Annotated in this window: 36 protein-coding genes (2 of these 36 cut by a window edge); 23 read left to right on the forward strand and 13 right to left on the reverse strand. The window is 70.1% G+C overall.

What is annotated here, in order from left to right:
* The 4 genes from drmB to BC793_RS37705 all read left to right on the forward strand — a co-directional run.
* A protein-coding gene (gene drmB / locus BC793_RS37690; protein WP_109601376.1) for a DUF1998 domain-containing protein crosses the window boundary here: on the forward strand, positions 1–1,493 show its 3' portion. It extends 298 nt beyond the left edge of the window; only the last 1,493 of its 1,791 coding nucleotides appear in the window; the start codon falls outside the window, past its left edge; the stop codon is at positions 1,491–1,493.
* Positions 1,494–1,664: 171 nt separating this feature from the next.
* The gene (locus tag BC793_RS37695; protein ID WP_146246638.1) at positions 1,665–3,602 is read left to right on the forward strand and encodes a hypothetical protein; all 1,938 of its coding nucleotides are present in this window, start codon (positions 1,665–1,667) and stop codon (positions 3,600–3,602) included.
* Positions 3,602–4,552 carry a hypothetical protein gene (locus tag BC793_RS37700; RefSeq protein ID WP_146246639.1) on the forward strand — a complete coding sequence of 317 codons (951 nt, stop codon included), beginning with the start codon at positions 3,602–3,604 and terminating at the stop codon, positions 4,550–4,552. The genes BC793_RS37695 and BC793_RS37700 overlap by 1 nt, the downstream gene beginning before the upstream one ends.
* Entirely contained in the window at positions 4,545–5,381 is an 837-nt protein-coding gene (locus tag BC793_RS37705) for a DUF6339 family protein (RefSeq protein WP_109601382.1), read from the forward strand. The genes BC793_RS37700 and BC793_RS37705 overlap by 8 nt, the downstream gene beginning before the upstream one ends.
* A gap of 6 nt (positions 5,382–5,387) precedes the next feature.
* On the opposite strand, the gene BC793_RS37710 is transcribed toward BC793_RS37705, so the two are convergent.
* A complete protein-coding gene (locus BC793_RS37710; protein WP_109601451.1) occupies positions 5,388–5,837 on the reverse strand; it encodes a very short patch repair endonuclease in 450 nt (149 codons plus the stop codon).
* 53 nt (positions 5,838–5,890) lie between these two features.
* On the opposite strand from BC793_RS37710, the gene BC793_RS37715 reads away from it, so the two are divergent.
* Positions 5,891–6,997 (forward strand): DNA cytosine methyltransferase, encoded by a 1,107-nt coding sequence (locus BC793_RS37715; RefSeq protein ID WP_109601384.1) that lies wholly within the window; start codon positions 5,891–5,893, stop codon positions 6,995–6,997.
* A gap of 73 nt (positions 6,998–7,070) precedes the next feature.
* Positions 7,071–8,156, forward strand: coding sequence for a NaeI family type II restriction endonuclease (locus BC793_RS37720; protein ID WP_239170506.1), 1,086 nt, complete (start codon positions 7,071–7,073; stop codon positions 8,154–8,156).
* A 13-nt stretch (positions 8,157–8,169) separates the two neighbouring features.
* Here BC793_RS37720 and BC793_RS37725 read toward each other — a convergent pair whose 3' ends face one another.
* The 3 genes from BC793_RS37725 to BC793_RS37735 form a co-directional block, all read right to left on the reverse strand.
* On the reverse strand, positions 8,170–12,813 hold the full coding sequence (locus tag BC793_RS37725) for a DEAD/DEAH box helicase family protein (protein WP_109601388.1): 4,644 nt from the start codon (positions 12,811–12,813) through the stop codon (positions 8,170–8,172).
* A gap of 4 nt (positions 12,814–12,817) precedes the next feature.
* Positions 12,818–13,459: a hypothetical protein gene (locus tag BC793_RS37730; protein WP_109601389.1), complete on the reverse strand. Its 642-nt coding sequence runs from the start codon at positions 13,457–13,459 to the stop codon at positions 12,818–12,820.
* A gap of 298 nt (positions 13,460–13,757) precedes the next feature.
* Positions 13,758–14,171, reverse strand: coding sequence for a DUF7144 family membrane protein (locus BC793_RS37735; protein WP_146246640.1), 414 nt, complete (start codon positions 14,169–14,171; stop codon positions 13,758–13,760).
* Between BC793_RS37735 and BC793_RS49195 the strand changes: the two genes are divergently transcribed.
* The 5 genes from BC793_RS49195 (at position 14,161) to BC793_RS37755 (ending at position 23,170) form a co-directional block, all read left to right on the forward strand.
* Complete coding sequence (locus tag BC793_RS49195) at positions 14,161–14,736, forward strand: hypothetical protein (RefSeq protein ID WP_146246641.1); 576 nt, start codon at positions 14,161–14,163, stop codon at positions 14,734–14,736. The two genes, BC793_RS37735 and BC793_RS49195, sit on opposite strands and share 11 nt — an antisense overlap.
* 170 nt (positions 14,737–14,906) lie before the next feature.
* Positions 14,907–16,409 (forward strand): TIGR02677 family protein, encoded by a 1,503-nt coding sequence (locus tag BC793_RS37740; RefSeq protein WP_158319501.1) that lies wholly within the window; start codon positions 14,907–14,909, stop codon positions 16,407–16,409.
* Positions 16,410–16,438: 29 nt separating this feature from the next.
* Entirely contained in the window at positions 16,439–17,665 is a 1,227-nt protein-coding gene (locus tag BC793_RS37745) for a TIGR02678 family protein (RefSeq protein ID WP_109601395.1), read from the forward strand.
* On the forward strand, positions 17,665–21,816 hold the full coding sequence (locus BC793_RS37750; protein ID WP_109601397.1) for a TIGR02680 family protein: 4,152 nt from the start codon (positions 17,665–17,667) through the stop codon (positions 21,814–21,816). Before BC793_RS37745 ends, BC793_RS37750 begins: the two co-directional genes overlap by 1 nt.
* Before the next feature lie 40 nt (positions 21,817–21,856).
* A complete protein-coding gene (locus BC793_RS37755; protein ID WP_109601399.1) occupies positions 21,857–23,170 on the forward strand; it encodes a TIGR02679 family protein in 1,314 nt (437 codons plus the stop codon).
* 291 nt (positions 23,171–23,461) lie between these two features.
* On the opposite strand, the gene BC793_RS49200 is transcribed toward BC793_RS37755, so the two are convergent.
* From BC793_RS49200 to BC793_RS37770, 3 genes are all read right to left on the reverse strand, one after another.
* Entirely contained in the window at positions 23,462–24,706 is a 1,245-nt protein-coding gene (locus BC793_RS49200; protein WP_146246643.1) for a hypothetical protein, read from the reverse strand.
* A gap of 575 nt (positions 24,707–25,281) precedes the next feature.
* Positions 25,282–26,601: a helicase-associated domain-containing protein gene (locus BC793_RS37765; RefSeq protein WP_109601402.1), complete on the reverse strand. Its 1,320-nt coding sequence runs from the start codon at positions 26,599–26,601 to the stop codon at positions 25,282–25,284.
* A 193-nt stretch (positions 26,602–26,794) separates the two neighbouring features.
* On the reverse strand, positions 26,795–28,999 hold the full coding sequence (locus BC793_RS37770; protein WP_109601403.1) for a ricin-type beta-trefoil lectin domain protein: 2,205 nt from the start codon (positions 28,997–28,999) through the stop codon (positions 26,795–26,797).
* A 193-nt stretch (positions 29,000–29,192) separates the two neighbouring features.
* On the opposite strand from BC793_RS37770, the gene BC793_RS37775 reads away from it, so the two are divergent.
* The 11 genes from BC793_RS37775 to BC793_RS37825 all read left to right on the forward strand — a co-directional run bounded on the left by BC793_RS37775 (position 29,193) and on the right by BC793_RS37825 (position 43,523).
* The gene (locus BC793_RS37775; RefSeq protein WP_239170503.1) at positions 29,193–30,206 is read left to right on the forward strand and encodes a LacI family DNA-binding transcriptional regulator; all 1,014 of its coding nucleotides are present in this window, start codon (positions 29,193–29,195) and stop codon (positions 30,204–30,206) included.
* 49 nt (positions 30,207–30,255) lie between these two features.
* Positions 30,256–31,725 (forward strand): AAA family ATPase, encoded by a 1,470-nt coding sequence (locus BC793_RS37780; protein WP_109601405.1) that lies wholly within the window; start codon positions 30,256–30,258, stop codon positions 31,723–31,725.
* 187 nt (positions 31,726–31,912) lie between these two features.
* Positions 31,913–32,326 carry a YbaB/EbfC family nucleoid-associated protein gene (locus BC793_RS37785; RefSeq protein ID WP_109601406.1) on the forward strand — a complete coding sequence of 138 codons (414 nt, stop codon included), beginning with the start codon at positions 31,913–31,915 and terminating at the stop codon, positions 32,324–32,326.
* Complete coding sequence (locus tag BC793_RS37790; protein WP_109601407.1) at positions 32,323–32,649, forward strand: type VII secretion target; 327 nt, start codon at positions 32,323–32,325, stop codon at positions 32,647–32,649. The genes BC793_RS37785 and BC793_RS37790 overlap by 4 nt, the downstream gene beginning before the upstream one ends.
* Positions 32,646–33,839: a WXG100 family type VII secretion target gene (locus BC793_RS37795; protein ID WP_109601408.1), complete on the forward strand. Its 1,194-nt coding sequence runs from the start codon at positions 32,646–32,648 to the stop codon at positions 33,837–33,839. Before BC793_RS37790 ends, BC793_RS37795 begins: the two co-directional genes overlap by 4 nt.
* Entirely contained in the window at positions 33,836–34,084 is a 249-nt protein-coding gene (locus BC793_RS37800) for a hypothetical protein (protein ID WP_109601452.1), read from the forward strand. Before BC793_RS37795 ends, BC793_RS37800 begins: the two co-directional genes overlap by 4 nt.
* Before the next feature lie 87 nt (positions 34,085–34,171).
* On the forward strand, positions 34,172–36,508 hold the full coding sequence (locus BC793_RS37805; protein ID WP_109601409.1) for an ATP-binding protein: 2,337 nt from the start codon (positions 34,172–34,174) through the stop codon (positions 36,506–36,508).
* 84 nt (positions 36,509–36,592) lie between these two features.
* Positions 36,593–38,071 (forward strand): aldehyde dehydrogenase family protein, encoded by a 1,479-nt coding sequence (locus BC793_RS37810; protein WP_109601410.1) that lies wholly within the window; start codon positions 36,593–36,595, stop codon positions 38,069–38,071.
* A gap of 27 nt (positions 38,072–38,098) precedes the next feature.
* Positions 38,099–39,208, forward strand: a complete 1,110-nt coding sequence (locus BC793_RS37815; RefSeq protein WP_109601411.1) for an NAD(P)-dependent alcohol dehydrogenase — start codon at positions 38,099–38,101, stop codon at positions 39,206–39,208.
* Position 39,209: 1 nt separating this feature from the next.
* Positions 39,210–40,130 (forward strand): alpha/beta hydrolase, encoded by a 921-nt coding sequence (locus BC793_RS37820; RefSeq protein ID WP_109601412.1) that lies wholly within the window; start codon positions 39,210–39,212, stop codon positions 40,128–40,130.
* Positions 40,131–40,277: 147 nt separating this feature from the next.
* On the forward strand, positions 40,278–43,523 hold the full coding sequence (locus BC793_RS37825) for a DEAD/DEAH box helicase (RefSeq protein WP_109601413.1): 3,246 nt from the start codon (positions 40,278–40,280) through the stop codon (positions 43,521–43,523).
* 95 nt (positions 43,524–43,618) lie between these two features.
* Here BC793_RS37825 and BC793_RS37830 read toward each other — a convergent pair whose 3' ends face one another.
* From BC793_RS37830 to BC793_RS37850, 6 genes are all read right to left on the reverse strand, one after another.
* Positions 43,619–49,807: a S8 family serine peptidase gene (locus BC793_RS37830; RefSeq protein ID WP_109601414.1), complete on the reverse strand. Its 6,189-nt coding sequence runs from the start codon at positions 49,805–49,807 to the stop codon at positions 43,619–43,621.
* A 14-nt stretch (positions 49,808–49,821) separates the two neighbouring features.
* Entirely contained in the window at positions 49,822–49,974 is a 153-nt protein-coding gene (locus tag BC793_RS49945; RefSeq protein ID WP_158319502.1) for a hypothetical protein, read from the reverse strand.
* Between the two features lie 81 nt (positions 49,975–50,055).
* Positions 50,056–53,010 (reverse strand): helix-turn-helix transcriptional regulator, encoded by a 2,955-nt coding sequence (locus BC793_RS37835; protein ID WP_109601415.1) that lies wholly within the window; start codon positions 53,008–53,010, stop codon positions 50,056–50,058.
* A gap of 151 nt (positions 53,011–53,161) precedes the next feature.
* Complete coding sequence (locus BC793_RS37840; RefSeq protein ID WP_109601416.1) at positions 53,162–54,007, reverse strand: S1 family peptidase; 846 nt, start codon at positions 54,005–54,007, stop codon at positions 53,162–53,164.
* 174 nt (positions 54,008–54,181) lie between these two features.
* Positions 54,182–55,033: a pyridoxal kinase PdxY gene (gene pdxY / locus BC793_RS37845; RefSeq protein ID WP_109601417.1), complete on the reverse strand. Its 852-nt coding sequence runs from the start codon at positions 55,031–55,033 to the stop codon at positions 54,182–54,184.
* Between the two features lie 77 nt (positions 55,034–55,110).
* Complete coding sequence (locus tag BC793_RS37850; protein ID WP_170167322.1) at positions 55,111–56,391, reverse strand: CE1 family esterase; 1,281 nt, start codon at positions 56,389–56,391, stop codon at positions 55,111–55,113.
* A gap of 455 nt (positions 56,392–56,846) precedes the next feature.
* On the opposite strand from BC793_RS37850, the gene BC793_RS37855 reads away from it, so the two are divergent.
* On the forward strand, positions 56,847–57,671 hold the 5' portion of the coding sequence (locus tag BC793_RS37855; RefSeq protein WP_109601418.1) for an RNA polymerase sigma factor. 36 nt of this gene lie beyond the right edge of the window; the window shows 825 of its 861 coding nt (coding positions 1–825); the start codon lies at positions 56,847–56,849; its stop codon lies off the right edge, out of view.

Consider the following 57,671-nt stretch of genomic DNA (forward strand, 5'->3'; position numbering starts at 1 on the left):
GTCAGGGATCAGGCAACTGCAACCTGCTGCAGCCCTATTGGAAGTTCCGGGCCACCGGTTCGGACTGTCCGTGCGGCGAGGGCACCCTCATCCCGTCGCGTTTCGTCGTCGCCTGCGACGACGGCCACCTCAACGACTTCCCCTACCGGGCCTGGATCCACCGCGGCGCCAAGAGCGGACCGTGTGACGGCGACATGCGGATGATCACCACCGGACGTACCGCCTCACTGCGGTCGATCCAGCTGGTCTGCGGTTGTGGAGCCAAGGGGTCGATGGAGGGGGCGTTCCGTCGCAGCGAGCTGCGGCAGCTGGGCATCAGGTGCTACGGCGGCCGGCCGTGGCTGCGTGGCGCTCCGAAGATCACCGGCTGTGAGCGGCTTCCTCGGACTCTGCAGCGTGGTTCTTCGGCGGCCTGGTTCGGCATCGTCCGGTCCTCGCTGGCCATCCCGCCCTGGTCCACGGGTCTGCAGCGGATCATCGAGTCGCGTTTCGAGATGTGGCGGGGCGAGGACGACGCCACGATCGAGCGGCAGGCGGAGAAGGCCAAACTCGTCAAGGGGTCGGTGACCGCGCAGCACATCATCGATGCGGTCCGCCGTCGCGAGGCCCTGGAGAAGGGCAATCCGCTGCCCGATCAGGATCTCGATCTCTCGCTGAAGCGTGAGGAGTACGAGCAGCTCTGTTCGCCGACGGTCGAGGAGGAGACCGACGAGAAGCCGGACTTCGAATGTCGGCCCGCCGATGCGGTGCCGGTCCCACAGCTGGATCAGGTCATGCTCGTCACCCGGCTGCGAGAGGTGCGGGTGTTGCAGTCCTTCACCCGGGTGGAGCCGCCGGGTCCGGCGGACTCCGAGTCCCGGCGTGCCGCCCTGTCGGCCGAGGAGACGGACTGGCTGCCGGCGATGGAGGTGGTCGGCGAGGGTGTGTTCCTGCGGCTGTCGGAGAGCCGCCTCGCCGAGTGGGAGGCACGCCCGGAGGTGCAGAAGCGGGCGAACGGCATCATCGGCAACCACCAGAGGCTGCTCGATCGCCGTGCCGAGGCCGCCGGCAAGACCGCACCGGTCTCCTCCGTCACGGCGCGCTCGATCATGATCCACACGCTGGCGCACCTGCTGGTCAACGAGTGGAGTCTGGACTCCGGCTATCCGGCGTCGGCCATGCGCGAGCGGCTCTACACCTCCCCGGACATGGCGGGCATCCTGATCTACACCGCCACCAGCGACTCCGCCGGCAGCCTCGGCGGCATCGTGCGGCAGGGTGAACCACAACGGCTGGAACGGACCCTGGCGGCCGCGTTGCAACGGGCGGAGTGGTGCTCGACCGACCCCCTCTGCATGGAGGCGGACGCCGCCGGTGCCGACAGCCTCAACCTGGCGGCCTGTCACGCCTGCAGTCTGCTGCCGGAGACCAGCTGCGAGCACAACAACACGCTGCTGGACCGCGGACTGGTCCTCGGCTGGCCCGCCGAACCCGACTCGGGCTTCTTCTCCTGACGAAACCGCACCGGAGGGCACGGACCGTTGACCGGCGCCGTGCCCTCGGGCACCGTAGACCGGTGCCGGTTCGGTGCAACTTCGTCACTTCCACCGGCGGGACTCAACACCGCCCGGCGACCGACCGAACCGGCACGAGCACCCGTCGTCGTCCTTCGGTTGAGGAGTCCTGTGACGCAGTCTGCGGCATGGCAGTGGAATAGGCAGAGCCCCGCATACGGCAACTTCGGCAACGCCAATCAGTGGACGGTCAACGCGGGTCTGGTGTCGTTGGCCCGCGAGAGCGCGCAGAACACCAACGACGCGCGCGCCGGTTCGGAGGCCGCCGAACTCGTCTACAGCTTCATCCGCCTCACCGGTGCCGCACGTGACGCCTTCCTGGCGACGCTCGGCTGGTCCGACCTCAAGGCGCACCTGCAGGCCATGGGTGAGGCGGCTCGCGGCGCGGTGACGGCCGGTCAGATCCGGGCCGGGCTGGAGGCCTCCGAGCAGACGGACTCGTTGGTCCTGCTGCGCATCGCCGACTACGGGTGTCGGGGCCTCACCGGACCCGAGTTCGCCGAAGACGGCCTCTCCCCCGACGACTTCGGCAACTTCATCAAGTTGTGCAGGCTCGACCTGTTCAGCGGCAAGGACAAGGCCGCGGGCGGCTCGTTCGGTCTCGGCAAGGCCGTCTACTGGCGGTTCTCCCGGTTGCAGACCGTGCTGTTCAACTCGGTGCTGGCCCCGTCCGACGCGGTCGACGGCTTCACCCAGAACCGGGTGTTCGGCGTCAACCAGGGCGTGCTGCACCAATACCGCGACATGGGTTACGAGGGCCGGGGTTACTTCGGCCGGGCCTATCCCAACGGTCACGTCGGCTCGGTCTGGAACGATTTCGAGCTGGTCGACGCACTGCACCTGAACCGTGCCGACGCCCGGCCGGGGACCACCGCGCTGCTGTTGGGCTTCTACGACCCGGATCAGCCGCAGCGGGGTCTGAACGGTCCGGAGGAGCTGACCGAGCTGGCCCATGATCTGCGCGAGGGCGTCGAGGAGAACTTCTGGCCGCTGCTGACCCGCGGTGGCCTACGGGTACGCATTGAGGTGATCGACAACGACACGGTCCTGTCCGAGAAGGCGGTCGATCCGGAGGAGACGTACACCGAACTCGTCCGGGCCCTGCGCCGTTTCGACGCCGGCAAGATCGACGACGAGCTCAGCGGTCCGGACACGGTGGTGGTCCGGGATGTGCCGGTCACGGTGCCGCGGCGCCGCACGGGTGATCGGCACCAGTCGTTCGTCCATCAGGCGAAGCTCGTGGTGACCCTGTCCGACGATCAGAAGGACACTCTGGAGAACCGCGTCTGCCTGCTGCGCCGGCCCGAGATGATCGTGCAGACCCTCGATCGACCCTTCGACGGCCACACCTACCACGCGTTCCTGCTCGCCGGTGCGGCGATCCACCCGGCCGCGCCCACCGCCGAGCAGCTGTGGGCCGACGACTTCCTGCGGTTCGCCGAGCCGCCCGCACACGACCGCTGGCTGCCCGGCATCGGACGCCGACAGGCCTCACAGGCGAACCTGACCGCGCACTATCTCGCCCCGTGGGTGCCCAATCTGCAAGGCATCGAGAAGGGTGTCGCCGCGGCCCTGCACGGTCTGTTCGGGGCACCACCGGCACGGACCGGCGCGCCGCCGGAGTCGCTGCTGCGTCATCTGCGTTTCCTGCGGTCGGAGAGCGGCTCCGGTGGAGCCGGTGGCGCCCCGCACAAGCCGGAGGTCGACCTCACCGAGTGGCGGGTCGAGGACGGGCGGTGGAACGTGCGCTTCACCGTCCGCGCCAAGAACCGTCCACAAGGCTGGCACCTGCGGCCGGTCCTCGCGTTCGTCGGCCTCGACGGCAGACGTGCGGTGGTCGACTGGGATTCGTTGCTCGTCGAGGACGGTGCCGGCCGGTTGGTCGACGGCGGGCTGCGTATCGAGGCGACGCCGCGCGGCCGATTCGCCAAGGTGACACTCCATGGTCGATCGACCGGTGACCTGCCGATCCCGGCGGAGGAGGCGGCCGTCGAGGTGATCCTTCAGAAGCCCGGCCCGCTGCTCACCCCGAACGACGAGGACGCCTGATGACCGTTCGCTACCCGTGGCCGACCTTCACGGCCCCGCTCAGATGTCGATTGACCGACGTCCGGCTCGACGGCCGGCCGCTGCCGGCGGATCTCATCGACGACGGCCACTACCGGGTCCGGTTGGACGGCATGTCGACGTGGGAGTCGTTCGAGTGCGAGGTCGTCGTCACGACGGACGAGTCGATGCCGGCCGGTGTCGACCGGGTGACCGGCTACGTCATGGTCGCCTCGTCGGCGACCAACACACGACTCCCGTTCCCGTTGCGGGCCGAGGGGAACTCGCTGATCGGCCGGATCATCGTCGCCCGCGGTGCCGTGGCCGGTGGCTTCACCGTCGCGGCGGAGGTCGGTGGCGAGGTGGCCGGGCGTCGACGGGTCGTGGGCGCGAGCGATCCCTGGACCGTCGTCCTGGATCGCCGGGACGCGCCGGTGCCGCCCGGTGCTCCGCCGTTCGTGATGTCGTGGGAGGACTTCACCTCGCCGGGCGCACCCGCAGCGGCTCGGCAGACCCCGGACGCCCTCGCGTTCATGGACGTCACTGGTGAGCCGCGGTTGTGGCTGAACTCGGGTGTGCCCGGTCTACAGGCGCTCCTGGACAACAACCACGCCAAGCTGGAACGCCGGCGGCTGCGTGACATCCTCAGCACGACGATCGCCCGTAACGCCACCTCGGCGCTGTTCCGGGCCGCCGCCGCCGAGGTGGTCGCATACGGCGACGAGCCACCCCAGCCACCGACCACCGCGCTGTACCGGCAGGTGTGCCAGGCCGTCGCGGACCAGATGATCGGCATCGGCGGCGTCGAGGAACTCTACGAACAGTTGGTCGCCCAGCGTGACGACCCGCTCGGCAACGCCGACCTCTGGCGCCGCATCGACGCGGCCGTCGACACACTGACCGGTTCCCTCGATGCGCTGACCACCGCGTCCCAGGAGGTGTCCCATGGCTGAACCGATCCTGTGCCGGTTCAAGCACCGGATCTCGGTGGATCTCCGCGACCGGCTCGTCCGGCGGGTCGAGCAGCCGGACGAGCATCACGAACCGATCCGCCGCCCGGACGGATCGACCATCGATCTGACCGTCGTCGATGTGCTGATGGGACGGTTCAGCGACCGGTTCGCCGATCTCGACCAGCGCGGCGACCGGGCGGCCAGCGACCGGTGGTTGGCGCCGCGATTGCACTACGCCCTGCGCCTGACCCGCGCCGAGGCCGCCGACCGTGATCTGTGGGCCTGGCTCGCGGTCCGCTACAGCGATTACGTGGCGTGGCGGTGGGCCGGCGCCGGAGAGAAGCCGACCGAGGACCGCTGGAACGGCCAGATCAACAAGCAGGCGCTGATGCGGCTGTGGTGGGGTGCCGAACTGTTCCGCAACGGACCCGACTACTCACCGGTCGAACGTGCCTTCTCCCGCCAGGACGTGCCGCATAACCTGCTGCACCGCACGCTCGTCCGGTGCCGTTCGCTGGCGGTGGCCCTCGTCGACGACCTCGTACCGGCTGATCAGGAGGTCGTCGGCAGCTCCCGGGAGATCCGCGACCTGGCTCGGGTGTTGAACCTGGTGATGGCCGGGAGTCCTCCGGAACTGGAGACCGATCTGCAGCAGGACGACCACCGGGCCTACGACGCGTGGGTCCGGGAGTTCGTCCTCGTACCGGCCGACTGGGATCTGATCCCGCGAGGCCCGGTGGCCGACGACACGACCCCGTCGTCGTTGGCCGGCGGGCGGGCGATCACCGAACGCGGCCGGCGGTACGCCGCCGTGAGCACCGAGACGTAGCGCGTCTCAGCCGGAGGAGTCCCGTGGTGACGGGGGACGACGCAGGTCGGCGACCGACTCGACGATGCGGTCGGCGGCCTGCTCGACCGCCTCGTGCTCCCAGATCCGCAAGACGGTCCACCCGGCCTCGGTGAGCTTGATGTTGGTCTCGAGATCCCGGCGCCGGTTCGTGGCCACCTTCTCGGCCCAGAAGCCGGCGTTGGTCTTGGCGACGGTGTGATGAGTCGGACAGCCGTGCCAGAAGCAGCCGTCGAGGAAGACGGCCAGCCTGATCCGGGGGAACACCAGATCGGCGGTCCGGCGGACGACCTTGATCGGACGTCGGTTCACGAAATACCGCAGGCCCCGGGAGTGCACCGCGCGACGCAGCGCGAGTTCCGGCTTGGTGTCACGGCCGGTGTTCGCCTGCATCGACTTCCGGACACCGGCCGACGAGGCCCAAGAGCTTTCGGACATGCGTTCCATCTCACCCGTGTGGCGGCCTTGCTCAAAGACCAGGGGGGACTAACATGTCGCGGGTGAGTGACCGCCTGAGCATGATCGACCTGTTCGCCGGATGCGGCGGTATGACCGTCGGATTCCGCCGTGAGGACTTTCGCCCGGTGATGTCCGTGGAGTGGGATCTCGCTGCCGCCGCTACGTATGCGGCGAATTTCGGTGAGTCACACACTCATTGGGGTGACATCACGCTCATCCCCGACGACCAGATCCCGCAGGCGCAGGTGATCATCGGCGGTCCGCCGTGCCAGGGCTTCTCGAACCTGGGCAGCAAGGACGTCGACGATCCGCGTAACAAGCTGTGGAAGGAGTATCTGCGGTTCGTCGTGCACGCGCGTCCGCAGGTGTTCGTCATCGAGAACGTCGAGCGGTTCTCCCGGGCCTCGGAGTTCCAGCTGCTGCTGGAGGAGGCCGACCACGGGATGCTCAAGGACTACACGCTCTCGCACGGCGTGCTGCTGGCCGCCGACTACGGTGTGGCCCAACGCCGGCCGCGGACGATCGTGATCGGTTCCCGCATCGGCGAGATCCCCCTGCCGAAGCCGACGCACGCCAAGGTGCCGACCGGTGACCTGTTGCCGTGGGAGACCGTTCGCAGCAGGATCTCCTGGGTCGACCCGCATCCCACCACGACCGAACTGCCGGAATCCATGACGGAGTATTTCGGCCAGCGGATCCGCGGCGAGTTCAAGGCGAACGACATCCATTTCGGCAGGCAGCCGACCGCGATGTCGTTGGAACGGTATGACCACATTCCGCCCGGTGGGGGGCGATTCAATCTGCCGGACCACCTGCTGTCGCGCTGCTGGCGGGAGAAGAAGACCGGGACGACCGACGTCATGGGCCGGATGCGGTGGGACGCGCCGTCGTTGACCATCCGTACCGAGTTCTTCAAGCCGGAGAAGGGCCAGTATCTGCATCCGCAGTGGGAGGCCGACCACCCCGATCGACGGATCAACCGGGTCATCACCCACTACGAGGCCTCCCTGCTGCAGGACTTCCCGAAGGACTACCTGTGGTGTGGTTCCAAGACGGAGATCGCCAAGCAGATCGGCAACGCCGTCCCGTCCGGTCTCGCGGCGGCCATCGCCAAGCACCTCAAGGGTTATCTGAACTGACCGTGTCGGCCGTCCGCATCTGATCGGGCGGCTCGACAGCACTCGCGCGCTCTGCCAGGCTGCCGACGTGTCGATGGTGCAGGGTGATCTGTTCGGCGAGGGCGCGGACTGGGCGTGGGTGCCCCGAACGCTGCGGGTGAACCGGACCAGGGTGTTGCCCGTCCGTCCGTCGCAGGCGGCGATGCCCAGGCCGGCCACCGGCCCCTGGAATTCGTATACCGGCGCCGAGCCGCCGTCCCGCGAGGCGGACCCCGAGGTCTGGGCGGTTCGCGACGCGATCCTGGCGGAGGATCCCGACGGCGTGCGGATGGGTTACGCCATCAGGGAGGCCCTCGACCAGATCTACGACGGTCAGCGGACCGGGCGGTGGGATTACACCCAGCTGTTGAAGACGGAGAAGACACACGTCGGCACGCTCGTCGAGATCTGGTTGCAACGCGAGTTCGGCTTCCAGGACGGCGAGGAACTCGACTACCGGATCGCCGGGGTCGACGTCGACTGCAGATGGTCGTTGAACCTCTACGACTGGGAGATCCCCCAGGAGATGTACAGCCGGGGCGACAAGATCGCCCTCGTCGTCTGGGCCAACGAGTACACCGCCCGGTGGGCCGCGGGCCTCGTCCGGATCGGCGAGGCGGTGTTGCGACCTCTCGGTAGGCAGCGTGACGGCAAGCGCCGGCTGAACGACCACGGGCGCGATCGGATCCTCTGGATGCATCCCGGTGTCGACCTGGTCAAGAACACCCTTCTGCACATCGGCGACCCGAGGAAGCTCGAACTCATCGCCTACGCCGCTCGCGGCCAGACGGCGGTGACCCACCTGTTCCGGGAACTGACCGGCGAGTTGATCAATCGGGCCACCGTGCTCACCGCCGCCCAGCAGGTCGACAGCGCCAAACGGGTCCGCGACGCACGACGGCGACTACAGCCGGAGGGCATCGTGATCTTCGGCCACTACGCCCCACACCCCCGGATGGCGCAGCAACTCGGACTTCCCGCCCCGACGCTGGGCCGGTTCGTGAGTATCCGACTGCATCCCTGGCATCCCGACGACCCGGAGCCGCACACCGAGATCGAGGGGACGCGATGGCGCCGCGCCCGCGACGGTGACCCGCTCGTCGCGGCTCCCACTCTGCCCAGTCAGGGCAACGACGGCTGATGCGAGCCGCCGGCTAACGACTTCCCGGCCGCCACAGGTACTCGAAGTCGCGGAAGGCGGGCTCCGCCCCGAAGTGGGTGATGTTGTCGGCGACGTCGAGTACGAGGCACTCCTGTTTGCCGCGGTTGCGAGGGCCGCGCAGTCCGCGTCCGATCATCTGCTGGTACACGTTCGCGCTGTAGGTGGGTCGGGCCACCACGATGGCGCGGGTGGCCGGTGCGTCGAATCCCTGGGTCAGCACGTTGTAGTTGGTCAGGACCCGGATCTCGCCGTCCCGGAAGCGACGCACGCTCCGGCGCCGCAGTCCGGGGTCGGTCGAACCGGTGACCGTCGCCGACCGGACCCCGCGCCTGTTCAACAGCGCCGACAGGACGTGGGCGTGCTCGACGGAGGTCGCGAAGACCAGTACGGGCCAGTCCTCCGGAAGCGCGACGATCTCCTTCACGAGCATGGCGGTACGGTCACGGTCAGCGGCCAGTCGCATCTCGGCGCTGTCGGGCAGTCGTCGATAGACACTGGCGTCGGCGTGTTCCCGTTCGGAGAGGTGCAGTGTCGCCCCGGGCAACTCGCGATGTTCGACGCGGGCGAGGATGCCGTCGTTCTGGAGCGTCAGGTACGGGCGTTCGCCCAGGATCTCGCGTCCGTCCGCGGTGAAATCGAGCCGGTTCTTCTGGTACCTGTTGGTGAGGCGCTCGGTCTCGGCGGCGTTGGAGCCGATGAACGGGGTGGCGGTCAATCCGATCATCGGGCACCGGGTGCGGTGCGCGGTGATGCCCAGAGACGCCAGGACCGCGGTGTATCTGCTGCTCAGCGAGGTATGTGCCTCATCGATGACGACGCATTGACTCTCCCGTAGCCACGCGTAGTCGTCATCGTCGACGCTCAGGGCGAGTTTGGCGTCGGTCGCCACGACGAGATGGAAGCCGGTGGCGACGGGATCGGCTTCGTTTCGTGACCACAGTCTGCTGATGGTCAGCGTGGTGTTGCCGCCCAGACCGCGCCAGGCCGACTGCCAGCTCTGCACCGCCTGCTCGCACAGTTCCTCGGATTGCGCGATCCACAGGACGGGTGTGGATTGCCGCAGTTCGCCGGCCCGCATCGATTCGATCAGCGCCTGGAGTGCGGTACGGGTCTTTCCGGCGCCGGTCGGCAGGCACAGCATGCCGCGTCGAGGGGGTCGGGCGGCGACGACCGACCGGATGCGCCGGACCATCCGCTCTTGGTAGTCGTGCAGCGGCGGAAAGTCGGCCGGCCCCTCCACCACGACCGACGCCTCGAGTGTGGGCTGTCGTTCTCCGGCGAAGGTGGCGGGGAATCCGAGGTCGGTGACGAACTGTCGGGCGCGGTGGCTGCCGGCCCAGTGGTCGGGGACGTCGAAACCGAGTCGTTGCAGGTCGCTGCGGTATTCCCGCAGGGTGGTGGTGCCGAAGACGTCGAGGGCGAGGGCGGCGATCGTACGGTCGGTCAGTGGCCCCTCGGAGGAGGCCACGGCGTCCAGGACGGGTTCCGGCAGGCGTGTCCGCAGGGTGGCGGCACCGAGCAGCGCCACCAGCCGGTCGGTGTCGTCGGCCTGGTCCCGGACCCGGGACAGGCGCGAGTCACGGCGCGCCTGTTCGCGGTGGGCGACGATCTGTCGGCACTGCTCGTCGGTGAGCTCGAGGGTGAACTGCGTGCGGAGTCGGTGCAGCAGGCCGAGTTCATCGAACGGTTCCCGGCTGTAGAGGACGTCACCGGCGCGAAGCGTCTGCGCGGGTTGGGCCCGGCGGCCGTTCGGGCCGCTGACCAGTTCCTCGAGTTCGCGGCAGACGACCAGGTCGACGCCTTGCAGCGGCCGGCCGGGGAGGAAGCGTAGGCGGGGGAACATCTCCTCCAGCGATGCCGGTTCGCCCACGGCGACCGCCCGCACCTCGGTGGTCAGCACGTCGTCGAGAACGGACAGTCCCCACGCCGTTCTCAACTGTCGGGCGGCGTCCTCCGAGGCCGGTAGGACGGGGACGCCCTGAGCGGTGAGGCGTCTCAGTTGGGCGGCGCCGACCGCGACGGCCACCTCGTCCGGTGCGGCGAAGGCCGTGTCGCCGTTGCGCAGACAACGGACGGTGGCGGGTGGCGGCAGGTGTGCACTGGCGGCCGCGTACACCTCGGCGAGTGGTTCGGGGTCGAGGTCGGCCTCGGCGTGGCCGAGGATGCGTCTCCATCCGGCGGCGCCGATCTGCTCGGTGTCGGTGGGCAGGCGCAGTGCCGTGGCCAGGGCCGGGTCGATCTCGGCCACCGGCAGGTTCGCGGGACCGATGGGGAACGCCGGGCTCAGGCAGTCGTCGATCGGCAGTGGTCCCCACGTCGTCGGCACGTAGCCGTGCCGGCGGATCGCCCACACCAGCGGCGAGGGGATGTCCACGCTGCGGTCGACGCGGGTCACGGCCCAGGCCCGCCAGGTCGTGACGACGCCCTCGAGGGGCAGGTGCCGCAGGAAGAGGGCCGCCTGCCGGGGTGTGAGGTCGCCGAGGACCCCCAGTGGCCCGGCGGGCGGCGGACCGGTGACCTTGATGCCGCGCTCGTTGGGTCGGCTCATCTGGACCGGGAGGCCGGCGTAGTAGTCGTTGATCATGTCGCGTCGGTATCGCGCGAACCAGGCGTCGCGGACCGGATCGACCGCGGCCGTCGGCACGTCGGAGGCTCCGAGCAGGCTCAGCAGCGCGAGGTCGTCGCGATGGAAGTCCATGTCGACGGCCACCGGCGCATCGGCCGGCACCACGCGGCCGGGAAGCATGCACTGGTGGACGGCGGCGTACCGGCCGCCGCCGGTACGCACGCGCACGTCGGCCGTGGCGTTCTCGGCCGCGAGGACGTCACGTACCACCGTCGGGATGATCCGGCGGGTGAGCGACCAGAACGACTGCCAGCCGGTGTCGTCCAGCCGGTCGAGGCCGCTCTGCAACAGCGACATCAGTCGACCGGTGGCGTCGGCCTCGTGCACGCCCAGTTCGGTCAGGATCTCATCCAGCTCGGGATCGTCGTCGAGTCGACGGTCGAGGTAGGTGAGGTCCGCGGCCTCGGGCTCGCCCGGTGTACGGCGGAACACCGGATCGTCAAGAGCTGCCAAGCGGTTGTCGGCGGTGAGCACGATGTGAGCCGTACGCGCCTCCGTCAGGGCCGGATGGGCGGCGGCGAGCATACCGGCGACGATCTGCAATGCCGTCGCCGATCCCGGCGCGGACCGTCCGGAGACGTTGCTCTCCAGCCAGACCCGCACCTTCGTGGCACCTCGGCCCGCACCCGCGAGAATGAGCTCGGCCCGCGATCGGCGGGTGGTCTCCTCGACGCTGTGATGACACCATTCGTTGCGGCGATCCGGCACCGACCGCCAGAGTTCCAGCCACGCCGGATCCATCTTGGGCGGATGCAGCCGCACCTCGGTGGGCAGACGCAGCCGGCCGGTCTGATCGGGCAGGCTCGGCCGGATCGCGGCCAGTCGATACACGGCCGCGCTGAGTTCCTTGTCCGCCCAGTTACGCGCCTCCCGGCCACGGGCGGTGAGGTACAGCAGGTGTCTGGCGGGGTCGTCCGCCGAGCTCAGTCGCGGCAGCGAGTCGACGATCAGCTCGGCCGCCGCATTCATGATCTCGTCGTTGAACCGGTTGTCCTTGAGCAGGTTCTGCCGGTCCTCGTTGGTCTTCCACGGCGCGTTGAGCACGCCGCTCAAGGTCGTCTCGTAGGTGGTCGGGAAGAACGCCCAGAATGCGCCGTTCCCGTGCGCGCTCGACAGCGGTACCGCCCACGACACGGGGATCCGGTCACGGTCGTGGAACTCGCCGGCGTCACGGCGGGCCTCCGAGCTCGGCGTGTGGATCCGCTCGAAGACCTTCCACACGACGGTCCGCTGTGCGTCGTCGCTCTGTTCGGTGACGGTGCGGTCCTCTCCCCGGCCGCTGACGGTGACGATCCGCCGGTGGCGTTCCGGTCCGCTGCGGTCGTCGAGTTCCAACCGGCCGATGTGCGGAGAGAAGATCACGAAGTCGCCGGGGAACGTGCGGACGTCCTGAGCGAGTCGTTCGACGTGCCCGTCGAGCAACGGCAGCCGGATCACCGTCGTCGCCCAGGACATCAGGTCATCGAGTACGGCGTCGGCGGAGCGCTCGGCGTCGGCGTCGAGCAGCCGGGCGACCCGGAGCACCGGGGTGGGTGCGGTCGTCGCCGTACGCGCCCGGATGGTCTGTTCGGCGTAGCGGCGATCCCAGCCGAAGGAGCCACTCCGGCTGAACAGGGAGGGGCTGTCGGAGATCGACAACACGGATTTGAAGCCCAGGCCGAACCGGCCGATCTCCGTGCCCCGTTTACGGGACAGGTGCGAGGCGAGGATCGTCTCGGCACCCTCGGCGGTGATCGCCGTACCCCGGTTCGCGCAGTACAGCGCAGTCGGCGTCAACACGACGTGGATACCGCCGCCCGGTTCGCGCTGCAACTCGTCAGCGCCATTCTGGATCAGCTCGTACAGCTGGCGCCGTCCGTACCCGCCCTGGGTGATCGATCGCTCGATGTTGGCGTGTTCCTCGACCAGGCCGGGATGCGCGACGTAGGCCTGTAGGCACTGCTCCGACAGGCCGGTGACCCGGCGGGCCACAAGGCCGTCGGAGCCCTGCCAGGCGGTGGGTGCCGGCATCGACTCAGTCCTCCAGGCGGGCGAGACGATAGAAGCCGGGTGGGATGTCCGCGTCGTCCTCGTGGGTCTGGATCAGCCAGCCCTCGTCGATCAGCTCCTGAAGGTCACGCTGCCAGGTGGCGGTCCGCGCCACGCGTTCCAGTCGGACGGCGGCCACCGGCCACGGCGCCACGTTGAAGAGGTACTCGATGAGCCGGTCCTTGGGCCTGCCGCCTGTGATCTTTGCGATCAACGTGTCGTCGTCGACGACGGACTCGTCGAGTCGGTCGGCGCGCAGTCGGTACGAACGGGCCGGGCCGCTGCCCAGCGCCTCGATCTCCCAGCCGAGTCCACGCAGCTCACGGACCCGGCGGGTCCACTCCTCGATGCCGGAGACGCCCTCCAGGGCCCCCGGCGTCACCGGTTGCCCCACTCGCTGACGCAGGTACGCGAGCACGGCGGTCCGGGCGCCGCCCAGGATTTCCTGCCGCACTCCGCTGAGCGCGTCACGACCGGCGGCGAGGCAGGTGCCGATCTCGGCCGAGGTCCCCATCCACCGGGTCGCGGTCTGTTCGGCCCGTTTCGCGTCGCGTACCAGGTCGAGTGCCTCCTGCAACCGGCGTTCCAGCACGTCGAGATGCTCGGTGGTGTTCGTCTTCCTCGGCAAGGCGGTCCTCTCACTCGGCGTGGCGGGTCGACGCGGTCCGACGCCGCCACCTCGTCGCCCGCACGATCCGCCGACCGGGCCATTCACGGCGCGATGGGGCATCGCGTCGAGGTGTCGCCACAAGGGCCGTCGTCCTGCGTCGGGCGAGGTCGCCGACGGGTGGTCGTCCACCTCTCGCGGCCGTATCCGGGCACCGAGACGAGTCGGTACCGTAGTCGGCCGACACCACACCGTGGATGCTATCGCGGCTCCGCCTAGATGATCGGCCGGTACCGGTGCGTCCGGTTGGAGGCACCCGTCAGCTGATGCGGGTCCCGTGGGAGCGTGCCTCGTGCGGGAACTCCCCCGGTGGGAGCCCGGCCGGGCCGGCCCGTTCGTTCTGCAGGCGCAGTTCCTCGGCGGCCTCCGGCCAGCGGGTGATGAGGGCGAAGAGCACCACCGTGTCCAGGGCGATCATCAGCAGTGACCACCCCGGGTAGGCGCCGAGCGAGACCACCTGCGCGACGGCGTGCAGACCGATCACGACGACCGCGGCGATCCTTGCCCAGTTCTTCCCGGCGAGAAGGAACCCGCCGACGGTCAGCATGACCGCGCCGAAGATCACCAGCGCCCATCCCCAGGACGTGATGTCCACCAGGACGAAGGCGTCAGGGGTGGCGATCACCCGTTCGTCGTCGAGGAGCGCCACCATCCCCTGCAGAATGTTGATCAAGCTGTTCACGATCATGATCACGGCGGCGAAGGCGATCCATCCCGCCCATGCCCTGCTGCGTTCCTCTACCATCACGGGCCTCCCGTCCGGCCTCATGGTGGCCCGGTCACCTCGGCCGGCGGACCATCCCGGGCGGATGACCGACGCGCCCGTGGAAAGGGGGCCGCGATGGGAGAGCCGGTACGTGATCCGGGGGACGGACGGGCTCGCGCTTCGCGCAGCGCTGGGCTCCTGTGGGTCCGTTGAGATCGGCGTAATCACGCCAGGCCATCGTGTAGTCATCGGCGAGTTCACGCTGGTTGGCGTCGAAGAAGCTACCTTCGACACCCCAACGCAGGGTGCCCTTCAGTACCCGAGCGAGGTCAGCGGCGGCATGCCCGCGCAGATGAAACTCCTCCCCGGTGGCCGGGTCGGTGCCCTCCCAGCGTGCGGTGAAGTACTTGAACTACACCGCGGTCCGGCCCTCACGCCGGAACACACCATGTCGACATGGTCGCTTGTTCCCAGCCGAACCTCGAGGCGAATGTCGAGTGACGGCGCGATCTCGTGCAGCACCCCGCGATGAGCGACATCCCGCCATCCTTGCGGACCAGGCCGTGGTGACGGTACGGCTGAAGCTCTTGGTCGTCGCGGCCAAAGGCGGCAACGTCCACTTCAAGTACTCCGGTCCCTCGAACGGCGTGGTCCACGAAGGCACCGCTGACCGATCCGACGGCCGTCGCCTATCCTCGGTCCGTGGACGAGCCGGACGCGGATCTGGGCCGGCTGGAGGCCTACACCTACCTGACCGTCCCCGAGCGCGCCTCCTACCTGGCGATCATGCGCCTGTTCACCGCCTCCCTGATGACCGACCTGTCCGCACAGCAGGTCGTCGAGGAACTGGCTACAGAAGGCCACGAGATCACCCTCGACGTCGCGGTGGCCCGCCTGAACCGGCTCGTCGGCTGGGGCAACCTGCTGCCGAGTTCACACACGGTCCGGGTGAAGAGCATCGAGGAGTACCAGCGCACCCGGTCCCGCTACCAGCTGTCGGCGCTGGGTGAGCGGGTGCAGCGGCAGGCCGACGAGGTGCTGTCCAGCGCCGACGCCGCCCGGGAGATCAGCCGGGAGCTGCTCGGCCTGATCAGCCAGGGCCTCGCCGACCTGGCCGACCGGCTCGAACGACCCGGCGGTGCCGACGCCGGGGCCGCCCGGGAGACCGTCGCGACGGTGTTCGCCCAGTTCTGGACCTTCCGCGATTCGGTGCGCGACTTCTACGCCTTCCTCGGTCAGGTGCTGGCCCGCTACGACCTGGACAGCGCCGAGTACACCGGCTTCAAGGAACTTCTGCTGGACTATGTGGAGTCGATCACCGAGGAGATCGTGCTGCTGTCACCGCGTATCGAACGCCACCTGGACCGGCTGTGGCCGCGCCTCCCGGCGCTGGTGACGATGCTGCGCGAGGGCGGGCTCGCCGGGGCCGCCGCCGGGCTCGGTGTCACCGTGCAGCACAGCCGGGGCCACGACCTCGCCGACTGGGCCGGGCTGCGGGCGTGGTTCAGTGACGTCGACGGCCGGCGCAGCGAGGTCGGTCAGCTGCGCGACGCCACCATGCGGGCCCTGCAGTCGCTGCTGGCCAATGCCAAACGGATGATCCGCTCCGGCGGTCAGGGCACCTCCCGGCGGCGGGAGCTGCTGCGGCTGGCCGCCTGGCTGGACGCGGCCGACGAGGACACCGCCGCCGATCTGTTCACCGCGGCGTACGGCCTCTATCCGGCCCGGCATCTCGGGATCGCCGCCGACGCACAGCTGGTGGTTCCGGCGACCACGAGCTGGTGGCCGGAGCCCGCCGTCGACGTGCCGGTCTCGTTGCGGGAGCGGGGTGTGCGCGCGGCGCGGGGCCGGGTGTCCGGGATCGCCGATCGCAGCGCCCAGCAGCGGGCACTGATCGACCGGGCCGCCGCCGTGCAGGCGGCTCGGGCGGCGGCCGCCGCCGAACTGCTGTCCGCGGCGGCGGATCTGGGTGCGGTGCGGCTGTCGGAGCCGGCGATCCAGCTGCTGCTGGAGTTGATGGCGCAGGCGCTCGGGTCCGGGGATCCGGCGCTGGGCGATGCGGTCACCTCGAACGTCGACCTCGGGGTGCGCTGTGAGCTGATCGGCAAGCCGGGCCGGGAGACGACGGTACGTTCGGCGACCGGCGACTTCACCGCCCGCGATCTCGGCATCGCGATCACCCGCCTGGAGCCGGCCGATGGCTGACCAGCACGACATCACCCGGGAGCCGGCCGATGGCTGACGAGCACGACATCGCCTTGGAGGCCGAACGGCGCCGGGCGATCCGGGCGTTGCTCGCCGCGCCGCTGCTGCTGCCGGACAGCGACGATTTCGCCCTGGTCCGCCGGCACGCCGAGTGGCTGCGAACCTGGTTCGGAACCTTCCTCGGCTACCGCCTGGTGGTGGAGGCGGGCTTCGCACGGCTGTTCAAACCGGGCCCCGGTCCGGGACGCGGCCGGCCGCTGCTACGTCCGTCCGGCCCGTTCACCCCCCGGATGTACGCCTACCTGGCCCTGACCACGGCGGTGCTGCTGACCGCCCCCGAGCAGGTGTTGCTGTCACAGCTGGTCGCCGACATCAGGGCCGCCGCCGTCGAGGCCGGCATCGAACTCGGTGACGCCCAGCGCCCGGCCGAACGGCGTGCGCTCGGGGCGGCGCTGCGGCAGATGGTGGCGTGGTCCGGGCTGCGTGAGGAGCAGGGTTCGGTCGCCGGTTACGCCGACGACGAGCAGGCCGAGGCGCTGCTCACCGTCGACCGGGACGTCGTGGCGCACCTGTTGTCCACCGTGCCCGGCCGGGCGGCGACGCCGGAGGAGTTCGTGGTGCTGGCCGCCGACGCCGGTCCGGGCGGCTCCCGGCACCGGGTGCGGCGGCGGCTGGTCGAGGAGCCGGTGGTCTACGTGGACGACCTGGACGCCGCCGACCGGGTGTGGCTGCGCCGGGAGCAGCGCCGCGACGAACGGTCCTACCTGGACTACGCCGGGTTGCAGGCGGAGTTGCGCGCCGAGGGGGTGGCGTTGCTGGATCCGGACGAGACCCTGACCGACGTGACGTTCCCGGGTAACGGCACGGTGGCGCAGGCCGCTCTGCTGACCATCGGCGTGCTGGCCGGGCGGCTGCGCCCGGAGCCGGGATCATTGGTGGTGGGCGTGCCGGTTCCGGCCGGGATGCTCGACGAGGTCGTCGTCGAACTGGCCGGCCGTCATGCCCGCCGGTGGGCCGGCCAGTACGTGCAGGATCCGGCACTGCTGCGGGAGGAGATCGTCGCGTTGCTGGTCAGCATGGGTCTGATGGCCCGGTCGGCGCCGACGGTCGCGGACCTCGAAGCCGCGCAGGACGTTCCGGAGAGCATCGCCGAGCGGGCCGTCGACGCCCGCGGCGCGCGAGGTGGCGCACCGGAGGGCACGCTCGTCCTGCTGGCCGCCGCGGCCCGGTACGCCCCGGCTGAGGTGGTCCGGTGATGCACCCGTACCGCTATCGGCTGCACCGGGCCGGGATCTGCAACGTCTGGCAGTACGACGATCAGGTCTTCGACTTCGAGGACGGCCGGCTGCTGCTGCGCGGTAAGAACGGCGCCGGCAAGTCGAAGGCCCTGGAGCTGCTGCTGCCGTTCCTGCTCGACGGTGACACCAAACGCCTGGACGCGACCGGCGGCGGGCGCACCACGTTCCGCTGGCTGATGAGCGAGGGCGCCTCGGGCGTCAACCGGCAGGGTTTCGTCTGGCTGGAGCTGCGGCGCACCGACGAGCAGGGTACGGAGCACTTCCAGACCCTGGGTGCGATCGTGCGGTGGTCGTCGTCGACCGCCGAGGCCCGGCTGACGTACTTTCTCACCCCGGCCCGGATCGGTATCGAGGTGCATCTGGTCGAGGGCCGTCAGCCGGTGCCGATCGACCGGCTCCGCGAGATCCTCGGCGAGGGTGCGCTGATCACCGCGGCCCGCGACTATCGGGCGAGGGTGGGCCGTGAGGTGTTCGGCATCGCCGACCCGGGCCGCTACCGCAACCTGGTGCACCTGCTCTACCGGCTGCGCCGCCCCACCATCGGCGACCGGATCGAAGCCGGCCAGCTGACCACCGAGCTGGGTGAGGCGCTGCCGCCGGTCGACGACGACGTGCTCGACTCGGTGGCGCACAACCTCGACGACCTGGAGACCGTCCGCGCCGACCTGGGCCGTCTCGAAGCCACCCACAGCGCCCTGTCGGACCTGATGGGCGCCTACCGCGGCTACCTGCGCGGTGAGCTGCGCCGCCGGGTGCAGGCCGTCGACGAGGCCCTCACCCGGCTGCGGTCCCAGCGTCGCCAGGCCGGCCAGGCCGAACGGGAGGTCGCCGCCTCGGTGACGGCCGAGGAGCAGGCGCTGGGCGAGGTGCGCCGCTGGGAGCAGACGCTGCGGGAGAAGACCGCGGAGCTGCGGGCGCTGCGGGAGAGCGCCGGCTATCGGGCCGTGCAGGAGCTGGCGCAGCGGCGGCTCGCGGTGCACGCGCTGCAGTCGGCGGCGAGGTCCGCGCAGGCGGCGGCCGCCGCCGACCGGACCACCCTCGACGGGCTGGCCGAACGCCTGCGCGACGAGACCACACGACTCGCCGGCACTGTCGGCCGACTCCGCGACGGGCACCGCCACCTGCGGGAACTCGCCACCGCATCGGGCCTGGACGTCGGCCATCTGGGCGTCCTGCCGGAGCTGCGGCACCGCGGCGCGCCGGGCGACGCGTCCCTGGAGGTGGTCCAGCTCGAGTTGGCCGGGCACGAGTTCAGCGCGCACCGAACCCGGCTCGTCGCCGCGGAGGACGCCGTCCGGGGCCGGCGGACCGCGGTCACCGACGTCGACCGGCGTCTCGTCGAGGCGGAGACGGCCGCCACCGCCGCGGCCCGCGCCGAGGACGAGCGTGACCTGCTCGACGGCCAGCAGGGCGCCGCGCAGGACCGGCTCGGCCAGGTGACGGGCCAGCTCGTCGCGGCGGGACGGCAGTTCGCTGCGGCCGTACGACAGTGGTGTGCCCTGCCGGTGTGGGCCGGCGCCGACCTGACCGTGGTGACAGACCACCTGCTCGCCGAGGATCCGTTGCCGGCGGAGACGCCGGCCGAGGTGCGTGCCGCGGCCGAGGCCGCGGCACAGCCGCTGCGGGATGCGGCCGAGACGCTGCGTGACAGCTTGCGCGCCGCGCACCTCACCGCCGATCACCACCTTGCCGCGGTACGGGCGGAGCACGCCGAGTGGCTCTCCCGGCCCGATCCCGAACCGCCGCGGTCGCGGTTCCGCGCTCCCGGTGCGGTCGCGCGTGCCGGGGTCCCGCTGTACCGGTTGATCGACTTCGCCGGCCATCTCGGACCCGCCGACCGTGCCGGGCTGGAGGCGGCCCTGGAGTCCAGTGGCCTGCTCGACGCCCTGGTCACCGCCGACAGCACCGTGGCCGACCCGGTGAGCGGCGAGATCCTGCTGCGCCCCGGCACGCCGGTGCCCGGCCTCAGCCTGAGCGACGTGCTGGTGGCCGTCCCCGGATCCGGCATTCCGGACCCGATGCCGGCCTCACCCGGGGCCGGTCATGCGGACACGCCGGTGCCCGCGTTCGGGGGCGGCCTTCGGAATGAGCCGGGGATCGCCACGGTCACCGCCGTGCTGGCCTCGATCGGCTTCGGCGCGGACAGCGACGCGACCAGTTGGGTCGCCGCCGACGGCCGGTGGCGTCTCGGGGTTGCGCAGGGCGCGTGGAGAAAGCCGGAGGCCGAGTTCGTCGGCGCCACCAACCGTGCGGCGCTGCGCCGCCGTAGGCTCGCCGAGCTGGAGGTTCGCATCGGCGAACTGACCGCGGAACTCGCCGGCCTCCGCGAGCGGATCGCCGAGGTCGAACAGCGACGCCGAGACCTGACGGCCGTGCTACGCGCGCTGCCCGACGGGGCCGAGCTGCGGACCGCGTGGACGCGCCGGGACGAGGCCGAGGACACGATGGGCCGGCTGGCCCGGCAGGTCGCCGACGCCCGCCGCCGGGCCCGCGAGCTGCGCGGCGCCGCCGACGAGCGGCGCTCCCGAGCAGAATCGGCCGCCGCCGCGCATCTGCTGCCCACCGACCGTCCGCAGCTGGCTCTCGTCGAGCAGCGGCTGCGGCAACTCACCACCGACGTGCCCCGCCAGGCCCGCGACGTCGAACGGTTCACCGGTCAGCTGCGCCCCTACGAGGACCTGATCGTCCGGCACGGCGCCGCCGTGGAGCAGGCCGCCCGGACCGCCGACACCGCGCAGGTCGCCGCCGCCGAGCACCTGTCGGCCGACCAGGAACTGGCCGTGCTCGAACGGTCCCTGGGTGTCGAACCGGCCGAGATCCTGCGGCAGGAGAACGCCGCCGAACGGGAGGTCCACACCGCCGAGCAGGAACTGCCACCGGCCCGCCGTACCTACGAGGACCGCCGCGACGACCGGGTCCGGGCGAGTGGGGCCCGTGACCTGGCCCGCGAACGGCTGACCGCATTCGAACAGGCGGCTCTGGACGCCGGCACGGCACTGCCCCGGGTGCTGACCCTGCCCGGGGTACGGCCCGCGCTCGACCTGCCCGCCGATCTGCCGGCGGAGACCCCGCCCGGCACCCCGCCGGAACGGATCCGGCACCTCGACAACCTGGCCGGGCGGCTGCGCGAGGCACTCGGCAAACCGCAGCAGGACCTCGGCGAGAACGCGCTGCATCAGCGGTACACCGATGTCCGCAGTCGACTGCCCGGCGGTTTCGACCTGATCTGGGAGGACCGCGACGGGGTGAAGGTCGTCGAGATCAGCGACGACATCGGCCGCCACCCGGTGGCCGCCGCCACCGCCCGGCTCGGCGCCGAACTCGACCAGAAACGCGCCGCCGTCGCCGACCGGGAACGGCACGCCTTCGAACGGTTCCTGCTCGGTGAACTCGGCGACGCCCTGTCCCGGCAGATCCGCTCGGCCGAAGCGCTGGTCGCGGCCATGAACACCACCCTCGCCGAGGTGCGTACCTCGCACGGTCTCGGCGCCCGCCTGGTGTGGGCGCTGCGTGACGACGCCGACGCCGACACCCGCAGCGCCGTCGGCCTGCTGCGCACCCCACTGGAGCTGCGGACCCGCGAGAACAACGACCGGCTGCGGGAGGCCCTGGCCCGCCGGGTCGAGGACGCCCGCCGCTCCGACCCGTCCGCCGGGTACGCCGTCCACCTGCGCGCCGCCCTCGACTACCGCAACTGGTTCGGGTTCGCCGTCAAGGTGACCGACCAGGCCCGGCCCGACCGGGAACGGACACTGTCCGCCCGTACCGCCATGTCTCAGGGTGAACAGCGGGTGGTGTCCTACCTGGTGCTGTTCGCGGCGGCCGCCGCCCATTTCACGTCGGTCGGCGAACTGTATCCGGCGGCTCCCCGGCTGATCCTGCTCGACGACGCGTTCGCCAAGGTCGACGAGCCGACGCACGGCCGCCTGCTGGGTCTGCTCGTCGACCTGGACCTGGACGCGGTCCTGACCAGCGAACGCCTGTGGGGCTGCTTCCCGGAGGTGCCGTCGCTGGGCATCTACGAATGCCTCCGCGACCCCACCCAGCCGGGCGTGGCCACCCTGCACTTCCGCTGGGACGGCCACCGCCGAACGGTCGAGACCACATGACCCCGTACTCCCCCGCCCCGCGACCTCAGCACCGGCCCGCATGATCCCGCCCGCGGCGCTCGCCTATCTCCGCTCGCCGGCCCTCCAGCCGCTCTGGGCCGCCTGCCACGCCCGGCTGATCCGCAACGGACGTGCCGCTCGCGGTCGGCTCACCCTGACCGGCCTCGACCCGGACCAGCGCGACGCTCTCGGGCACCTGCTCGACCGGGTGGTCACCGCGACCCACACGGTCGATCTGGCGCACCTCGACCAACGGCTGCGGGCGACCGCCGCGGGCACCGGCCTGCTCGATGTGGTGGAAGCGGTGATCGGCCCGGTCCCCGACCGCCGTGCGCTCGCCTCCACCACCCAGGCCCGACGCGCCGACCTGCGCGACCACGCCACCGCCGGCCTCGACGCGGCCGGGCTGTCCGGCCAGGAATGGGCCCATCGGTGGCTGGACCAGTTGTGGCGGCAGGGCCTGCCGGCACGGCTGCCCGCCGACGAGGTCCGGCGCATCGTCGACCGGGCCGTCACCACGCTGGGCCTGACCGTCGGCGCGCACGCCCGTACGTGGTCGCGGGGCGAGCTCGCCCAGGCCGTCACCGGCAGCGCCCACGGCCTCGACGACGACACCGCCCTGACCCGTATGGTGCTGCGTGGTCTGGCTCTCGCTCTCACCGATTCCCCGGCCGTCCCGGCCGGCGCCGCCGAACGGCGGGCCCTGTGGGATGCCGCCGGGGTGGCCGGGGATACGGTCGCCACCACGGTCCTGACCTGTGGCCTGCGCCCTCAAGGTGTGCCCTGGCTGCACGAACGCGCCGACCTGGGCGCCGAGACCCACTTCACGTTGCGTGAGGTCCGCCGGCTCGCGCCGCTGCGCCTGCCGCACCGGACCGTCTACGTGTGCGAGAACCCGCGCGTGCTGGAGGCCGCTCTGGACATCGGCGCCCCGGCGCCGATGGTGTGCACGATGGGCAACCCGACCACCGTGACGCTGTCGCTGCTCGACGCGATCACCGCCGGCGGACCGGTGACCTTCGCCTACCACGGCGACTTCGACTGGCCGGGTATCGCGATCGCCGCCCGGTTCATGCGCCGCTACCCGTCCGAGCCGTGGCAGTTCACCGCCGGCGACTACCGCGAGGCCGTCGCCCGGGTCGCCCGCCACGGCACACCCCGCCATCCGCTCACCGGCCACCCGACCGACAGCCCGTGGGATCCGGCCCTCGCCGAGGCCATGACCGGAACCGGCGTCGCCGTCCACGAGGAAGCCCTGATCGAATCCCTGCTCGCCGACCTCCGCCCCCGTGAAGACCGATCGCCGAATTTCTTCGATCACACCGGCCACGCCCTCGCACCCGACACAACCTGACCCTTCAAGATCTGCAGCTGGATCGAGACGAGGTTTGCCAGGGGCATGGACGACGACTCTCGGCGGCCGCCGGATCGACAGCCGTTGGTTGATCGTTCACGACCGCGAGTAGATGCCCTTCCATCCAGCCACAGGACAGGGCGGGAGAGGCGGGCCGACTTTGAGCCGGCGTCCTCCAGCCTTGAAGGATGGCGCGACGATCCCTGCGCCACTCAACCTTTTACCCGCCGTGATTGTCACGGGCGTCCACGTCGATATACGGGTCCAGGCAGTCGACCGATCACAACTGCCTTACGTTGCAAAGTTCTTGAGTAGGTCGTACATAGTATTGCCCACGATGGCCAACGCGAGGTTGCCGCCGACGTCCAGCACTCGGCCGACAGCTGACCGGACGGCCGGGGTGTCTACATCCTCGTTTTCGACCGCCGCTTCGACAATGCGCTGCTCCCGCCATAGTTGCGGGTGCCTCCAGATCGACTCGTCGCCCAGGAGCAACTCCAGAGCTTTCAGCACGTCGATCAACTCGGCATTGCGCTGGCTGTAGTTGCTCTGTCGGTTGTCGTCACCGATCTGCACCCCATGGGCGGGGCCTTTAAAAGTGACACGAATATCACGCTTCCGGTCCATCTTTTTTCTCCTGTCCGCCTCTTTGAGGGCTGAAGGGTCGCAGTCCGACCAGACGCGACCGGCGCCGGATAGGCGAATGCCAATGTTCGCAGCGCTCGATGGAGCTTTCCTTGTCTCGTCGAGAATCGCATAAAGCCGCTGGGGTGACGAAGCCTCCACTGGCTCCAGCAGCCCCCAGAAAAAGCAAGAACGCGCAGCATGCAGGACAACATGAGCCGAAGTCCCTGGATAGCCGTCGAGGAGCGTCGCCAGGGTTGCTTTCGAGTCCAGTCTGGCTTCATCGACCATCGACTTCAAAAGCTGGGCCGATTCTTCCACGAAGTCCGCCGCGATCCCCGAATTGATCGCCGCTCGATCGATAGTTCGATACGGTCGGAACAAGGCATTGGCCGACCAATGCCAGCCGGTCGCCGTACCGTCGCTGTACGCTACTCGGATCTTGGGGCCGTCAACATACTTCGCGACACACAGCCGGAAATCCAGATCCGGTTGCCGGGGCGCTGGACGACCACGGCCAGCCTTGGGGCGGGTTTCCTCGTTCTGCCTCTTCGGGAAGATCCAGACGGGCGGCTCGATACCGGTAATCGGGCTGGCCTGCGGCATATAACCCTGCCATCGGGTGTTCCTCTGTTGCAGCTGCTCCAACGGGAGCCCGGCGCGGATTTCCGCTATACGGTCCCGCCATGGCCGCCATAGGCCGTACATCGTGAATGCCAAAGAAACGATAGCAAAGAGCGGTAGCCATTTGCCAAATTCCCGTAGCGCATATGCGAAAACGGTGTTGACGAGAAGTAGAGGCGACAAAGCAAGCAACCAAGGAAGAATATCCTCTCGGCTTTGGGGCAACGGTGTACCGGCGACGACGTCTTCGGGCTCGATTCTTTTACTATCCGCCGAGATGGAGGCCATGGAAGTCCCGTCCAGACGATCGCCAACTGACCGAACCGGCACAGTCTAACCAATGCAATCCACCCCGCGCCAAGTCAAATCTGAGACAGTTTGACACGGAACTCCAACAAGTCGATATGCCCTTTGGTCCTTTATCTGTAATCGATCAACGTCAGTGTAGTTGACAGGCGTTCGGCACTTACCTTCGCCTTCGAACGAATAATTTCGCTACGTTCGAACGGAATCTGCCCACCTCAGGCGGGGTTCACCTCGATACCTGGCTCTCCGAACAATCATCTCCTTGAGCTCGCCGTCACCAGTCAGCGAGATGTCGCCGGCGGCCCCTTGTTGTGCTTGACCCCGACCAGAACAACGTCGGAGAGGTCGACCTCTGCGCCTCAAGATGTACGCTCACGTCGAACGCCTCGGGTTCGTTCGGTGTGGCCATGCCGGCGCTGGCCGACGCGACACCGGGCCGGCTCCTGGGCGGCGCGTTCCGCCCCCGCCGGTGCGTCGGCCCTTCTCGAACGGACGCGACGCGGCCGGACAGGTCGCGCCGGACCGAGCGGCCGCACGTCGAGGCACCTCGATCGTGGTCAGTTCGAAGTCGGCAGGGCATAACCGAGGGTTGCCAGGGCCCGGCGGAACGCCGGCTCCATGTCCAGGGGTACGGCGAGATGCCGCTCCCCGATCGGCGTACACAGGCTCCGCAGTCCCCGATCGTGGCTGATCAGCGTGGCCAGCGCCGCGTCCGCACACTCCACGAGACGCACCTGCCCGAGGTCGGTCAGCCGGCCGGCCCGCTCGACGACGTCGTCCAGCAATACGGTGAGGGTGCCGGGCAGGTCGGTCTGCGCGGCCCGGGCCAGCAGGAAGTCCCCGAAGTCACCCGGCCGGCGTCCCGCGGCGGCGGCCTCGAGCAGGCTCTCCCGGCTCACCGTCCAGACGTGGTCACCGGTACGGCGGGCGTAACTCTCCAGGACCAGCAGCTCGACGGGACCGGGTCGGCCGACGGCGACCACGTCCAGGCTCGGCAGGACCTTCAAGGTCCGTTCCGGCGTCTCGGGTTCGGGCGGTACGTACGACCGGCTGACCCCCAGCACGTACGCGCCGAGGTCGTTCAACCGGATCGCCCGCAGCCCGTCGTAGCGGCTGAGCGCGGCCAGATAGTCGGCACCCCAGTTGCCGCGGTAGTCGTCGCGCGCCCCGATCGGCTCGTCGTAGGCGATGTCGATCAGTCCGAGCGTCGCCGCGTATTCGAAGACCACGGCGAGGGTGTAACGGCCCTCGACGATCTCCCACTCGCCGAATCCGGCGTAGCCGAGGCTGCCGTACTGCGGGTCCTCCAGGTAGAGCTTCCACAGCGCCGATTCGCTCCGCGCCACCCGCGGCGACCAGGCCGTCGCCTTCATCTGCCGGAAGAGGTCGTCGACGCCGACCCAGTCGCCGACGGGCTGGCCGGAGAGCGCCTCCGACACCTTCCGGCGCCGGGTCTTCGGTGCGGTCAGCACATTGGCGGCACGCTGGCCCTTGATGTTCTCTACCCGGCTGAACTCGTCGATCAGGCCCTTGGTCAGCCATGCCCGCCACAGCGACCGCAACACTCCTGCCGCCGGCTTACCGAGGGCGGCCCGGCCGTTCGCGGTCAACCGCAGTCTTCCGGCGGCGAGCTCGGCGAGGCCACCGGCCTGGATCAGCAGCGGCCACGCGAACGCGGCGATCGGCTCGTCACGGTAGAAGTCACCGGCGGACAGCACCGCGGCGACGTCGGCGACCGTCGCCGCCGCGGGCCGCCGCGTGGTCGTGCTGCATTTCAGTCGCCCCGAGTCACACAGCCGCAGCACGCTGTGTAGATCGGCTGCCGCGTACCGCTCGGTCCGGCGAACATATGCGGACTCGTGTGGTTGCTCAGCCACGCGGCCTTCTTCCCCCTCGGACGCCGGCGGACCGATGCCGACTCACACGTCGACCACGGTCCATACTCGAACCGCGAAGGGATGTTCGCCGTCCAGTGCCCTTCCAGCATGGCATCAGGCCGGCGATCCATGACGGACAGATCGTCGGGCCGGGCCCGTGCGGGCCCGGCCCGACGATCGGGTCAGAAGCGGATCAGGGGCCGGTGACCAGGTACGCGACCTGGCTGCCACTGTTCACCGTGGCTCCGGTGTTGTTGATGACGCGGTTGATCGTGCCGGTGCCGCCCAGGGACACGGTGACCATGCTGGTGAAGCGGACACCCGCCTTGTTGGGCACTTCGAAGGCGCGCTCGTTGACCACCGACGGGTTGACGTTGAAGTAGGCGTACGACCCGAGCCCCCACGCCTGGTGGTTGTTGACGGCGTCGGCGACCTTGTAGGCCGCGTATCCACGGGTGGAGCCGTTCATGTAGGCGGCCTGGTTCGGCGGGTCGTACGGCATCTCGTTCTGGTAGAAGTAGGTCCGCCCGTTCTCGCCGTTCCAGATGGTCTGGTACTTCTGATAGTGCTCGACGAACAGGCCGTAGAAGGTCATGTCGTCGCCGTTGACGATCAGGCCGGTGTCGGCGGTGTTGATGTTCCAGCCCACCGTCCCGCCGTTGCCGTGGTCGGCGCGCCAGATCCAGGTGTGGTCGCCGATCACGTCGTCGCTGTTGACCTGGAGGCTGACGGTGGCCTTGCCGGCGATCGAGCCGCCGATGCGGAAGAACACGTCGTGCAGCGAGGTCGGGTTGGCCGCGTGGTCGGTGGACGAGCCGTTCGGGCCGACCTCCATGAGCACCGGCGAGTTGGTGGTACCGGCGTCGAACATGATGCCGGCGACCTTCACCCCGTCGACGTCGGCGACCCGCATCGCGACGATACCGTTCTGCGGTACGAACGTGGCCAGACCCAGACCCAGCACGACGGTGTCGGCGCGGGTCACGTTGATGGTCTGGTTGATGTTGTACGTGCCGGGCGTGACGAGCAGGTGGTTACCGGCGGCGAGGGCGGCGTTGATGGTGGAAGCGGTGTCACCCGGCCGGACGATGTAGAACCGGCTCAGCGAGATCGACTCGCCGGCGGGGTTGCCACCGGCCCAGGTGGTGCCGCTGGTGTTGCGGCGCAGAGCGGGCACGAAGACGCGGTACGCGCCGGCGGCGTCGACGTACAGGTAGGGCTTCTCCCGTACCACCGGCGATTGTCCGATGGTGGTGTAGGGCGGATTGGGGAAGCTGGTGGCCGGGGCGCCCTGCACACCGACGAACGTCTGGTTCCAGTTGCGGCCGGTCCACGAGCCGATCTGCGAGTTGCGGGTGATCCACTGCTGCTGGGTGCCGGAGTCGATCTGCCCGTCGATCTTGCTGTCGGAGATCCAGCCGCCGGACGACCAGCCGCCGTCGGAGAGCGCCAGGTTGCCGCGGACGTGCATCCGGCGGTACGGCGCGGCCTGCGACACCGACCAGCGGTCCTGGCCACCGGTCGGGTTGACGGCCAGGCCCTCGGCGGCGCGCCAGAAGTTCTGCGTGGCGTTCTGCGAGCCGTCCGGCCACCAGTCCGCCTCGACGTGCACGCGGCCGTTGATGGTGGTCTGGCCGGGAACCAGTCCGAGGCCGGCGACCTGGGTGAAGAAGCCGACGTTCGCGTCGACGTTGTAGGTGCCGGGCTTGAACAGCAGCGCGTACCGCTGGGTGCCGAACTGGTTGGTGACCTGCTGGTTGAAGACCGTGTTGAGGCGGTTCTGGATGGTCGACGCCGCCATCGACGGGTCGAACACCGACACGTTCGGGCCGAGGTCCGGGTTGGTCACCGGGGTGTCGGTCGGCGGGGTCGTGGGGGGCGTGGTCGTACCTCCGGACAGGGTCCACCGCTGGTTGGCGGATCCGGCGCACGCCCAGATCTGCAGGCGGGAGCCGTCGGCGGTGCCGTTGCTCTGCACGTCCAGGCACTTGCCGCTGGCCTGGTTGACGAGCGCGCCGGAGGCGTTGAGCGACCACTTCTGCGTGGCGACGCTGTCATAACAGGTCCACAGGTGGGTCAGCGAACCGTCGGCGGTGCCGTTGCCGACCACGTCCAGGCACTTGCCCTGCGACTGGACCTGGCCGTTGTCGGCGAGCGTCCACCGCTGGCTGGCGACCGTGCTGTAGCAGGTCCAGATGTGAATGGCGGCGCCGTCGGCGGTGGAGCCGTTCGCAACGTCGAGGCATTTGCCGCTGCCGGCGCCGACCAGTGATCCGGCGCTGGCGGCGGAGGCGCTGGTGATGCCGAGGATGCCGAGGCCGGTGATCACGGCGGTGGAGGTGGCGACGGCCAGCAGGCGGCGCCGGCCGGATTTCGATGGGATGCCTGTCGGCGGCATGGGGACTCCCTGTGTGAACAACGGAACGTGGCGGACTTCCTGCCCGGCCGACGTAACGCAGATGGAACACTCGCGCCTTATTCATGTCAATGCGCCCGCTCGACCGCCGCAGCATATGCGCTGGTCGAAACCGGTTCCGGATCTGTTACATTGTTACATTCAGATGAAACGCAGTGATCGGACGGCAACCCCTGTGAAAAAGCGCGCGACGGTACGGCAGATCGCCGCCGACACCGGCCTGTCGATCGCCACGGTGTCCCGCGTCCTCAACGACCAGGCCAATGTGGCACCGCAGACCCGTGAGTCGGTGCTGCGTGCGGCCGGCCGCCTCGGTCATGACGGGCTGCCCCGGCGCGCCCCGGCCGGAGGCGTGTTCGTGCGCTGCCCGTACCTGCTCGACGACTATTTCGGCCCGATGGTGTCGTCCATCGTGGAGACCGTCGAGCTGCACGGGATGACCGCCGTCGTCAACGCGGGCACCGCCGCCCGGCGCCCCGGCGTCCTGACCGGCCTGCCCCGGACCGCCGGACTCGCGGGCGGGGTCCTCATCCTGCCACCGGAATCACCGGTGGACCTGGCCCGGCTCCGCGACCAGGCGTTCCCGTTCGTCGTCCTCGATCCGCGCACCAGTCCGCCGCGCGACATCGTGGCGGTGTCGAGCGCACACGTGACCGGGGCGCGGCTTCTCATGGCCCATCTCGTGGAACTGGGGCACCGGCAGGTCGGCATCATCGCCGGGCCGAAGGAGTGGCTGGTCACCACGTCTCGGATGGCCGGGTACGTGGCGGCGCTCGCCGACGCCGGGGTGCTGCCGTCGCCGGAGCGGATCCGGTTCGTCAACGAGCCGAGCATGGACAACGGCTACCGCGCCGCCGCCGAACTGCTCGATCAACCGGTACGGCCGACCGCGCTCGCCTGCTTCAACGACAAGACTGCGGTCGGTGCGCTGCGGGCGGCCCGCGAGCGGGGACTGCGGGTGCCGCAGGATCTGTCGATCGGCGGTTTCGACGACGCCGACATCGGCCAGGCCACCGAGCCGATGCTGACCACCGTCCACCAGCCGCTGGCCGAAATGGGCCGGATGGCCGTCACCATGCTGGTCCGCATGCTCAAGGGCCACGCCTTGGACGCCCGCCACGTCGAACTGGGCACCGACCTGGTCGTACGCGGCTCCACCGGCCCCATGCGCCAGGTTACGGAAGTATAGTTCCGGGAACTGTACTTCCGTAACTGGTCCGCCTCGAAGGGTCACGCGAATGGACAAGCCGCACCACATCTTCGGCCGGACCCGCGAGTGGAACGGTCTCGCCACTTTCGTGACGAGGCCGCTGGAAGCAACGCAGGGCGCCGCCTCACTCGGGGTGGTGAGCGGCCGGCGTCGTCAAGGCAAGAGCTACCTGCTACAGGCAGTTGCCGAGGCGACCGGCGGCATGTATTTCGCGGCCACCGAGGCCACCGAGGCGGAGTCGCTCCGACTGTTCGCCGAGGCGCTCTCGCGGCACACGCGTGAGTTCGTCGAGACGCCGTTCCGCGACTGGAACGACGCGATAGCGCACATGTTCCGCGCCATCAGCGGCAAACCGACGGCCGTCGTCATCGACGAGTTCCCATTCCTGTCCAAGGTCTCCCCGGCGCTGCCGTCGATCATCCAACGCGAACTGGGCCCAGGAGGCAGTGGCCGAACGAGTTCGGTCCGGCTGGTGCTGTGCGGCTCGGCGATGTCGGTCATGGGAGGTCTCCTGGCCGGCCAGGCGCCGCTGCGCGGCCGGGCCGGCCTCGAACTCGTCGTTCAACCGTTCCACCACCGGGAAGCCGCGGAATTCTGGGGCATCACCGACCCCCGTCTCGCCGCCCTGGTCCACGCGGTAGTCGGCGGGACACCCGCCTACCGCCACGAGTTCACCCAGGGCGACAGCCCGACCACGATCGAAGACTTCGACGCCTGGGTGATCCGGACCGCACTCAATCCGCAGACGCCTCTGTTCCGGGAGGCGCGGTACCTGCTGGCGGAGGAGTCCGCCATCCGCGACCCGGCCCTGTACCACTCGGTGCTGGCGGCGATCGCCGCCGGCAACACCACCAACGGCGGGATCGCCAATTTCATCGGGCGTAAGTCCGACCACATCACCCATCCGCTCAACGTCCTCGAGGACTGCGCACTGATCGCCCGTGAACCCGACGTGTTCCGACCGGCCCGAGCCCGCTACCGGATCGTGGAACCGCTGATCACGTTCTACGAGGCGGTCATGCGCAAACGCTGGGCGGAGCTGGAGATCCACCGGGCCGAGCAGGTCTGGACGACCACCAGGCAGACCTTCCTGACCCAGGTCGCCGGTCCACACTTCGAGGCGCTGTGCAGGGCATTCGCCCTGGAGTCCGGCTACGCGGCGTTCCCCGAGCAGCCATCGGAGGTCGGGTCCGGCACGGTCAACGACCCGGCGAACCGCACACAGATCGAGATCGACGTAGTCGCTCTCGCCGCCCAGCATCCGAACAGCCCCCGGCGCATCGTCTCCCTGGGCGAGGCCAAGTGGGGTGAGGTCATCGGCCACCGTCATCTCGACCGGCTCGTGAGAGCACGTGCCCTGCTGCGACCGATGGGCTATGACACCGACAGCACGGTGCTCGCCCTCTACGGCGGAGCCGGGTTCACCGAGGAACTGACGGCGGCCGCCGCAGAAGACGATCGAATCCTGCTCGTCGACCTCGACCGCCTGTATTCGTAGATGGTTCGGGTTCGAGTCCCGGACGGTCCACCATCTGGTTGATCATCATATTTACCACCATCGAATAATGCATGGTGCGAGCCAGGTGGGGTTCGTGTGGTGAGCCGGTATCCAGCGTGTGGTCGCGGCGGGTAGCTCGGGTCTCGGGCTCGCGCGTCTTCTCTGCCTGGCGTGGTGTCGATAGCGTGTGCTGGACCTCGGTGAAAGTAGGACTCCAGTGGAAGATCTTGATGCTGCGGAGGAGTGGCTGGATTCGTGGGTATCGCAGGTTGATGCGCGGGCCGAGCGCAGTGTCGAGTTGTCGCGGCGGGTGGCGGCATTGACGGGTTCGGCGGAAGGCCGTGACGGGGCGATCCGGGTGACCGTCGGATCGTCGGGCCAGGTGGAGGCCCTCGATCTGGACGACCGGGTGCACGAGTTGCCCGGCCCGCGGTTGGCGCGTGAGATCGTCGCGGTGATGCGGCGTGCGCAGGCCGTGTTGGCGGCGCGGGTGGCCGAGCAGGTGCAGGCGACGGTGGGTGCGGACAGCGAGGCCGGCCGGGCGGTGATCGGTTCCTTCGAAACCCGCTTTCCGGTTCCGGACAGGCCGGACGAGCGATGAGCGCCGGGATGCGGTTCCCTGTAGAGGCGGTGCGGCAGCATGCGACCGCGGTCGGCGAGGTCGCTGAACAGATGGCGGTGGCCCGGTCGGCGGTGCGTGAAGTCGGCATGGACCGGCAGGCGTACGGGGAGATCTGCCAGTTCCTGCCGGGCTTGCTGGAGCCGTTGTTCGGCGGCGCTGTCGAGGTGTTGAACGGTGCGGTGGACGCCTTGTCGGAGACGGCTCACAAGCTCCGTGTCACCGCCGCGACGATCGAAGCCGCGGACGTCGACAGTGCGCGGGGATTGACTGAGGCGGGCCGAGGGCCTGAGCCGCTGTTGTGAGTGACAATCCGCTGGTCGCGCGGGTACAGAGTTCGACGACCTGGTCTACCGGGCTGGGGTTGGTCGAAGACGCTCGGCAGGTCAGCGACGGTATCCGGAACAACAGTTGGGTTGATGCCACGCTCGGCGGGGTCGGCGGGAGCCTGGATGCCCTGACGGTGGCGGTGGATCCGCTCGGGTCGCTGTTCGCCTGGGGTGTCGGCTGGTTGATGGAGCATGTCAAGCCGCTCAAGGACGCCTTGGATTGGCTTGCCGGGAAGCCGGATGAGATCGCTGCGCATGCTGCGACCTGGCGTAACGTCGCTGCGTCCGCGACGGAAGCCCATCAGCAGTACGCTGCCGCGGTTCGCATGCAGACCGCTGACTGGTACGGCGCCTCCGGTGACGCCTACCGCACTCATGCCGGCGAGCAACTCGCCGCAGTCGACGGGATAGCGACGGTCACGAGCGCGCTCTCGTACGCGGTCGAAGGCGCTGGTCTGCTGGTCGGGCTGGTCCGGGAGATCGTGCGTGATCTGATCGCCCAGTTCGTCGCGACGTTGGCGGTGCGGTTGCCGCAGTGGCTGGCCGAAGCAGGGGTCACGCTCGGTCTGGCTACTCCGGTGGTGGCCGCTCAGGTCGCCACCCTGGTCGCCAAGTGGGTCAATCGGATCCAGCATTTCATCCAGGCCTTGTTCAGCAGCCTGCGCCGCCTGAACGGCAAACTCGGCGAACTCGCCGGCATCCTCGACCGCCTCAAGCAGCTACTCGCACGACTCAGCCGCAGCGACCCGGCGAACTCGGCAGCACCTCGCGGCGTGAATTTGTACTCGCGGTCCGGAGCATTGTCGAATCGTGAGGTCCTTGAGCAGAACGTCGGTCTACCGCGAACGGCGGACACCGTCCAGCGTTATGCCGAAATGGCCAGCGTTGATTTTCGGGGAGTGCCCGTCGAAGTCGTCGAGAGCGCCGATGATATCGCCTACCTGGATTTTCAGGGTGCCGTTGCCAGGACCGACTCGCTCGGCGTCCAGCTGGGCCCTGCGGCGTTCCAGGATGAGGAGACGTTGGTGCGGACTCTCGGTCATGAAAGTGTGCATGTCCGTCAGCACGAGGATGGCCGGATCACGACCATGACCGGGCCGTTGGAGGATGAGGCATACGGGGCTGAGGAAGGCTTCGTCGAGACATGGAGGAGGAACCGCGCATGACCCGGCTCACCGTCGAGCGAGTACACCGCTTGTCGAGCCGCCCCTGGCTGTTCGTCACCGGGCAACTGGAGGGCGACGCTCTACGCGTCGGCGATGAACTCACGGTCCTGGACGGTGACACACCTTCCGGTCGTGCGGTGGTGAGGTCCATCGAAATGCACGCCGCAGCGTCCAAGACCACGGTTGCCGTCGACGTAGACGTCGTTGACTCCGTTCGCGAAGGTGCGGTGCTGGCCAGGAAGTGACCCACCCGCCCCGCGTGCATCACGATCGCAGCCCGCAGTAGCAGTAAGATCGCGTTCCGGAGTGCGGGATTATCGGAGCGGTGACCAATGACGTCCAGATCCCCCAGCGGCGTCGAGCACGGCCCTGCGGTCCCGGCGACCAGGTTCGTCGGCCGGCAGGCCGATCTGGAGAACGTCCGGCGACGCCTCGCGGAGAGCCGCCTGGTGACACTGACCGGGGTCGGCGGCGTGGGCAAGACCCGGCTGGCCGTGGAGCTGACCCGCACACTCGGCCGGGCCTTCCCCGACGGCATCCGGATGGTCGACCTGTCCGCCGTCGGTGAGACCGGGCAGATCGCCCAGGCCGTGGTGACCGGGCTGGCGGTGATCGACCGGTCGATCGGTACTCCGGAGAGCAAGCTGATCGGTCATCTCACCGGCCGGCAGATGCTGCTGATCCTGGACAACTGTGAACACGTCGCCGAGGGCTGCTCGGCGCTGATCGAGGAGATCCTCGATCACACGGATCAGGTGCGGGTGCTGGCGACCAGCCGCCGGACGCTCGGCGTCCCCGGTGAACACCTCTATCCGGTGCAGCCGCTGGCCGTACCGGACATGTCCCGGCTTCCCGGGGCGGCGGACCTCGCCGCGGTCGACGCCATGCAGCTGCTCGCCGACCGGGCGCGGGCCACGCAGCCGGACTTCGCGCTCACCGACGCCAACCTGGCCGCGGCCGCGCGCCTGTGTGTCCGGCTCGACGGGTTGCCGCTGGCCATCGAGCTGGCCTGTACCCGGCTGCGCAGCCTCTCCCTCCAGGAGCTGACCGAGCGCCTGGAGGCCCGGCTCGACGTCCTCACCGGCCCGGTCACCCGAAGCGGGCAGCGCACCCGGAGCCGGCAGCACACCCTGCGCGCGGTCATGGACTGGAGCCACTCGCTGTGCTCGCCACGCCAGCGGCTGCTCTGGGCGCGGCTGTCGGTCTTCGCGGGCAACTTCGATCTGCGGGCGGCCGAGGCGGTGTGCTCCGGCGACGGCCTGCCGCGCGACGACGTGCTCGATGAGCTCGACCAGTTGGTGGCCCAGTCGGTCGTGGCGGCCGAGCCGACCGGGACCACAGTGCGGTTCCGGCTGCTGGAGACGATCCGGCAGTACGGTCGGGAACGCCTGGCCGAGCTCGGCGAGCTGGAGAACCTCCGGGAGAGGCATCTCGAGCACTACCTGACGACGGCCCGGCAGGTGGCGGCCGGCTGGGCCACGCCCGGCCAGCGTGAGGGGCTGCTGCGGCTGCGGTCCGAGTACCCGAACCTGCGCGCCGCCCTCGACCACGCGCTGGCCGAGCCCACCGACGGCCGGCGTGCCCTCGAACTGGTGACCGCCCTGCGACAGCTGTGGTACGCCGACGGCTACCTCAGCGAGGGACGGGACTGGCTCGAACGGGTCCTCGCGGCGGCACCCACCACCGAGACGCCCGAGGATCGGCGGGCGCTCGCGGACGGGCTGTGGGTGGCCGCGTGGGTGACCCTCCTGCAGGGCGACCACGAGCGGGCCGCCGCCCGTATCGACCATTGCGAGTCACTGGCCGACCGGCCGGGGCCGGACCGGGCCGCCGGATTCGTGAGCGCGCTGCGCGGCACGTCACTGCTGTTTCGCAACCGTCTTCCGCAGGCGCAGGCCGCGTACGAACAGGCCGTGGTCGTCTTCCGGAGGATCTCCGACACCGAGGGGCTGTTGTGGACGCTCTTCCAGCTGGCCATCACCGCGTCGCATCAGGGCGACAGCGCGCGGGCGGAGCGGATCTGCCGGGAGTCGATCGAGCTCAGCGAGGCGACCGGCGAGCGTCTCTGCCGTTCGTACGCGATGTGGGTGCTGGGGTTCGACACCTGGCGACACGGTGACGCCCGGCGCGCCGAACAGATCGTGGCCGAGGCCCTGGCCGGGCACCGGGACTTCCACGACGCCGTCGGGGTCGCACTCCTGATCGAGCTCGCGGCGTGGATCGCCGACACCAGGGGCGAGCTCGCCACGTCGGCCCGGTACCTGTCGGTGGCCGACGCGGTGTGGGAGTCGATCGGCACCCGCCTGACCGCGTTCGGGCCGCCGTTGCAGGAGCACCGGCTCGCCTGCGAGTCCTCGCTGCGGGCCCGGCTCGATCCGGCGGCGCTCCGGGCGGCTCGCAAGGTGCCACGCTTCACCAGCGTGGACGACGCGATCAGCGCGGTCCTGGACCCGGAGCCGGCTGCCCCGCCGGCCGTCAAGCCGTCCGTGCTGACCGGCCGGGAACGGGAGATCGTCCCGCTGCTGGCCGACGGGCTCAGCAACCGGGAGATCGCCGCCCGGCTGGTGATCTCCCCGCGTACGGTCGACGGCCACGTCGAACGGATCCTGGCGAAGCTGGGCTTCTCCACCCGTACCCAGGTCGCTGTGTGGGTCGCCCGAAACGGGTAGCCGATGGGGTGGAACCACCCTCCCCGCCTTGTTTCGAACATGTGACGCTCGCCACCCGTCGCATTTCGACAAGGAGGCCAGCTGATGACAGTCACCCAAGGCCGAGCTGCAGAGTCCGGCCGTGCCGTCCCGTTGCCCCCGGGGCGCCTGCACATCGGCGGGCAGTGGCTGCCGGCCGCCGACGGCCGTACGGCGCCGATCCTGGACCCGGCCACGGGCGTGGAACTCACCCGGGTCGCGGTCGCCGGCCCGGTCGACGTCGACCGGGCGGTCACGGCCGCCCGTAAGGCGTTCGACGACGGGCCCTGGGCGCGGATGACGCCGCGCGAACGGGGCCGCAAACTGTGGCGGGTCGCCGACCTGCTGCGGGCCCGGGCGACCGAGTTCGCCCGGCTGGAGTCGCTGGACGTCGGCAAGCCGCTGGCGTTCACCACCACGGTCGACATCCCGACCGTGATCGACACGTTCGAGTACTACGCCGGTCTGATGGCCGGGCTGGAGGGCGCCACCCGGGCCACCGCGGCGCCGTCGTTCGCCTACACCCGGCGCGAGCCGATCGGCGTCGTCGCCGCAATCACGCCGTTCAACTTCCCGGCCATTCTGTCGGCGACCAAGCTCGCGCCCGCACTGGCGGCCGGCAACACCGTGGTGCACAAGCCCGCGCCGGAGACACCGTTGAGCGCGCTGCTCTTCGCCGAGTTGCTGGCCGAGGCCGGCCTTCCCGACGGCGTCTACAACCTGATCACCGGGGACGGGCCGGCCGGCGCGGCGCTGGTCGCCCACCCGGGCGTCGACAAGATCGCTTTCACCGGCTCGTCGGCGGTCGGTGCGCGGGTGGCGGCACAGGCCGCGGCGACGCTGAAGCAGGTCACGGTGGAACTCGGGGGCAAGGGCGCGAACATCATCTTCGCCGATGCCGATCTGAGTGCCGCGATCGAGACCGCCGTCGGCGCGTTCGTCTTCAACACCGGCCAGTTCTGCATGTCCGGCAGCCGCGTGCTGGTGCAGCGGCCGGTCTACCAGGAGGTGGTCGAGGCCCTCGGCGCCGCCGCGGCCCATGTCCCGGTCGGTGACCCGTTCGCCGAGGGCGTGGTCGTCGGGCCGATGGCGGGCCCGCTCCATCTCGCCAAGGTCGTCTCGTTCCTCGACGAGGCGGCGTCCTCCGGCGCCCAGGTTATCGGCGGGCAGCGCCCGGACGGCCCCGGTTTCTTCATCCGGCCGGCCGTCCTGCCGCACGTGGCGCAGGACTCGCCGCTCGTCCAGGAGGAGGTCTTCGGCCCGGTCGTGACGGTCCAGCCGTTCGACAGCGAGGAGGAGGCGATCCGCCTGGCCAACGGCACCCGGTACGGGCTGTCGGCCGGGCTGCAGACCCGCGATGTCAGCCGGGCCCATCGCGTCGCCGCGGCGCTGAACGCCGGCATCGTCTGGGTGAACGGCTGGGCACTGCTCGACCCGGCGATGCCCTTCGGCGGGACCGGTGCCTCCGGCTACGGCCGGGAGAACGGCCCCGAGGGCCTGAACGCCTACCTGCGCACCAAATCGGTCGTCGTCAACCTGGCGTGACGCGGTCACGTGGAAAGGACATCACCCATGTTCAAGACGAAGGCAGCGGTGGTCGAGGGCCCGGGTGCCCCCTTCACCGTCGCGGAGGTCGAGCTTGCCGACCTCCGGCCGGACGAGGTCCTGGTACGCATCGTCGCGGCCGGACTGTGCCACACCGATCTGGGCGTGCAGGCGGGCGGCATCCCGTTCGCCCTGCCCGGCGTGCTCGGTCACGAGGGCGCCGGGGTGGTCGTCGAGACCGGCGCCGCCGTCACCCGGGTCGCGCCCGGCGACCAGGTGCTGCTGAGCTTCACCTCATGCGGGACCTGCCCGTCCTGCCGGGGCGGGCACCCCGCCTACTGCGACACCTGGGTGCCGCAGAACCTCATCCTCGGCCGGCGCTCCGACGGCGAGCCGACCATCACCCGTGCCGGGAAGCCGATCGGCGGCCGGTTCTTCGGCCAGTCGTCGTTCGCCGACCACGCCATCGCCGACGAGCGCAGCCTGGTCAAGGTGGCCGCGGACGCGCCGCTGGACGTCCTGGCCCCGCTCGGCTGCGGGGTGCAGACCGGCTTCGGCACGGTGTGGAACGTCCTGGCGCCGGAACCGGGCAGCACCCTGGCGGTGTTCGGGGCGGGCGCCGTGGGGCTGGCCGCGGTGCTGGCGGCGGCCGGACTGCCGCTGGGCGCGGTGGTCGCCGTCGACCGGGTCCCGGCACGGCTGGACCTGGCCCGCGAGTTCGGGGCCACGCACACGATCGACAGCCGGACCGAGGACCCGGTCGCGGTGATCGCCGAGGCCACCCGGGGACGGGGACTCGACTACGCCATCGACACCACCGCGGTGCCCTCCGTGGTGCGTACCGCGATCGACACGCTCGGGATTCGCGGCACCTGCGCGGTCGTCGGCGCCCCGCCGGCCGGCACCGAGGTCGCCTTCGAGGTGCAGAACCTGCTGCCGGGCAAGCGGATCGTCGGCGTCACCCTCGGTGACGCCGAGCCCGAGACGCTGATCCCCCAGCTCGTGGAACTGCACCGGACCGGTCGGCTGCCGCTGGAGAAGCTCATCCGGCACTACGCCCTGTCCGAACTGGACGCGGCGGCGAAGGACATGCACAGCGGCCGGACCGTCAAGCCAGTGATCAGAATGGATACCTGAGATGCCCGTCGACGACGCGACCGCGGCCTTCCTCGCCGCGATGGCCCAGGCCGGCCCGCCCGTGCACGAGCTCGATCCGCCCACGGCGCGGGTCGCCACCGGGGCATTGCAGCCGCTGTACGGGCAGGGCCCGGAACCGGACTCCGTCGAGGACGTCAAGCTCGCCGTCACCGGCGGCACCATCGAGCTTCGGGTTCTCCGGCCGTTCTCCCCTCGCGGCGTACTGCTCTACCTGCACGGTGGCGGGTGGGTGATCGGATCGATCGAGGAGTACGACACCCTCGGGCGGATCCTGGCCGCCCGGACCGGGATGACGACCGTGCTGGCCGGCTACCGCAAGGCGCCGGAGCACCCCTACCCCACCCCCGTCGAGGACGCCTGGGCCGCGCTCGCCTGGACTGATCGGCACCGCGCCGAGCTGGCCTCGGACGGGGCCCCGCTGGTGATCGCGGGCGACAGTGCCGGCGGCAATCTCGCGGCCGTCTGCGCCCTGCGAGCCCGCGACGCCGGCGGGCCGCACCTCGACGCTCAGGTACTCGTCTACCCGGCGACCCGGCTGGACAGCGAGTACCCCTCGTACCACGAGCCGGAGTGCCAACTGCTGCTCAACTCCGACAGCATGCGCTGGTTCCTCGACCACTACATCCCCGTGGAGCGGCGAGCCGAGCGGGACGCCTCACCGGGCGGTGCCGAGACTCTCGCCGGGCTGCCGCCGACGGTGTTGCTGACCGCGGAATTCGACCCGCTGCGCGACGAGGGCGAGGAGTTCGCGGCGCGTCTGGAGGCGGCCGGGGTCCCGGTGCGGGCGCGCCGCTTCGAACGGCAGATGCACACCTTCTTCCAGATGGTCAACATCCTGCCGGGCAGCGCCGAAGGCATCGACTACGTGGTGGACGGCCTGGATCGGCTGTTCCCGCGTTAGCCACGGTTTCGGAGCCGGCCCCGCCTGGGCCGGCTCCGGTCGTGTCGCCGGGGGGTGGTTCGGTCGACGTCACTCGTGCCGGGTACATGGTGTGCGTCGCTTTTCCCCTGCGCCTAGAGTTGCCTCGGGCTTGGGCGAAAGGCGACGATGGCGAAGCTGTTCCTGACTCCGGACGAGGCGGTTCTCTGCGAGTTGGTCGGGGTTCGCGCCTTCCTCCAGGCACGAGCAGCGCTGGCCGAGGGAGAGATCCTCAGGCCGATGATCGGCGCGGCCGGCCCTGCGGTCGGTAAGGTCCGGGCCGGCGGGGTGGTGACCGGCGAGGTCGTCTTCAACCCGGAGCCGACCCTGGACGGCTTCTGCACCTGTCCCGACGCTGACTGTGTCCATCTGATTGCGCTGATGCTCGCCGTCCAACAGGACGACGAGCAGGCCCCGAGCATGCCGGCACCGGTACCGGCGCAGCGCCGCCCGAAGGCCGGCCGATGGGAGTCCCAGCTGTCGGCACGGCTGCGCGACCTGGCCAGGACACCGCCGCTCCCGCAGTCCTCGGAGCCCGGAATCGGCCTGCAGTTCGAACTGGTGGACGCCTACCTTCCACGGGTACGCAGGACAGGGCAGCGCATCTCGATGCGCCCCGTTCTACCGGGACGTAAGGGCTGGGTGCGGACCGGAATCAGCTGGCACTCGCTCGGCTACGCCGGGGGGCGATCATCGCATCTGGAACATCACCGCCGGCTGCTCACCGAGATCGCCACACTGTCCGGCTCCCCCGCTCACCACTACAGCGGTGCCGGCGCGAACATCTACCTCGACGAGTTCAGCAGCCGAAGGATCTGGGACCTGTTGGCGGAGGCGCAGGAATCCGGCTTACCGCTGATGGAGCACGGCAGGAACGCCCGGCCGGTGGTCGTGGCGAACCGCCCGGCGCAGGTGTCGATGCAGGTAGACGATTTGGATGGTGACCTGTCACTGCAATCCGTGCTCCAGATCGACGGAACACCGGTCGACCTGGAGAGCACCCTTTTCGTCGGTGAGCCGGCGCACGGCATCGCCTCGTGGCGCAGACGTGGCGCGGTGGAGTCGGCTGAACGGGTCCTGCGTCTGGCTCCGCTCGCCGGCCCGTTGCCCCGTGCGGCCCGGAAGGCTCTGGCGGCCCCGGCCATCCGGATTCCCGGCGAGCAGCAGAAGAGATTCTTCGCCGAGTTCTACCCCGGCCTGGTCCGGCAGATCGAGGTCGTGCCGGTCGGGCCGACCGTGAGCCTGCCGCCAGTGGGTGCTCCGGTCCTGACCGTGACGTTGAGCGCCGAACAGGCGCAGGATCTGCGGCTGTGCTGGGAGTGGGTGGTCGAGGTGGGCGACGGGCGGCACGGCGAGCCGCTCTGGTCACCGAATCTGCTCAACGAGCAGGCTGACCTCGTACGACGAGTGGCCGATCTTGTCGGGCCACGCCTGCCCGGTCTGCTGGAACCTGGCCCGCAGGGTCCCCGCCTGGCGGCTGAATCAGTGCTGGTCGGCGACGCGATGATTCATTTTCTCAGTACGGTGTGCCCCGAGCTGACCGGCCTCGGCGTCGCGGTGGTGAAGCCGGACGACTGGGACCTCCAGGAGAGCGAAGCGGCGCCGGTGATCACGTTCACCGATGCCTCGCAACCCGGCGAATGGGACTGGTTCGACCTGTCGGTTCGCGTCGAGGTCGGCGGCGAGCAGGTCGACTTCGAGGCGCTCTTCGTCGCGCTCGCCCGGGAACAGGAGTTCCTGATCCTGCCCGCCGGCGTCTACTTCGGCCTGGACCGGCCCGAGTTCCGGCAGTTACGCGAGCTGATCGCCGAATCCCGCGAACTCACCGACAGTCCTCCGGGTGTACTGCGGGTCGGCCGGTTCCAGGCCGGCGTCTGGGACGAACTGGGCGAGTTAGGAGAGCTGGCCGGTCAAGCCGCGGATTGGCAACGTGCGGTGGCCACCTTGAGCCGGACCGGCGTGCTCCTGGACCAGCCGGTGCCCGCCGAGGTGAACGCCGAGCTGCGCCCGTACCAGCAGGAGGGTTTCCGCTGGCTGGCCGCGCTGCACGACAACGGCCTGGGCGGGATCCTCGCCGACGACATGGGCCTCGGTAAGACGCTGCAGGCGCTCGCTCTGCTGTGCCATGCCCGCAAACACGGTCGCTTCCTGGTCGTGGCGCCGGCCAGTGTCGTGCACAACTGGGTGGCCGAGGCGGCCCGCTTCGCCCCGGACCTCGAAGTCGTGGCGATCACCTCGACCGCGACCCGGAGAGGTTCCGGTCTGGCGGAGGCGATCGGACAGGCCGACGTCGTGGTCACGTCGTACACGCTCTTCCGCCTGGAGTACGACGACTACGCGCTGCTGGACTGGGCCGGACTCGTACTCGACGAAGCGCAGTTCGTGAAGAACCCGCAGTCACAGGCGTATAAATGTGCCCGCCGCCTTCCGGCGCCCTTCAAGATCGCCATCACCGGTACGCCGATGGAGAACAACCTGGCCGAACTGTGGGCACTCTGCTCGATCGCGGCCCCTGGCCTGTTCCCCCGCCTCGATCGGTTCACCGAGTACTACCGTCACCCGATCGAACGCGACCGTGATCAGGACCGGCTGGCTCAGTTGCGCCGCCGGATCCGTCCACTGGTGCTGCGCCGCCGCAAGAGCGAGGTGGCCGCCGATCTGCCGGCCAAGCAGGAACAGGTGGTGGAAGTCGATCTGGCGCCCGGGCATCGCAAGGTCTATCAACGTTACCTGCAGCGGGAGCGCCAGAAGGTGCTGGGCCTGCTGGGCGACCTGGAGAAGAACCGTTTCGAGATCTTCCGCTCGCTGACGCTGCTGCGGCAGGCCAGCCTGGACGTGGCGTTGGTCGACGAACAGCACCGTGCGGTCTCCTCCACCAAGCTCGATCTCCTGGTGGAGCAACTCACCGACATCGCCGCGGAGGGGCACCGCACCCTGGTGTTCAGCCAGTTCACCCGATTCCTCGGCAGCGCTCGCGACCGGTTGGAGCAGGCAGGCATCACCTGCGCGTACCTGGACGGCACCACCCGCGACCGCAGGCGGGTGGTCGAGGAGTTCAAGACGGGCACCGCACCGGTGTTCCTGATCAGCCTGAAGGCCGGCGGGTTCGGCCTGAATCTGACCGAGGCGGACTACTGCATCCTCCTCGACCCGTGGTGGAACCCCGCGACGGAGGCCCAGGCCGTGGACCGGGTACACCGCATCGGGCAGACCCGCAACGTGATGGTCTATCGCCTGGTGGCACGCGACACCATCGAGGAGAAGGTGATGGCGTTGCAGACCCGCAAAGCCGAACTGTTCGCCGGAGTGATGGACGGCGGGGAATTCTCCTCCGCCGGGCTCACGGCCGCCGACATCCGTGAGCTCCTCGTTTAGACGTCCAGGGCCATATCCCGAACACGGGCGTTACCTGCGGTCAGGGCCTCCCCGGTGACGTCACCGGGGAGGCCCTTTCCATCGGGGGGCCGAACTCAGAGGCGCGGATCCTCCTGGACCTTCAGGGCGTTGAGGATCGGGTCACCCTCGCCCTTCTCACGGTTGAACACGATCGTCAGATCCCCACCGGTGTGCTCGACGGTGACCATGTTCGTGTCCGCGGTCAGCGCACCCACCTTCGCCTGCACGTCATGGTCGTGGAGCACGACCTTGCCGTCGGCGAGCACATCGAAGGCACGCTTGCCGGCCTTGACCTTCTCGATCTCCGCGAAGTCGAGGCCGATCCGGTACGTCCCGGCCGGGGCGTTCCTGAACACATAGCTGAACGTCTCGCCGGTCCGCTGCGTGCGGAACAGCGCGTCGTCGCCGGTGCCGGCGATGTCGGCCCTGGTGGTACGCACCCTGCCGCCGACGTGGCCCCATGACCGCGAGCCGAGCGCCTGGTCAGGCGACCAGGAGACGCCGCCGGCACCTACGTATCCCGATCCGCCGGCGTCGACGCCCTTGACGTAGGCCGACGTCGCCAGGCGGACCGGCTTGAGCCGGGTCTCGCCCTTGCCCGCGTTGGACGCCACGAGCACGTCCCCGACGAGCACCCCGGGCTTGATGCCGGCGTTGTCGGCCGTCACCGTGACCGTGGTGGAGGCGCCGGCCGCGAGCGTGACCGTGCCGGTCGCGGCCGGGCCGATGAGGGTCAGCCACGGAAGGTCGGCGGCCTCGTGCCCGCCGTCGTCGGCGCGTCTCTGCTCACTGATCCGTACCGCGAGCGGTGCGGAGCCGCTGTTGGTGACGGTCACGTCGGCCGTCGCCCTCCGCTCCTTGTCGAGGAGCCAGTCGAGGTCCCCTCCGGTGACGGTGGCGATGCCCGTGGTCAGCGCCGTGTCCGCCACCTCGGCCTGATCCTTCCCGGCGATGGTCACCGGGCGGCCGACGGTGACGTAGTTCGGTGCCTCGACCTGCACGGTGTTCTCGCCGACCAGTGCCTGGGCCTTCCACCGGCCCTTGACGTCGGCGGTGATGACCCGCTCCCCCGCGGGCCCCTTGATCGTGACGATCGCGCCCTCGATCGGCTTGCCGTCGTTGCGGTCGGTGACCGTGCCCTCGATCGTGCCGGCGGCCGGGAGGCTGTACTCCAGGCCCAGGCCGGCCTTCAGGACGGGCTGGTCGACGGAGTACTGGCCCGCGGGGTTGCGGTTCAGGCTCTCCACACCGACCGTCGCCGACGAACCCCGGGTGAGCGGGTTGTCGCCGCCGACGCCGTCGCCGTAGCCGATCTGGATCCGCCCGTCGGCGATCAGCGTGACCGAGAAGCTGACACGAGCCGTCCGGTCGCTGTAGAAGGCGGCGTTGCGCCATTCGACGACCTGCGCCGCCACCCCGTCCACCTCGGTGGTGCCGAAGTGGATGCCCGCCTCGTCGTCGACGACGAGGTCGTCCCAGAACGGGTAGACCGCGTCGATCGGGTTCGGGGACGGGAGCGCCGTGTTGCTCCCCGACGTGCTGGCACGGTCGAAGGCCAGCGTGCCGTTCGTCGTCACGCACACGCCGTCCCAGGCGCCGTCGTAGAACGGCTGGAGATAGTCGGCGTTGAACCACAGCGGGCCACAGAGGTCGTCACCGTGCCAGCCGGACTCCTGCGTCCCCTGGCGATAGAACCCCTCGGTCACCTTCATCGTGTACGAGCGACCGGCGGGGGCCACCGGAACCGGGCCCGGGTCCGGCTGCTCCGGCTGTGGCTCCGGCTCCGCCTCGTCAGCGCGCGGGTCGAGCGTCACCCGCAGCGCGGCGATGCTCGGGGTCTTCAAACCCTTCGAGCCCCGCAGCTCCACGGTCAGCGGACCGCCCCCGTGCTGCACGACGGCCTTACGCCAGTCGGCGGCGTTCGGCCCCACGGCCGCGGCCGGGTCGTACGCGTAGTCCGTCAGCGCCCCGTCCACGAGGACGTCGAACACCCGCTTGCCCTTGGCCGCCTTGTCGATCTCGGCGAACCCGAGGTCGATCGTGTAGGTGCCCTTCGGCGCGTCCGGGAAGCGGTAGAACAACTGCTTGTCCGCCGTGGTGCGCTGCGACTGGAACAGGGCGTCGTCCGTCGTACCGGCGATCGCGGCCCTCGTGGAGGCGGCCTTCGTCCTGCCCTCGTAGCCCCACGACTTCTTGCCGGCGGCCTGATCAGCCGACCAGGTGTAGCCAGAGCCGTCGGTGAGCTTCGCGCCGCCGGCGTTCAAGCCGACCTGGTACTTCGTGGTCGTGAGCGTCACCGGGACGTAGCTCTTGGATTGACGTCCGGAGTCGGACCGGACCACGATGTTCGCGCCCCGCACTCCGGGCTCGGCGCCCTTCGAGGAGATCGTGACCGCGACGGTCGCCGACTGACCGGGGGCGAGGGTGCCGCCGGCCGAGGAGAGCGACAGCCACGGCAGGTCGGTGAGCAGGTCGTCCTCGACGTCGACGAGCACGACGTCGTCGGCGATCTGGTCGGCCGCCCACAGCGCCCCGGTGGCGTCGGTCTCCAGGCCGCCGCCCTGGCCCGCCTTCCGGCCCGGGAACCACCACGCGTTCACCAGCGAGCAGTCGCCGGGGTCGACCTGCAACAGGCGGGTGGGCCGGTTCGAGGTCAGGTCGGTGTACCAGATCGTGTCCGACGCCTGGTTGTAGGCCAGGCCCATCACCTCGGGCAGCGGCGGGGCGCAGAAGGACAGCAGCGTGCCCGGGTTGTCGTGCGACGTACCGGCGACGGTCCCGATCATGCCGTTCCTGCGGCCGCCGACGTAGAAGACGTCCCGTGCCGGGTTGTAGGCGAGACCGGTCAGCTGCAGCGTGGACCAGTCCCCCTTGATCTGCCTCGTCTTCTTCCCGGTATCGGTGTCGAAGCAGTGGATGTAGCTGGCCGGGCTGTCCTCCATCTGGCACATGTCACCGGTCCTGGTGTCCAGGGCCATGTCGAACGCCCGGTACGCGGGGTTCCACGACGCGTCGAAGACCTTCGGGGTCCGTTTACCCGCCACCGTGTAGGCGGTGTTGGTGCGCGCGTTGTAGTCGTGGACCCAGACATCGCCGTCGTACCCGATGCCGGAGGGCTCCTTCTCCGCCGTCGTGCCGGGGAGGGGGATCCGGGTGACGACGTCGCCGCCGGCGGTCGCGCCGACCTCGGCGGCGGCCTGCGCTTCCGCGGCACTCGACGTGGCACGTCTGCCGTCGGCGTTCGACGGCTTCATGCCGCTCGCACCGGCCCTCCATGCGGCGACGTCGATCGTGCTCGCCGCGCCCGTGCCGGTGCGCGCGGTGGCGCCGGCGGCGTCGAGTTCGGGGTGCCGCGCGGCTTCGCCCAGGTGGTAGGTGAGGGGTGCGGATCCGTTGTTGGTCAGCGTGAGCGAGCCCATGCCGTTCTGGCCGGTACCCAGCAGCGCCTCGAGGCCGTCGGCTTTCAGGCCGGCGGCACCGGTGGTCAGGCGTGCGTCGATGGTGGCCTTCGCGTAGAGCTCGTCCAGCGAGAACGGGTACGCCGCGGTCGTGTAGTTCGGTGTCTCGACCGTCATGGTGTAACGGCCGACCGGAAGCTGGCGGTGCACGATGCCCGTTCCGTTGGTGGTGACGGTCTCCACGAGCCCGTTCCCGGTGCTGAAGGAGACCTTCGCACCGGCCACCGGCAGCCCGTCGTTCCGGTCCACGACGGTCGCGTCGAGGTATCCGAAGTCGGGCATGTCGTAGGCGACGATCATGCCGTCGCGCAGCACCGGGGCGCTGTCGGAGAACCGGATCCCGTCGACGCCGGCCCAGCCCTGGATGCCCGTGACGGCGTGCGCGCCGGCGGTCACCGGGTCGTCGGCTCCGACGCCGTCGCCGTACCCGAAGATGATGCTTCCCGAGCGGGTGAGCGTGGCCGAGAAGTCGACCGGCGCCGTGTACTCCGACCGGGTCGGATAGGCCCAGAGCTTGGCGTTGCGGTACTCGATGATGAACGCGTCCTCCCCGTCGACCTTGGTGGCCGCCGTGAAGACACCGCCGCCGGGGGCGAACTCGACGGGGGTCTGGACGTAGAACGGGAAGATGCCCGCACCGCCGTAGCCGGGCCCGGTGCTGCCGTCCGGGGCGATGACGCCGCGCAGGCCGATGCCGAGGGTGTCGTGGCTGCCGTTGTAGAGGGCGATCGGGAACGGCAGCTTCACCGTGGCCCACACGCCGCTGTCGAAGGTGACCGGTTCGGTGCCGCGCAGGTACTCGCCCTCGGTGACGGCGCAGCTGTAGCCGCCCTTGTCGACGACGAGCCCGACCGGGATCTCCGACGACTCGTTCTGCGCGCCGACGGTCAGCGGGACCGTCGTGGGCGAGAAGCAGGCGTTGGGCTCGACGGCCAGGTGGTACGCGCCCTCGGGGACGGCGGTGATCGTGAACGTGCCGTCGGCGTCCGTGCGTACCGGCTTCAACGGCGTGCCCTTGACCGAGACGTCGGCGTTCGCGACGGGCCGCTTCCTGTCGTCGACGACTCGGCCGCCGATGTCGTGCCGGGCGGCGGCGGTGAGCGGCAGCTTGACGGAGGTGTCCTGGCCGAGGGTGACCGTGACGTCGGCGGTCGCGGTCAGGTAGCCGAAGGCCTTGATGCTGAGCCGGTAGTCGCCGGCCGGGAGGTTCGTGGTGAACCGGCCGTCCTCGCCGGTTCCGATCGACCGGCTGAACGGCCCGCTGATCGTCACGTCGGCGGCGGGCACCGGGGTGCCGCCGGCGGTGACGACACCGGTGAGGGTGCCGCCCTTGCGGGGCGCGAGCTCCAGCAGGCGGACGAGGTCGAGCCGGCCCTCGCCGTACTTGTTGTTGACCTCGGCGGTGCCGCCGCACTCGGTGTCGTCGACGTCGACGGCCGACTCGCCGAGCAGGCGGCGGGTCTCGTCGACCTGCCCGATCAGGGTCGGGTCGTAGCTCCAGAGCGCCGCGACAGCGCCGGCCACGTGCGGCGCCGCCATCGACGTACCGGACATCTCGACATAACTGTCGTTCGGATAGGCCGAGCGGACGCCGTTGCCAGGGGCGGCGATCTCGGGCTTGATCCGGCCGCCTTCGCCCTCGCCCTTGCGGGAGAACGACGCGAGCGTGCCGTCCGGCGAGTGGGCGCCGACGGAGTAGGCGCTCGCGGCGGAGCCGGGCGAGGAGACGGTGTCGCAGGCCGCGTACGGCGCGGTGTTCCCCGACGACCAGACGCTGAAGATGCCCGCGGCGGTCCAGGCCTCGTCGATGGCCCGGAAGAAGTCGTCGAAGTTGTGTTCGAGGTCCTGCCCCCACGAGTTGTTGATGACGTGCGGGCGCTTGGACGGATCGGGGTTGTCGCCCCGGACGTCGGTCGGTGCCAGCAGCCACCAGCCGGACCGCAGCAGCGACTCGACGCCGCTGTCCTGGCAGCAGCCGTCCGTCGCGATCCACCGCGCGTCCGGTGCGACACCGACGTGGTCGGTGCCGTCCGCGCCGACCATGGTGCCCATGGTGTGCGTGCCGTGCCCGTTGTCGTCGCAGGGCACGCCCGCGCACGAACTGCGGGTGGCCATCCAGTTGTAGTTGTGGTCGACGGTGCCGTCGGGTTTCGTGCCGCGGTACTGGCGCACCAGGGCGGGGTGGTCGAACTGCACGCCCGAGTCGAGGTTGGACACGGTGATGCCGGCGCCGGTGGCGCCCATCGCCCACGACTGCGGGGCCCGGATGGCCTCCAGACCCCACGTGACGGTGCCGTCCTCACCGGTGGCCTTCGGAGCGGCCGGCCGGGCCGACCGCTCGGCGGGGATCTTCTCGTCCACGGGCTCGACGAGCGCCACCTGCGGCGCCGCGTGGATCTCGGCGACCTGCACCCGCGACGCCACGTCGAGGGCGAGCTTCTCGGTGCCGCCCTTGACCAGCACGGCGTTGGCGATCGGGTAGGAGGTGTACTTGACGCCGGCCCGGTCGAGTTCGGTGGAGACCGATGCCGTGGAGTCCTTCGCCGCCGCGGTCAGCGCGTCGTAGACGAACCGGCCACGAGCGGTCCAGTCGGCGATCTTCTTCGCCGGCCCGAGGTCGGCCCCGGTCTCGAAGGTGATCCAGAAGTCGGCGGACGGCTGCGTACGGAAGCGGTCCTTCAGGGTCGGTTCGATCTTGCCGGCGGCTGTACCGGGATCCGGCTCCGCCGCGGACGCCGGAAGTGGCTGGAGCATGCTCAGGCCGACCACTGCGGCCAGCGTCGCCGCGAGGGCTGTGAGTCTCATGGGGTCTCTTCCGCCTACAGGGGTTGGTAGGGGTCGTGGCTCTCGTGGTCGACGGCGTCGTGGGCGTCGGAGGCGTCGCAGGTGCTGTCGTGCGGCTCCCGCGGCAGCAGAGGAGGTGGCGGGTGCTCGACGGTGGAGTCGTCACGCACGACGGGTTGCTCAGGCATGCATCGCCCGTGGGCTATGAATCATGGAGTCATGCTCGGGCGGGCCGGGGGGCCTTAGCTATCCGGTGGATACGTCAATCTTCACGACGCGTCGTCGAGGGAGTCCTCTTCGGCGAACACGCCCGCCTCCACCGCCTTGACCGCGAGGGCGGTCCGGGAGTTCACCTTCAACTTGCGCATCGCCGCGCGCAACTGCTGATCCACGGTGGCCGGAGACTTGGCCAGGATCCGGCTGATCTCCCGGTTCGTCTTACCGGCGACGATCAGCTGGACCACGTCGAGTTCGCGAGGTGACAGCTGGTCGCCGTACCCTTTCCGGCCGCCGCGCCACAATCGCGGGACCTCGGCGCCGTGCTCGCGGAGCCGCTGGGCGACACGGTCCGCGTCGCCGCGGGCGCCCAGCCTGAACAACTGCTCGTACTGCTCCGCCAGCAGTTCGCGGCCCGGCTCGATCCGGCCCTGCGCCAGGAGCGCCTCGGCCTGGCGCTCACGGGCGCGCATGGCGTCGTAGGGGCGCGGCAACGTGCTCCAGGCGCGCGCCGCCCGGTCGTAGGCCGTCGCCGCCCGGGAATGGTCGCCGGCCGCGGCGAGCAGCAGGGCACGGCACACGGTGAGCGCGGCGCGCGGCGCGGGTGCCGTACGGCCACGCAGCCCACGGGCGAACCGGCCGACCAGTCTGGTCGCGGCCGTCAGGTCACCGGCGGCGAGCAGCGCCTCGATCCGGGCCGGAACGAGGTCCGTCGCCCAGACCCAGATGCCCTTCCGCAGGACGGTGTCCATCGGCTCGTTCGTGATCCGCAGCGCCTGGCGGCTGTTTCCGTCGGTCAGCCACAGCCTGGCCAGCGCGGCGGCGGCCTCCATCGTGTCGTCGGCCGCGCCGAGCCGGGCGGATTCCTCCAGGACCAGCCGGAACTGCTCCTCCGCCGCGCGCCGCCGTCCGGCCGCGGCCGCCAGCCGGGCAGCGAGGCGGATGCTGCCGAGATAATGAGCCGGCCGGTCCCGGTCGGCGTCGGCGAGTGCCGCGCTCGTCTCCACCAGACCGTCCCACCGGCCGGTGTTCCACGCCAGGTTGGCCTGTTCGAGCCGGACGTTGTGCTGCAACCGGGACGCCTGCTCGGCCTCGGCGAGGCGCATGGCCACCGCCAGGTGTTGTCCGGCGTCGGCGTACCGGCCCCAGATCAGCGCCCCGGTACCGACATTGACGTGGATGCGGGCCACGTCCAGACGCTCCGCCGCCGTCGTACCGTCGACGGGCAGATCGGCGACGACGTCCCAGGCCTCCTGCTCGCCCAGCATGAGCAGCGCCGCGGCCCGGTTTCCGGCCAGGTTGAGCCGCTGCGCGGGGGAGTCGATCTGAGCGGTCAGTTCAGCGGCGCGATCCAGCCAGCGCCGATGGGTCGAGGCCGGCCACGGTCCCGCGTAGGCCCAGCCGAGGTAGGTCATCGCCCGGGCCGCCTCCACCGGATCGTGGTCGAGGTCGGCCACCGCCCGCTCCAGCTCGCTGAGCGCCGCCCGCGCCTCGCCCCCGGTGATCAGAAGCCGGCCCAGGGGGTTGCGGATCTCGGCCTGCTGGCGGGCGGAGAGGCCGGGGGTCTCCAGCACCGAGCGCAGAGTACGGATCACACGGTGGTAGACCGCGTCGACCGGTTCACGACGGCCCAGCGCGGCGACTCCGGCGATGCGCGCGATCCGCGCCCGGTCCACCGGCGGCAGCACGGCCCACGACAGCAGATCGACCAGCAGGTGGACCGCCTTGGTGTGGTCACCCGAGGCCATGGCCAGCTCGGCGCCCTGCTCGGCGTACCGCGCCCAGGACCGCGTCTCGCCGGCCTCCCGGAAGTGGTGGGCGAGGCGCGCCACCGGCGGCGGGCGCAGGTGCTCCAAGGCCCGGCCGGCCAGCAGGTGGAACTGCCTGCGGTCGGTCAAGGGGATCGCTTCGTAGACGGCGGTGGCGGCCAGCACATGCCGGAACCGCCACCGCTCGCGGTCGTCTCCGTCCAGGATGCCGGCGCCGGCGGCCTCCGTGATGGCGCCCCGGCATGCGGCTGGTGACAGGCCGGCGGTCATCGCGATCGTCGCCGGCGAGGAACGCTCGGCCAACGTGGCGGCCGCGCGCAACACCTGCTGCGCCGTCGGCGACAGACGGCTCACCCGTTCCCGGGTGGAGTCGCGAACCGTCGGTGGAACCCGTAGCTCGCGCAGCTTCAGCCGGACCCACTGCCCGTCGCGGAAGACCAGGTCGGCACGGTCGCACATGAGGCGGACCGATTCCTCCACGGCCAGCGGAACACCGCCGGTCCGATCGTGCATGAACGTCGTGAACTCCTGCGAGATCGGTTTGCCGTCGAGCATCGAGGACACCAGCACCGCCGTGTCGTCGGGTCGCATGGGCGCCAGGGCGATCCTCAGCTGGGTCACGCCGGCGGGCAGCCGGGACGTCAGCCGCAGCAACAGCGATCCGTCGTCCACCTCCTCCGGCCGATACGAGATCACCAGGCTGAGCCCGTCCGAGTGCTGCCGGGAGATGACGAACAGCAGGAATTCCAGGGTCACCTCGTCGGCCCAGTGCGCGTCCTCGAGCACGAGAACGTCGACGCGCAGAGCCCGCAACAACTCGTCCAGGGCACGGAACAGGCGGTGCCGGGCCGCCTTCGCATCGTCCAGGGCCGGCAATGCGGGCGGCAGGCTCGAGGACCATTCCGGAAACAGGGGCCGTAACGCGCCGGCGAGCTCGGTGAGCCGTAGGCGCGGCACCGGGCGCTCGATCCCATGGAACGCGTCGACGATCGGCCCCAACGTCAGCGACTCACGAAGCGGTGGGCACACCGACACCAGGGCGGTGCGCCGGTCCGGCGCGGCCGACCACTCGCGCAGCAGCCGGCTCTTGCCGATCCCCGCCTCACCTTCCACCAGCACGATCGCCGGAGACCTGGCCAGGGCGCCGCGCAGCGCCGCCAGCTCCCGGTCGCGGCCGACGAAACGCGGCGTGGAAACGGTCGGTGAGGTCCCGTCGTCCTCGGGCGAGGGGTCGAGCATGCGTGATGTTCTCGCTTTTGGACAGTCGGGCACAAGACCATCGCGGCGACCGGCCTCGATCATTCGAGTGGCGCCCGACACAACGGCAATGCCGCTCGCCGGCACCCGGTGTCCACCCGGGCCGGCGCGGGCCGGCCCGGGCAGGCGGAGGTCAGGGTTTGGTGAGCAGGCAGCCGGAGACGGTCAGGTCGATGGTGCGGGTGGCGCTCAGGCAGGTGGTGAACCAGTAGGTCTGCTGGCCGTAGCTGCGCCCCTGCAGCACGGTGACCACCCCGGACGCGCTGACCTCGCACGGGTTGTTGAGGGTGCAGCGCCCGCCGCTCTCGTTGCCGGTGTTGTTGATGCCGATCAGCTCGCCGGTGGCGGTGCTGACGATCGGCGATCCGGACGTGCCGCCGATGGTGTCGCAGCCCGCGTTGTAGCGGACCGAGTCCTTCCAGGTCCAGGTGTCCTCGCGCAGCGTGGTCACGAAACCGTCGATCGAGCAGTTCCAGACCCGCTTCCAGTAGCCGGACGGGATCCCGATCGACGTCCCGGCCGCGGGGTGTGCGGCCGAGATGGTCAGCGGGACGGCCCCGTACGACGACGACAGCGCCGCGAACGTGGTGTTCAGCCGGTAGAGGGCGACGTCGTTGCCGGTCATCGTCGCGTAGATCACCCGGTTCGCCCGGACCCGGGCCACCGAGCCGCCGGAGCTGTTGAGCAGCGTGCCGGTGCGGGTGCTGGAGACGTTCTGGATGACCCGGCCCGCGGCGATGAAACCGCCCTCGTAGCAGTGCCCGTTGGTGAGCATCATCGCGCTGTCCGTGCCGACCGAGGTGGGGAACCGGACGAGCGAGGCCGAACAGTTGTTCAGCGCGATGGTGTTCGCCAGCGTCACCGCGACCGCGGTGGGGGCCGGCGCGGCCGCCTGGGCCGGGGCGACCGGCCCGGTCAGGACGCCGGCGATGGCCGCCAGCGTGGTGGCGCCGAGTGCTAGTGCCCGTCGAAAACGCATGAAGGTTCCCCTCACTGCGGAGCGGCAGCCCGGGTGCGACCTGCCGCTCAGGGTGGCGGCGGGGCATGACGGGTCGACGGCACGCCTACGCCGGTGTTCCTGGCGTAGGCACCGTCCCATCAGACATTTGCACGTGTCAATATCCAAAAACCCACGGACAGCGGCGTTATGACCTCAGCGAACCCGCTCGGCGCTGAACTGCATCCGCGGCGCGGCATAGAACTCCTGGGCCTGCACCAGCCGCAGCTCACGCTCACCCGACCGATAGGTCAGATCGATCAGATCAAAAACGCTGGAGGCGGTACGCTCCAGCGCCACCGCCGCATTCCCGGTGGCCACGTAGTGCGCCGTGAACAGGGCGGCCGTGACATCACCGGACCCGTTGGCCTTGAACGGCAGATGCGGGGTGCTCACGATCCAGGCGCCGGCGGGGTCCACGACCAGCATCTCGATCGTGCCCTCCTCCCGGTCGGGCCGCTCCACGCTGGTGACCAGCACCGTCGAGGGCCCCATCGCGCGGGCGAGGTCGGCCGACTCCAGCGTCGACTCGACCGACGCCGGCTCGGTGCCGGTCAGGAAGCCCAGCTCGAACTGGTTCGGGGTGATGATGTCGGCCACCGGCACGACCTTGTCCCGCAGCAGGACCGGGATCTCGGGCGCGACGAAACACCCGGACTTCGCGTTGCCCATGACCGGGTCACAAGCGTAGACGGCCGCGGGATTCTCCGCCTTCACCCGGCGCACGGCGTCGACGATGACGTCGGCGATGCCCACCCCGCCCTGATAGCCCGACAGCACGGCGTCGATCTGCGGGAACACCCCGCGCTCCTGCACACCGAGGAGGATCTCGGCCACGTCCGGCGGCGGGATGAGCGGGCCGCGCCAGGCGCCGTACCCCGTGTGGTTGGAGAAGTTGACCGTGTAGACCGGGACGACCTCGACACCGATGCGCTGCAGCGGGAAGACGGCCGCGGAGTTGCCGACATGCCCGTGGGCCACCGCCGACTGGATGGACAGAACCTTCATGTCCTCAGCGTAGACATCACCGGGGACCGCGGGTGGTCGCCCGCGCTCCCCGGTGATGCAGCCCCCAGTGCGGTCCGTCAGGCGCTGGTGCAGGTCGCGCCGTTGAGCGTGTACGCCGCCGGCGCCCCGCTGTTGCCGGAGTGGGTCGCCTGGAACCCGAAACTGACCGACGCACCCGGCGCCACGGTGGCGTTGTAGGCGACGTTGGAGGCGACCACCCGGCCGGACATCGGCGAGTAGGTGGCGTTCCAGCCGTTGGTGATGCTCTGCCCGGACGGGAGGTCGAAGGCCACGGCCCAGCCGTTCACCGCGGAACCGCCGGTGTTGGTGACGGTGATGTTCGCGGTCAGGCCGTTGCTCCACGGGTTGACGGTGCTGCTGACCCGGCACGCCGCGGGCCCGGACGGCGAGCTGCTCGACGCCGAGGGCACCGGGTCGGACGGCCCGGGGCTTGGCGAGCTGGTGCTGCCGAACTGGGTGAAGAACTGCCACACCTCACCGGACACCCATGACGACGAGGCGTTGCGGTCCACCGGCAGCGGCACGTGGTCGCCGTCGAAGGCCGCCCACCGGACCGGGTAGCCGGCCCGGCATCCGGTGTAGTTGGTGGTGATGTGGGTGCCGCTGCCCTGCGCCGGTTCCGGCGGGTTCTGTGCCGTGCAGCCGTTGGCGCGGACGAAGGAGTCCCGCAGGCCACGGCCGTTGGAGATGTTCAGGACGCTGTCCCGGATGCCGTGGATGCCGAAGTAGGCGACCGGCTGGGAGGCCGAGGAGCATCCACTGAGGTTGGCGCCGGCGATCGGGGCGACCGCCCGGAACACCGTCGGGCGGGCGCAGGCCAGGGCGTAGCTCATCGCGCCGCCGTAGCTGAAGCCGAGGGCGAACCGCTGGGACGTGTCGACGCACAGGTCGTTCTCGACCGTACGCAGGATGTCGTCGACGAGGGTGACGTCGCGGCCGCCGGTGTTGGCCCAGCCGGCGTCGAGGCCCTGCGGCGCGACGAAGATCGCGCTGTTGGCGGCCCGCTGCTGGAGTCCGTAGAAGCCGTTGCCGACCACGTCGTTGGCGCTGCCGTTGAGCCAGTGCAACCCGACGACCAGCCGGTACGACTGGCTGCTGGAGTAGTTGCCGGGCAGCCGCAGGATGTAGGTGCGGGCGCGCCCGCCGCTCTGGATGGTGTAGGTGCCGTCGCGCAGGGTCGGCGTCTTGCCGCATCCCGCGGTGGTCGCCATGGCCCCGATCTGCCCTGCCGACGCGATCCCGCCGGCCATCAACGCGGTGGCGGCGGCGACCAGGGTGACCGCGGCGGCGGCCACCACGCCGAGGACCGTACGATGCGATGCTCTTCGTTCCGTCATTCGGAGGACCTCCCAGTCGCCGCACATTCATGCACGACAATTCTTAAAACTGCTCACAGTTGCGTCAGGCATGTTACGGGAGCGCTCCCAGAGCTTCAATGGAACCGCTGAACGGTATTCCTGGAATCCCATTGGTCGAGCCGGTCCACACAGCTCAACGCGCATGGCGCACGGTTATAACAGTTTTCGGAGCAGCATTTTTGGCGGATTCCGTGAAGCCCGGGCACGAGCGGCCTGGCCCCCCGCCGGACCCGCCAGCAGCGGTGACGAGGTGGCCAGTGCCCGAAGGGCCGGGGTCCTGGCCGGTACTGCGACCACGCGCACCCTCGTTGCATAACGCTTTTTAGACCTGGATTACTTCAGATTGCTGAAGACCCCCAAAGAACCACCAGACCGGACACCCGGGCACCCGGCCGGCCCGCGACGGCGATCGAGAGGAATAGGGTGACCCAGCTATGAGGGCACCCGACACGAACCTGGCCACGATGGTCGCCGCCGCGCAACGTGGCGACCGGCGTGCTCTCGCCGACCTCGTCTCCACCCACCTGCCGCTGATCCGCAACGTCGTCGGCCGCGCGGTGGACAACAGCGCGGATGTGGACGACATCGTCCAGGACACGATGGTGCGGGCCGTACGGGAGCTGCCCGCCCTGCGCAGTCCCGGCAGCTTTCCGACCTGGCTGACGTCGATCGCGGTCCGGCAGGTCGGCACCTACCGGACCCGGGAGGAGTCCCGGATCGGCCGGACGACCGTTCTCGAGGACGCCGTCGACCGGCCGGACCTCGGCGCCGACCCGGAAGGGGCCGGCGTGCTGCGCGCCGAGCTGAGCGCCCAGCGGCGGGAGGTCGCCCGGGCCGGCCGGTGGCTCGACCCGGACGACCGGATCCTGCTCTCGCTCTGGTGGCAGGAGGTCGCCGGAACCATGAGCCGCGCGGAGATCGCCGCGACGTTGGGGCTCACCGTGGCCCACACCGGCGTACGCATCCAGCGGATGCGCGAACAACTGGACGCGGCCCGGACGGTGATCGCGGCACTCGGCGCCGGCGCCTGCCCGGAACTGGCCGGATCGACGGCCGGCTGGGACGGCCGCCCGGACCGGGTGTGGCGCAAACGTCTGACCCGGCACGTCCGGTCCTGCCCGGTGTGCGCTCCGGCGGCACAGCGGCATGTACCGGTCGAGCGGCTGCTCGGGAGTCTGCCGGCTCTCGCGGTACCGCCCGCTCTCGCCGAGTCCGTTCTGGCCGCGGCCGCGGCCGGCGCCGCGCCCGTGGCCGTGTCC

The sequence above is a fragment of the Actinoplanes xinjiangensis genome, from assembly GCF_003148685.1.
Classification (GTDB): Bacteria; Actinomycetota; Actinomycetes; order Mycobacteriales; family Micromonosporaceae; genus Actinoplanes; species Actinoplanes xinjiangensis.

Bases quoted from the DNA above. Each gene is read 5' to 3' on its own strand.
- BC793_RS37700 (WP_146246639.1), top strand. From the start codon at position 3,602: ATGACCGTTCGCTACCCGTGGCCGACCTTCACGGCCCCGCTCAGATGT.
- BC793_RS37705 (WP_109601382.1), top strand. From the start codon at position 4,545: ATGGCTGAACCGATCCTGTGCCGGTTCAAGCACCGGATCTCGGTGGAT.
- BC793_RS37710 (WP_109601451.1), bottom strand. From the start codon at position 5,837: ATGTCCGAAAGCTCTTGGGCCTCGTCGGCCGGTGTCCGGAAGTCGATG.
- BC793_RS37715 (WP_109601384.1), top strand. From the start codon at position 5,891: ATGTCGCGGGTGAGTGACCGCCTGAGCATGATCGACCTGTTCGCCGGA.
- BC793_RS37720 (WP_239170506.1), top strand. From the start codon at position 7,071: ATGGTGCAGGGTGATCTGTTCGGCGAGGGCGCGGACTGGGCGTGGGTG.
- BC793_RS37725 (WP_109601388.1), bottom strand. From the start codon at position 12,813: ATGCCGGCACCCACCGCCTGGCAGGGCTCCGACGGCCTTGTGGCCCGC.
- BC793_RS49195 (WP_146246641.1), top strand. From the start codon at position 14,161: ATGTTGATCAAGCTGTTCACGATCATGATCACGGCGGCGAAGGCGATC.
- BC793_RS37745 (WP_109601395.1), top strand. From the start codon at position 16,439: ATGGCTGACGAGCACGACATCGCCTTGGAGGCCGAACGGCGCCGGGCG.
- BC793_RS37750 (WP_109601397.1), top strand. From the start codon at position 17,665: ATGCACCCGTACCGCTATCGGCTGCACCGGGCCGGGATCTGCAACGTC.
- BC793_RS37755 (WP_109601399.1), top strand. From the start codon at position 21,857: ATGATCCCGCCCGCGGCGCTCGCCTATCTCCGCTCGCCGGCCCTCCAG.
- BC793_RS49200 (WP_146246643.1), bottom strand. From the start codon at position 24,706: ATGGCCTCCATCTCGGCGGATAGTAAAAGAATCGAGCCCGAAGACGTC.
- BC793_RS37770 (WP_109601403.1), bottom strand. From the start codon at position 28,999: ATGCCGCCGACAGGCATCCCATCGAAATCCGGCCGGCGCCGCCTGCTG.
- BC793_RS37780 (WP_109601405.1), top strand. From the start codon at position 30,256: ATGGACAAGCCGCACCACATCTTCGGCCGGACCCGCGAGTGGAACGGT.
- BC793_RS37790 (WP_109601407.1), top strand. From the start codon at position 32,323: ATGAGCGCCGGGATGCGGTTCCCTGTAGAGGCGGTGCGGCAGCATGCG.
- BC793_RS37800 (WP_109601452.1), top strand. From the start codon at position 33,836: ATGACCCGGCTCACCGTCGAGCGAGTACACCGCTTGTCGAGCCGCCCC.
- BC793_RS37805 (WP_109601409.1), top strand. From the start codon at position 34,172: ATGACGTCCAGATCCCCCAGCGGCGTCGAGCACGGCCCTGCGGTCCCG.
- BC793_RS37810 (WP_109601410.1), top strand. From the start codon at position 36,593: ATGACAGTCACCCAAGGCCGAGCTGCAGAGTCCGGCCGTGCCGTCCCG.
- BC793_RS37815 (WP_109601411.1), top strand. From the start codon at position 38,099: ATGTTCAAGACGAAGGCAGCGGTGGTCGAGGGCCCGGGTGCCCCCTTC.
- BC793_RS37820 (WP_109601412.1), top strand. From the start codon at position 39,210: ATGCCCGTCGACGACGCGACCGCGGCCTTCCTCGCCGCGATGGCCCAG.
- BC793_RS37825 (WP_109601413.1), top strand. From the start codon at position 40,278: ATGGCGAAGCTGTTCCTGACTCCGGACGAGGCGGTTCTCTGCGAGTTG.
- BC793_RS37830 (WP_109601414.1), bottom strand. From the start codon at position 49,807: ATGAGACTCACAGCCCTCGCGGCGACGCTGGCCGCAGTGGTCGGCCTG.
- BC793_RS49945 (WP_158319502.1), bottom strand. From the start codon at position 49,974: ATGCCTGAGCAACCCGTCGTGCGTGACGACTCCACCGTCGAGCACCCG.
- BC793_RS37835 (WP_109601415.1), bottom strand. From the start codon at position 53,010: ATGCTCGACCCCTCGCCCGAGGACGACGGGACCTCACCGACCGTTTCC.
- BC793_RS37840 (WP_109601416.1), bottom strand. From the start codon at position 54,007: ATGCGTTTTCGACGGGCACTAGCACTCGGCGCCACCACGCTGGCGGCC.
- pdxY (WP_109601417.1), bottom strand. From the start codon at position 55,033: ATGAAGGTTCTGTCCATCCAGTCGGCGGTGGCCCACGGGCATGTCGGC.
- BC793_RS37850 (WP_170167322.1), bottom strand. From the start codon at position 56,391: ATGACGGAACGAAGAGCATCGCATCGTACGGTCCTCGGCGTGGTGGCC.